General features: G+C 66.7%; 50 protein-coding genes and 1 pseudogene (1 of these 51 cut by a window edge). 18 read left to right on the forward strand and 33 right to left on the reverse strand.

The window, feature by feature from the left end:
• The first annotated feature begins 470 nt into the window (after positions 1-470).
• The 4 genes from kdpF to kdpC all read left to right on the forward strand — a co-directional run bounded on the left by kdpF (position 471) and on the right by kdpC (position 5,170).
• Positions 471-569 carry a K(+)-transporting ATPase subunit F gene (gene kdpF / locus QTI24_RS27315; RefSeq protein WP_286604693.1) on the forward strand — a complete coding sequence of 33 codons (99 nt, stop codon included), beginning with the start codon at positions 471-473 and terminating at the stop codon, positions 567-569.
• A gap of 1 nt (position 570) precedes the next feature.
• Positions 571-2,376, forward strand: coding sequence for a potassium-transporting ATPase subunit KdpA (kdpA, locus tag QTI24_RS27320; protein WP_286604694.1), 1,806 nt, complete (start codon positions 571-573; stop codon positions 2,374-2,376).
• Positions 2,377-2,486: 110 nt separating this feature from the next.
• Entirely contained in the window at positions 2,487-4,580 is a 2,094-nt protein-coding gene (gene kdpB, locus QTI24_RS27325) for a potassium-transporting ATPase subunit KdpB (protein WP_286604696.1), read from the forward strand.
• Positions 4,581-4,591: 11 nt separating this feature from the next.
• Positions 4,592-5,170 carry a potassium-transporting ATPase subunit KdpC gene (gene kdpC / locus QTI24_RS27330; protein WP_286604697.1) on the forward strand — a complete coding sequence of 193 codons (579 nt, stop codon included), beginning with the start codon at positions 4,592-4,594 and terminating at the stop codon, positions 5,168-5,170.
• A 16-nt stretch (positions 5,171-5,186) separates the two neighbouring features.
• Here the strand turns inward: kdpC and QTI24_RS27335 are convergent, their stop codons facing one another.
• From QTI24_RS27335 to QTI24_RS27370, 8 genes are all read right to left on the reverse strand, one after another.
• Positions 5,187-5,918, reverse strand: coding sequence for an oxygen-binding di-iron domain-containing protein (locus QTI24_RS27335; RefSeq protein WP_286604698.1), 732 nt, complete (start codon positions 5,916-5,918; stop codon positions 5,187-5,189).
• 216 nt (positions 5,919-6,134) lie between these two features.
• Positions 6,135-6,602 (reverse strand): MarR family winged helix-turn-helix transcriptional regulator, encoded by a 468-nt coding sequence (locus QTI24_RS27340; RefSeq protein ID WP_286604699.1) that lies wholly within the window; start codon positions 6,600-6,602, stop codon positions 6,135-6,137.
• Positions 6,603-6,781: 179 nt separating this feature from the next.
• The gene (locus QTI24_RS27345) at positions 6,782-7,231 is read right to left on the reverse strand and encodes an Ohr family peroxiredoxin (RefSeq protein WP_286604701.1); all 450 of its coding nucleotides are present in this window, start codon (positions 7,229-7,231) and stop codon (positions 6,782-6,784) included.
• Between the two features lie 454 nt (positions 7,232-7,685).
• Positions 7,686-9,197, reverse strand: coding sequence for an efflux transporter outer membrane subunit (locus QTI24_RS27350; RefSeq protein WP_286604702.1), 1,512 nt, complete (start codon positions 9,195-9,197; stop codon positions 7,686-7,688).
• Positions 9,198-9,221: 24 nt separating this feature from the next.
• Positions 9,222-10,352 carry an ABC transporter permease gene (locus QTI24_RS27355; RefSeq protein ID WP_286604704.1) on the reverse strand — a complete coding sequence of 377 codons (1,131 nt, stop codon included), beginning with the start codon at positions 10,350-10,352 and terminating at the stop codon, positions 9,222-9,224.
• A 5-nt stretch (positions 10,353-10,357) separates the two neighbouring features.
• Positions 10,358-11,512 carry an ABC transporter permease gene (locus QTI24_RS27360; protein WP_286604705.1) on the reverse strand — a complete coding sequence of 385 codons (1,155 nt, stop codon included), beginning with the start codon at positions 11,510-11,512 and terminating at the stop codon, positions 10,358-10,360.
• The gene (locus tag QTI24_RS27365) at positions 11,509-13,290 is read right to left on the reverse strand and encodes an ATP-binding cassette domain-containing protein (RefSeq protein WP_286604706.1); all 1,782 of its coding nucleotides are present in this window, start codon (positions 13,288-13,290) and stop codon (positions 11,509-11,511) included. Before QTI24_RS27365 ends, QTI24_RS27360 begins: the two co-directional genes overlap by 4 nt.
• Positions 13,290-14,315, reverse strand: a complete 1,026-nt coding sequence (locus tag QTI24_RS27370; RefSeq protein WP_286604708.1) for an HlyD family secretion protein — start codon at positions 14,313-14,315, stop codon at positions 13,290-13,292. The genes QTI24_RS27365 and QTI24_RS27370 overlap by 1 nt, the downstream gene beginning before the upstream one ends.
• Positions 14,316-14,419: 104 nt before the next feature.
• On the opposite strand from QTI24_RS27370, the pseudogene QTI24_RS27375 reads away from it, so the two are divergent.
• Positions 14,420-14,992 (forward strand): annotated as a pseudogene (locus QTI24_RS27375) (TetR/AcrR family transcriptional regulator); the annotation flags it as partial.
• A gap of 49 nt (positions 14,993-15,041) precedes the next feature.
• Here the strand turns inward: QTI24_RS27375 and QTI24_RS27380 are convergent.
• Positions 15,042-16,034 (reverse strand): LysR substrate-binding domain-containing protein, encoded by a 993-nt coding sequence (locus tag QTI24_RS27380; RefSeq protein ID WP_286604710.1) that lies wholly within the window; start codon positions 16,032-16,034, stop codon positions 15,042-15,044.
• A gap of 177 nt (positions 16,035-16,211) precedes the next feature.
• Between QTI24_RS27380 and QTI24_RS27385 the strand changes: the two genes are divergently transcribed.
• The 3 genes from QTI24_RS27385 to treF are packed head-to-tail and all read left to right on the forward strand — an operon-like array spanning position 16,212 to position 20,321.
• A complete protein-coding gene (locus QTI24_RS27385; RefSeq protein ID WP_286604712.1) occupies positions 16,212-17,411 on the forward strand; it encodes an acyl-CoA dehydrogenase in 1,200 nt (399 codons plus the stop codon).
• Between the two features lies 1 nt (position 17,412).
• Positions 17,413-18,654 carry a CaiB/BaiF CoA transferase family protein gene (locus QTI24_RS27390; protein ID WP_286604714.1) on the forward strand — a complete coding sequence of 414 codons (1,242 nt, stop codon included), beginning with the start codon at positions 17,413-17,415 and terminating at the stop codon, positions 18,652-18,654.
• The gene (gene treF / locus QTI24_RS27395; RefSeq protein ID WP_286604716.1) at positions 18,651-20,321 is read left to right on the forward strand and encodes an alpha,alpha-trehalase TreF; all 1,671 of its coding nucleotides are present in this window, start codon (positions 18,651-18,653) and stop codon (positions 20,319-20,321) included. The genes QTI24_RS27390 and treF overlap by 4 nt, the downstream gene beginning before the upstream one ends.
• Here the strand turns inward: treF and QTI24_RS27400 are convergent.
• On the reverse strand, positions 20,239-20,505 hold the full coding sequence (locus QTI24_RS27400; protein WP_286604720.1) for a YjiS-like domain-containing protein: 267 nt from the start codon (positions 20,503-20,505) through the stop codon (positions 20,239-20,241). The two genes, treF and QTI24_RS27400, sit on opposite strands and share 83 nt — an antisense overlap.
• 88 nt (positions 20,506-20,593) lie before the next feature.
• Between QTI24_RS27400 and QTI24_RS27405 the strand changes: the two genes are divergently transcribed.
• On the forward strand, positions 20,594-21,484 hold the full coding sequence (locus QTI24_RS27405) for a LysR family transcriptional regulator (RefSeq protein ID WP_286604721.1): 891 nt from the start codon (positions 20,594-20,596) through the stop codon (positions 21,482-21,484).
• Positions 21,485-21,505: 21 nt separating this feature from the next.
• Here the strand turns inward: QTI24_RS27405 and QTI24_RS27410 are convergent, their stop codons facing one another.
• The 7 genes from QTI24_RS27410 to QTI24_RS27440 all read right to left on the reverse strand — a co-directional run bounded on the left by QTI24_RS27410 (position 21,506) and on the right by QTI24_RS27440 (position 27,208).
• Positions 21,506-21,967 carry a CopD family protein gene (locus tag QTI24_RS27410; RefSeq protein ID WP_286604722.1) on the reverse strand — a complete coding sequence of 154 codons (462 nt, stop codon included), beginning with the start codon at positions 21,965-21,967 and terminating at the stop codon, positions 21,506-21,508.
• A 172-nt stretch (positions 21,968-22,139) separates the two neighbouring features.
• On the reverse strand, positions 22,140-23,120 hold the full coding sequence (locus QTI24_RS27415) for a tripartite tricarboxylate transporter substrate binding protein (protein ID WP_286604724.1): 981 nt from the start codon (positions 23,118-23,120) through the stop codon (positions 22,140-22,142).
• A gap of 69 nt (positions 23,121-23,189) precedes the next feature.
• Positions 23,190-23,549 carry a cupin domain-containing protein gene (locus QTI24_RS27420; RefSeq protein WP_286604726.1) on the reverse strand — a complete coding sequence of 120 codons (360 nt, stop codon included), beginning with the start codon at positions 23,547-23,549 and terminating at the stop codon, positions 23,190-23,192.
• 13 nt (positions 23,550-23,562) lie between these two features.
• Positions 23,563-24,558, reverse strand: a complete 996-nt coding sequence (locus QTI24_RS27425) for a quinone oxidoreductase family protein (protein ID WP_286604729.1) — start codon at positions 24,556-24,558, stop codon at positions 23,563-23,565.
• A complete protein-coding gene (locus QTI24_RS27430; RefSeq protein ID WP_286604730.1) occupies positions 24,555-25,442 on the reverse strand; it encodes a beta-keto acid cleavage family enzyme in 888 nt (295 codons plus the stop codon). Before QTI24_RS27430 ends, QTI24_RS27425 begins: the two co-directional genes overlap by 4 nt.
• Complete coding sequence (locus QTI24_RS27435; protein WP_286604732.1) at positions 25,439-26,203, reverse strand: SDR family NAD(P)-dependent oxidoreductase; 765 nt, start codon at positions 26,201-26,203, stop codon at positions 25,439-25,441. Before QTI24_RS27435 ends, QTI24_RS27430 begins: the two co-directional genes overlap by 4 nt.
• A gap of 135 nt (positions 26,204-26,338) precedes the next feature.
• Complete coding sequence (locus QTI24_RS27440; protein WP_286604842.1) at positions 26,339-27,208, reverse strand: dioxygenase family protein; 870 nt, start codon at positions 27,206-27,208, stop codon at positions 26,339-26,341.
• Between the two features lie 135 nt (positions 27,209-27,343).
• On the opposite strand from QTI24_RS27440, the gene QTI24_RS27445 reads away from it, so the two are divergent.
• Positions 27,344-28,375: a LacI family DNA-binding transcriptional regulator gene (locus QTI24_RS27445; RefSeq protein WP_286604733.1), complete on the forward strand. Its 1,032-nt coding sequence runs from the start codon at positions 27,344-27,346 to the stop codon at positions 28,373-28,375.
• Here the strand turns inward: QTI24_RS27445 and QTI24_RS27450 are convergent, their stop codons facing one another.
• The 5 genes from QTI24_RS27450 to QTI24_RS27470 form a co-directional block, all read right to left on the reverse strand.
• Positions 28,376-28,852 (reverse strand): hypothetical protein, encoded by a 477-nt coding sequence (locus QTI24_RS27450; protein WP_286604734.1) that lies wholly within the window; start codon positions 28,850-28,852, stop codon positions 28,376-28,378.
• Positions 28,853-28,874: 22 nt separating this feature from the next.
• Positions 28,875-29,789, reverse strand: coding sequence for a glutaminase (locus tag QTI24_RS27455; RefSeq protein WP_286604736.1), 915 nt, complete (start codon positions 29,787-29,789; stop codon positions 28,875-28,877).
• A complete protein-coding gene (locus QTI24_RS27460) occupies positions 29,786-30,688 on the reverse strand; it encodes a DMT family transporter (protein ID WP_286604738.1) in 903 nt (300 codons plus the stop codon). The genes QTI24_RS27455 and QTI24_RS27460 overlap by 4 nt, the downstream gene beginning before the upstream one ends.
• 187 nt (positions 30,689-30,875) lie before the next feature.
• Complete coding sequence (locus tag QTI24_RS27465; RefSeq protein ID WP_503011321.1) at positions 30,876-31,319, reverse strand: flavin reductase family protein; 444 nt, start codon at positions 31,317-31,319, stop codon at positions 30,876-30,878.
• 129 nt (positions 31,320-31,448) lie between these two features.
• The gene (locus tag QTI24_RS27470) at positions 31,449-32,678 is read right to left on the reverse strand and encodes a spore maturation protein (RefSeq protein ID WP_286604844.1); all 1,230 of its coding nucleotides are present in this window, start codon (positions 32,676-32,678) and stop codon (positions 31,449-31,451) included.
• A 77-nt stretch (positions 32,679-32,755) separates the two neighbouring features.
• Here QTI24_RS27470 and QTI24_RS27475 point away from each other — a divergent pair, with 77 nt between their 5' ends.
• Positions 32,756-34,303 (forward strand): alkaline phosphatase D family protein, encoded by a 1,548-nt coding sequence (locus QTI24_RS27475; protein WP_286604741.1) that lies wholly within the window; start codon positions 32,756-32,758, stop codon positions 34,301-34,303.
• A gap of 9 nt (positions 34,304-34,312) precedes the next feature.
• Here the strand turns inward: QTI24_RS27475 and QTI24_RS27480 are convergent, their stop codons facing one another.
• Complete coding sequence (locus QTI24_RS27480) at positions 34,313-35,245, reverse strand: helix-turn-helix domain-containing protein (RefSeq protein ID WP_286604742.1); 933 nt, start codon at positions 35,243-35,245, stop codon at positions 34,313-34,315.
• 118 nt (positions 35,246-35,363) lie between these two features.
• Between QTI24_RS27480 and QTI24_RS27485 the strand changes: the two genes are divergently transcribed.
• Positions 35,364-36,155 carry a fumarylacetoacetate hydrolase family protein gene (locus QTI24_RS27485; protein WP_286604744.1) on the forward strand — a complete coding sequence of 264 codons (792 nt, stop codon included), beginning with the start codon at positions 35,364-35,366 and terminating at the stop codon, positions 36,153-36,155.
• Between the two features lie 9 nt (positions 36,156-36,164).
• Here QTI24_RS27485 and QTI24_RS27490 read toward each other — a convergent pair whose 3' ends face one another.
• From QTI24_RS27490 to QTI24_RS27500, 3 genes are read right to left on the reverse strand one after another with little or no spacing between them, the layout of a single operon-like run.
• Positions 36,165-36,920: a fumarylacetoacetate hydrolase family protein gene (locus QTI24_RS27490; protein ID WP_286604749.1), complete on the reverse strand. Its 756-nt coding sequence runs from the start codon at positions 36,918-36,920 to the stop codon at positions 36,165-36,167.
• Positions 36,917-37,897, reverse strand: a complete 981-nt coding sequence (locus QTI24_RS27495) for a Bug family tripartite tricarboxylate transporter substrate binding protein (RefSeq protein ID WP_286604751.1) — start codon at positions 37,895-37,897, stop codon at positions 36,917-36,919. Before QTI24_RS27495 ends, QTI24_RS27490 begins: the two co-directional genes overlap by 4 nt.
• A 35-nt stretch (positions 37,898-37,932) precedes the next feature.
• On the reverse strand, positions 37,933-39,174 hold the full coding sequence (locus QTI24_RS27500; RefSeq protein ID WP_286604754.1) for a pyridoxal-phosphate-dependent aminotransferase family protein: 1,242 nt from the start codon (positions 39,172-39,174) through the stop codon (positions 37,933-37,935).
• Positions 39,175-39,297: 123 nt separating this feature from the next.
• Between QTI24_RS27500 and QTI24_RS27505 the strand changes: the two genes are divergently transcribed.
• Complete coding sequence (locus QTI24_RS27505) at positions 39,298-39,993, forward strand: GntR family transcriptional regulator (protein ID WP_286604757.1); 696 nt, start codon at positions 39,298-39,300, stop codon at positions 39,991-39,993.
• Positions 39,994-40,004: 11 nt separating this feature from the next.
• Positions 40,005-43,049, forward strand: a complete 3,045-nt coding sequence (locus QTI24_RS27510) for an FAD-binding and (Fe-S)-binding domain-containing protein (RefSeq protein WP_286604758.1) — start codon at positions 40,005-40,007, stop codon at positions 43,047-43,049.
• A 22-nt stretch (positions 43,050-43,071) separates the two neighbouring features.
• Here QTI24_RS27510 and QTI24_RS27515 read toward each other — a convergent pair whose 3' ends face one another.
• Positions 43,072-43,878 (reverse strand): metallophosphoesterase, encoded by an 807-nt coding sequence (locus tag QTI24_RS27515; protein ID WP_286604761.1) that lies wholly within the window; start codon positions 43,876-43,878, stop codon positions 43,072-43,074.
• Between the two features lie 122 nt (positions 43,879-44,000).
• Here QTI24_RS27515 and QTI24_RS27520 point away from each other — a divergent pair, with 122 nt between their 5' ends.
• Complete coding sequence (locus QTI24_RS27520; protein WP_286604764.1) at positions 44,001-44,174, forward strand: hypothetical protein; 174 nt, start codon at positions 44,001-44,003, stop codon at positions 44,172-44,174.
• A 15-nt stretch (positions 44,175-44,189) separates the two neighbouring features.
• Here the strand turns inward: QTI24_RS27520 and QTI24_RS27525 are convergent, their stop codons facing one another.
• Positions 44,190-45,170: a LysR family transcriptional regulator gene (locus QTI24_RS27525; RefSeq protein ID WP_286604766.1), complete on the reverse strand. Its 981-nt coding sequence runs from the start codon at positions 45,168-45,170 to the stop codon at positions 44,190-44,192.
• Positions 45,171-45,278: 108 nt separating this feature from the next.
• Between QTI24_RS27525 and QTI24_RS27530 the strand changes: the two genes are divergently transcribed.
• Entirely contained in the window at positions 45,279-45,824 is a 546-nt protein-coding gene (locus QTI24_RS27530) for a hypothetical protein (protein ID WP_286604768.1), read from the forward strand.
• A gap of 165 nt (positions 45,825-45,989) precedes the next feature.
• Here QTI24_RS27530 and QTI24_RS27535 read toward each other — a convergent pair whose 3' ends face one another.
• The 3 genes from QTI24_RS27535 to QTI24_RS27545 form a co-directional block, all read right to left on the reverse strand.
• A complete protein-coding gene (locus QTI24_RS27535) occupies positions 45,990-47,837 on the reverse strand; it encodes a phosphoenolpyruvate carboxykinase (GTP) (RefSeq protein WP_286604770.1) in 1,848 nt (615 codons plus the stop codon).
• Between the two features lie 213 nt (positions 47,838-48,050).
• Entirely contained in the window at positions 48,051-48,203 is a 153-nt protein-coding gene (locus QTI24_RS27540; protein ID WP_286604772.1) for a hypothetical protein, read from the reverse strand.
• A 92-nt stretch (positions 48,204-48,295) separates the two neighbouring features.
• Complete coding sequence (locus QTI24_RS27545) at positions 48,296-49,495, reverse strand: threonine ammonia-lyase (protein WP_286604774.1); 1,200 nt, start codon at positions 49,493-49,495, stop codon at positions 48,296-48,298.
• A 121-nt stretch (positions 49,496-49,616) separates the two neighbouring features.
• Between QTI24_RS27545 and QTI24_RS27550 the strand changes: the two genes are divergently transcribed.
• Together QTI24_RS27550 and QTI24_RS27555 are read left to right on the forward strand one after the other, a co-directional pair.
• Positions 49,617-51,938 (forward strand): ATP-binding protein, encoded by a 2,322-nt coding sequence (locus QTI24_RS27550; protein WP_286604775.1) that lies wholly within the window; start codon positions 49,617-49,619, stop codon positions 51,936-51,938.
• Between the two features lie 49 nt (positions 51,939-51,987).
• Positions 51,988-53,544: a S41 family peptidase gene (locus QTI24_RS27555; RefSeq protein WP_286604776.1), complete on the forward strand. Its 1,557-nt coding sequence runs from the start codon at positions 51,988-51,990 to the stop codon at positions 53,542-53,544.
• Positions 53,545-53,661: 117 nt separating this feature from the next.
• Here the strand turns inward: QTI24_RS27555 and recQ are convergent, their stop codons facing one another.
• Both recQ and QTI24_RS27565 read right to left on the reverse strand, forming a co-directional pair.
• The gene (recQ, locus tag QTI24_RS27560) at positions 53,662-55,533 is read right to left on the reverse strand and encodes a DNA helicase RecQ (protein ID WP_286604778.1); all 1,872 of its coding nucleotides are present in this window, start codon (positions 55,531-55,533) and stop codon (positions 53,662-53,664) included.
• 153 nt (positions 55,534-55,686) lie between these two features.
• Positions 55,687-55,936 carry the 3' end of a cyclase family protein gene (locus QTI24_RS27565; RefSeq protein ID WP_286604779.1) on the reverse strand. The gene runs 707 nt beyond the window's last position, so 250 of the gene's 957 nt are visible here — the last part of the coding sequence; its start codon lies off the right edge, out of view; it ends in the stop codon at positions 55,687-55,689.

The following is a 55,936-nucleotide window of genomic DNA, read 5'->3' on the forward strand; positions in this document are numbered from 1 at the left end:
CTTGTAATTGGTGGTCAGCGCCACGTTGCCCGTGAGGTTCGGCGGCTCGGCAGTCTGCGCGCCAGCGAGCATCGGCATGGCGATCAGAGACGCCGCGATCAGTTTTCTTTCAAATGCGTGTTTCATGTTTGAAGAGCGATGGGAGGAGGCGAGAGCGTATGGTTGCGCTCGTAAAGAGCACGCAAAAATCCGACGGCCGCGCATAAAGAATCGATCTCTTCGCAGTCGACTGAAGCACAAGGCAAATGCCTTTTCTTTGGCGTCGGCAGCTGGGCATTTACGACTTCTTTACGCCTCTCACTTCACTCTATCCCCTGTTTTTACGCAGCCGCGCGGAGACTTTCAGGATTGCTTTTGCAGGAGTGAAGAATGGACATCGTGTGTATTGCTGGCTTGGCGGCGATGTGGGTCGTCATGGCCGGAATGGTGGTCGGGCTCTTCAAGCTCGCCACACCCCAGGGAGAGCGTTCGTGATCGGCCTCGAAATCCTCTACGGGTTCGGCGGGCTCATCGCCGTGATCCTGTTCGCTTACCTTGTGTTCGCGCTGATCTGCGCGGAGGAGTTCTGAAATGAGCGCCTCTGCCTGGGGCCTGCTGGCCCTCTTCCTCGTTGTGCTGGGCCTCATGGCCTGGCCGCTTGGCCGGTACCTCGCCGTCCTGTGCGAAGGGCGCCTGCCGCGCTGGATGCAGCGTGTCGAATCGCCCATCTTCAAGCTCGCGGGCGCATCACCGGACAGCCCAATGCACTGGCGCAGCTATGCCCTGGCACTGCTCGCATTCAACGCGATCGGCGCGTTGGCCGTCTACGGCCTGCAGCGGCTGCAATCGCTGCTGCCGCTCAACCCCGCGGGCATGTCGGCGGTGTCACCGGATTCGGCTTTCAACACTGCTGTGAGCTTCGTCTCCAACACCAACTGGCAGGGCTATGCCGGCGAATCGACGATGAGCTATCTCACGCAGATGCTCGGGCTCACGGTGCAGAACTTCCTGTCCGGCGCGACCGGCATCGCGGTCGCGTTCGCGCTGGCGCGCGGCTTCGCGGCGCGCAGCACGGACGGCAAGGGACTCGTCGGCAACTTCTGGGTCGACGTCACGCGTATCACCGCGTGGCTGCTGCTGCCGATCTCCTTCGTGATCGCGATCTTCTTCGCGAGCCAGGGCGTGATCCAGAACTTCGACGCTTACAAGACCGTGACCACCGTGGAGGCCACGGCCTACCAACAGCCGAAGCTCGACGCAGCGGGCCAGCCGATCAAGGATAATGCATCCGGCAACCCACTGCTGGAGGACGCGACCACGACGATGCAGACGCTGGCCATGGGCCCCATCGCCTCGCAGGAGGCGATCAAGATGCTCGGCACCAATGGCGGCGGCTTCTTCAACGCCAACTCGGCGCATCCCTACGAGAACCCCACCGCTCTCACCAACTTCGCACAGATGCTGGCGATCTTCCTGATTCCGGCCGCCTTGTGCTTCGCCTTCGGCCGCGTGGTCGGTGATCTGCGCCAGGGCTGGGCGGTGCTGGCCGCGATGACGGTGCTCTTCGTGGCCGCGGTCGTTGTGGTCATTCCCGCGGAGCAGGCCGGCAACCCCCTGATCGGCGCACTGGGCGTGGACCAGGCATCCAGCGCGATGCAGGCCGGCGGCAACATGGAAGGCAAGGAAGTGCGCTTCGGCATCGCCGCGTCGAGCCTGTTCGCGGCGGTCACGACGGCCGCGTCCTGCGGCGCCGTCAACGCGATGCACGACGCTTTCACGCCGCTCGGTGGCATGGTGCCGCTGGTGTTGATGCAGCTCGGTGAAGTCGTCTTCGGCGGCGTCGGCACGGGTCTCTACAGCATGCTGATCTTCGCGATCCTCGCGGTCTTCATCGCGGGGCTGATGATCGGTCGCACGCCGGAGTACCTCGGCAAGAAGATCGAAGTCCACGAGATGAAGCTGACATCGATCGCGATCCTGGTCACGCCCATCCTGGTGCTGGCGGGCACGGCCATCGCCGTGATCGCGGACGCGGGCAAGGCGGGCATCGCCAATCCGGGGGCACATGGATTCTCGGAAATCCTCTACGCGTTCACCTCGGCCGGCAACAACAACGGCAGCGCCTTCGCCGGCCTGTCGGCCAACACGCCCTTCTACAACGCGTGGCTCGCCATCGCCATGTGGTTCGGCCGCTTCGGCGTGATCGTGCCGGTGCTCGCCATCGCCGGCGCACTCGCCGCCAAGAAGCGCATTCCGGTCACTGCGGGAACGATGCCGACGCACGGCCCGTTGTTCGTGACCCTGCTGATCGGCACCGTGCTGCTGGTGGGCTTGCTCAACTATGTGCCCGCGCTGGCCCTGGGGCCCGTGGTCGAACACCTGATGCTCTGGAAATAGGCACACCTCCAGGCTGCGCGCACTTCGTGTCGCTTCGCCAACCCCCTCGCAGGGGGCTACACCGGCGGGCCGGCGGAGCCGGTTCCACGGTGTTTCTGAAAGGTATTGAGATGCAAACTAAAACTTCCCTGTCACTGTTTGATGCAGCGCTGCTGCGCCCCGCGCTGTGGGCGTCGGTCACCAAGCTGAGCCCGCGCGTGCAGTGGCGCAATCCGGTGATGTTCATCGTCTACATCGGCAGCATCCTCACGACCGCGTTGTGGGTGCACTCGATCAGCTTCCCGGGCGACACAGGCATGCCAACCGCCTTCGTGCTCGCGGTCTCGATCTGGTTGTGGTTCACCGTGCTCTTCGCCAACTTCGCCGAGGCGCTGGCCGAAGGCCGCAGCAAGGCGCAGGCGGCCTCGCTGCGCGGACTGCGCAAGGACACCTGGGCCAAGAAGATGGTCGAGCCCTTCCACGGCGGCAAGTGGTTGCCGCTGCAGGCGCCGGAACTGCGCCGCGGCGACGTCGTGCTGGTCGAGGCGCACGACGTCATTCCGCTCGACGGCGAAGTGATCGAAGGCGTGGCCTCGGTCGACGAGAGCGCCATCACCGGCGAATCCGCGCCCGTGGTGCGCGAATCGGGTGGCGACTTCTCGGCCGTCACAGGCGGCACGCGGGTGCTGTCGGACTGGCTGGTCGTGCGCATCACGGTCAATCCGGGCGAATCCTTCCTCGATCGCATGATCGGCATGGTCGAAGCGGCCAAGCGCCAGAAGACGCCGAACGAGATCGCGCTGACGATCCTGCTGGTGGCGCTGACGCTGGTGTTCCTGGTCGTCACCGCGACGCTGCTGCCGTACTCGGTGTTCAGCGTCGGCGCGGCGGGCACGGGCACGGTGGTGTCGCTGACCGCACTGGTCGCGCTGCTCGTGTGCCTGATCCCGACCACCATCGGCGGCCTGCTGTCGGCGGTCGGCGTGGCCGGCATGAGCCGCATGATGCAGGCCAACGTGATCGCGACCTCGGGCCGCGCGGTCGAGGCCGCGGGCGACGTCGATGTGCTGCTGCTCGACAAGACCGGCACCATCACGCATGGCAATCGCCAGGCCAGCGCCTTCCTCGCGGCGCCAGGCGTTCCTCAGGAGCGCCTCGCGCGCGCCGCGCTACTGGCGTCGCTGCCCGATGAAACGCCGGAAGGCCGCAGCATCGTCGAGCTGGCCCGCCGCGGCGGCACGGATGACAAGGGCGTAGCAGATGCCCACTTTGTGCCCTTCACGGCGCAGACCCGCATGAGCGGCATCAACCTGCCGCCGGCGCCCAACAGTCTCGACGCCGAAGCGATCGCGCTGCGCAAGGGCGCTGTCGACGCGGTACGTCGGCACGTGGAAGCCATCGGCGGTGCGATGCCGGCCGAAGTCCTGCATGCCGCCGATGCGGTGGCGCGTCGCGGCAGCACGCCGCTGGCGGTGGCCGAGGGGCAGCGTGTGCTGGGCATCGTCGAGCTCAAGGACATCGTCAAGACCGACATCAAGGAGCGCTTCGCCGAGCTGCGCCGCATGGGTATCAAGACCGTGATGATCACCGGCGACAACAAGCTCACGGCCGCTGCCATTGCGGCCGAGGCCGGCGTGGACGACTTCCTCGCCGAAGCCACGCCTGAGGACAAGCTCGCGCTGATACGCCGCTACCAGGCCGACGGCCGCCTCGTCGCGATGACCGGCGACGGCACCAACGACGCACCCGCACTGGCGCAGGCGGACGTGGCCGTCGCGATGGGCAGCGGCACGCAGGCCGCGAAGGAGGCCGGCAACATGGTCGACCTCGACTCGAACCCGACCAAGCTGCTCGAAGTGGTCGAGACCGGCAAGGCGCTCCTGATGACGCGCGGCTCGCTCACCACCTTCTCGATCGCGAACGACGTGGCGAAGTACTTCGCGATCATTCCGGCGATCTTCATCTCGACCTATCCGCAGCTCGGCGCACTCAACGTCATGCGGCTGTCGAGCCCATCGTCGGCCATCCTGTCGGCGGTGATCTTCAATGCGCTGATCATCGTGTTCCTGATCCCGCTTGCCCTGAAGGGCGTGCGCTACAGGCCCGTCGGTGCTGCCTCGCTGCTGCGCCGCAATCTCGCGATCTACGGCCTCGGCGGCCTCATCGTGCCTTTTGTCGGCATCAAGTTGATTGACTGGCTGCTCGTGGCAGTCGGTCTGGTCTGAGAACCTTCACCATGAAAAACATTCTTCGTCCCGCCCTCGTGCTCTTCGTACTGCTCAGCGCGCTCACGGGCATCGTCTATCCGTTGGCAGTGACGGGTGTTGCGCAGGCCGTGTTCCCGGCGCAAGCCGCTGGCAGCCTGGTCGTGCGCGACGGCATGACCGTTGGCTCCACGCTCATCGGTCAGAACTTCAGCGATCCGAAGCACTTCTGGGGCCGTCCCTCGGCCACGGCGCCCATGCCCTACAACGGCGGTGCGTCGGGTGGCGCCAACCAGGGGCCGCTGAATCCGGCGCTGGCCGATGCGGTCAAGAGCCGGATCGAAGCCCTGCGTGCGGCGGATCCGGGCAATACCATGCCCGTGCCGGTCGATCTCGTGACGACCTCGGCCAGCGGACTCGACCCGGACATCAGCCCGGCGGCCGCGCACTACCAGGCGGCGCGCGTGGCGCGTCTGCGCAACCTCCCGATCGGACAGGTCGAGAAATTGATCGATCACCACACCGATGCGCCACTCTGGGGCCTGCTCGGCGGGGCGCGGGTCAACGTGCTGGCGCTCAACCTTGCGCTCGACGCGCAACCGTCTCCCTGAGGCTGCGCGCCCTGGCTCAATGCGCCTCCGACAATGCCTCCGAAAGCTGGCGCAACAATGATGCGCCGTCGCCCTGCCATGCGCTGCCGTGCATGCATGCGAGCGTGCGGGGTTGCTGCTGCGCAAGGCCGGCCAGCAATGCAGCCGTGTGCGGTGCATGCGCGTAGTAGTCCATTTGGTGTCGAAACGCCTCGCTCGGGCCCAGGATGTCGGTATCGGTGAGCGCCTTCTCGCCGTTGCCCGGCTGCGTGAAGAGGTCGCCACAGAAGAATGTGTGCGTGCGCGTGTCCATCATCAGCCCACATTCCCAGCCATGTGGAAGATGGGGAGTGTCGAACCAGCGCATCGTATGGTGGCCGAGCTCAAGTTCCTCGCCGTCGGCAAGCGCGCGCGGCGGGCGGTCGGCCAGATCGCCCATCGAGACCATGGCCGCGACACTGCTGCACACCGGCACTGCCTGCGGCGCTGCCGCCAGGAACAGGTTGATGGCGCCGCACTCGTCGGCCTCGACATGGGAGAACGCAACGTAGCGCAGGCGCTCGAGGGGCATCACGCTCGCGATGGCTTCGCTCACCAGTGGAAAGAGCTGGCGCAGCCCGGAGTGGAACAACAACGGCTCGTCGTCGACCACGAGGTACTGGTTGAAGCTGAACAGGTTGCCGTCGGGCAACGGCGCGGGCGTGTTGATGCGGAAGATGCCCGTCCCGATTTCCTGTACGTTGGTGCCCGACTGTGAATTCGTGACCATTGCGCGTCTCCTCTGCGTTGGGAGCGACGACCGGATGCGTCGCCCGGGGGCGTCACGGTACTCCGATTCGGCAGTCCGGCGCCAGGGGCGCGAACCTGAAGCCGCAAATTCACAGCCTTCCGCTCACGACGCGGTAGATGTTCAAACAAGAATAATTGTCATCTGACCTCGCGCTGGTCAGCTGAAGCGCCGGGCGTTCGCGAGGACGACTGACGCTTATTCCTCTGGACCAGCCGACTGAAACTCGATGAGATTGTTGCGCAGCGACACGATCGCCTTTTGCATCCGCGCGAATTCGTCCGGGGCGAGGCCCGGTGCATCCTTGATGCCCAATTCCATGCGCTTCTCGCGCAGTCGCCGACCGGCCTTCGTCAGCTTGACTCGCACCTGGCGCTCGTCCTCGGGGTCACGCTGCCTCTCCAGATAGCCCATCGCCTCCAGCTTCTTCAGCATCGGCGTGAGGGTGTTCGATTCGAGAAACAGCTTCTCGCCAAGGCCGCCGACCGTCTGATTGTCTTCCTCCCATAGCGCAATGATGGTGATGTATTGCGTATAGGTAAGCCCGAGCTGATCGAGGACAGGCTTGTATGTCTTGCCGAAGGCCAGGTTCGCAGAATAGACCGCAAAACACAGGAAATCGGAGAGCCTCAGATCCTCGGAGTCCGCCTTGTCTGTCGATTTCATTTGCATCCTTTTGTCAAGAGACGAATGTCTCAGAAGAATTGAATTGTGGATCGTATGCGATCTCATCGCAAGGTATCCAACAGTCGCGAAAGAAGCCCGCAGACACAACTGCGGGCTTCTTCGGACCAGGGCCGGGGATGGAAATCAGCCCTCGATCACCGCGAGTGCCGCATGGTGCATCACGACGTGAGGACGTTCAGCGCCACGTCGATGTTGCCCCGGGTGGCCTTCGAATACGGGCAGATGTCGTGCGCGCCGTGTGCAATGGCCTCGGCGACTTCCTGCGCCACGCCCGGCAAGCGAACATGGAACCGGGCCTGGATGAAGTAGGCCTGGCCGGTCTGGCCCAGGTCGACCTCGATCTCGACGGACAGATCGGGCGGAAGCACCACCTTCTTCTCCCTGGCCACGAGCCCGATCGCAGCGGTGTAGCAGGCGGACCAGGCACCCGCGAACAGCTGTTCCGCGGTGGGGTGCGGCTGGATGGCCGAGAACACGTGTGCGGGCTTGGCTCCGGGCGACGAGAGCTGGATGTTGAGACTGTCGTAATGGCCGCGCGAAGCGCCGGCAGTGTTGTTGACCGTGGTGTTCGTCTTGCCTGTCATCAGGACTTTTTCGATCTTGCTCATGGGATGGATCCTTAAGGTTGCGGTTGGGGGATAGGGTGAACGGAGGGTTGCAAATCTGATGCGATTACATCGTGTACGATATATATGGCGCACTCACACTGGCGCCCACGAGAACGCCGAACGCGGCCAGAAGCGAGGCAGCGGCGGTAGCGATGTAGTTGGAGCTCTTCATTTCAGTTTCCTTCGATGGTTTGGATGTTGCTTCGATTGCTATCGTATGCGTGTTAATCGTATGCGATACATACAATCCGATTGGCTGGCAAGGTCTTCATTTGTCTCCTGGATCGGTTGAGTTGTTATCGTATGCGATTGAATCGTATGCGATGGCGGAATCATAGCTTGCGACGCATCAATGTCAAGCGACCGAAGCCGGGCAGTTTGTAACGAAGAGAACGCGACCGCGGAGCATGTCCTGGGTGACCAGCCGGCCGCTCCCATGTTGTCCCGGCCGACGTCAGGACCTCCCCGCAACATCCCCCGCACCACCCAACGCCTTCGACACAGCCACCAGCCCCATCGCCAACCGGCTCGTGCTCTCCGCGTAATCCCTCTGCGCCTGCAGCCACGTCCGCTGCGCATCGAGCTGCACCAGAAAGTCGGTGAGCCCGTGCTCGTAGCGCACCTGCGCCAGTTGCAGCGACTCGCGGCTGCTGCGCTCCCTCACCGCCAGTTGCGCGTTGCGGCGCCGTTCCGCCGTGTAGACGTTCAGCGCGTCGTCGATCTCGTGCCATGCTTTCAGCACGGTCTGCTGGTAGGCCACCGCGGCTTCCTGCTGCTGCAGCTCGCGCAGGTTCACGGTCGTGCGGCGGCGGCCTCCGTCGAAGATAGGCAACTGCAGGCTGGGACCGATGGCCCACTTGCGGCTACCCCAGTCGCCGAAGCTGCTGCTGTTCACCGATTCGAAGCCGAAGTTCGCGCCCAGCGTGATGCGCGGATAGAGGTCGGCCACGGCCACGCCGATGGTCGCGGTGGCCTCGTGCAGCCGCGCCTGCGCCATCTGGATGTCGGGCCGGCGCAGCGCTACCTCCGAGGGCAAGCCCAGCGACAGATCGGGCAGCGGGGGCGCTGCCGCCGTGTCGGGCAGCGGCGCGAGCTGCGCCTGGAGCGCACCGGGCCGCTCGGCGATGAGAAGGGTGAGCTGGTTGATGGCCTGCGCCTCCTGCACCAACAGTTGCGGCAAGCGCGCGCGGAGGTCGGCGGCCTGTGCGTTCTGGCGCGTGACGTCGAGGTCGGTGGTGAGGCCGCCGTCGGCGCGGGCCTTGACCAGTTCCAGCGTCTCTTCGGCCGCCGCAATGTCTTGCCGCGTGAGCCGGATCTGGCGCTGCACCGCGCGCAGGTCGAAGTAGTGCCGTGCCACTTCGGCTTGCACGCTGAGCTGCACTTGCGCGAGCATGGCCTTCGACGCGGCGACGTTGGCATCGGCGGCTTCGACGGAGCGGCGCACGCGGCCCCAGAGGTCGATTTCCCACGAGGCATCGAAGCCGGCCTGATAGAAGTTGTGCGGATCGCTCAGCACCCGGATCAACTCGTCGCGGTTGGCCGGGTTCAGCGCGCCGAGCAGTCGCGTCATCTCGCCGTCCTCGCTCTCTCGCAGCCGCATCGCCCCGGCGCTGGCGTTGACCTGGACGCTCTTCTGCGAATTGACCACCGCGAGCTGCGCGCGGCTCTGGGCGAAGCGCAGGGCAGCGGTCTGCAGGTCCTGGTTGGCGGCGAGCGCCTTGGCCTCCAGCGCGTCGAGTACCGGGTCGCCGAACATCGACCAGCTCTGCGGTGGTGCTGAGGCAGCCGGTTTGGCGAGCTCCGGGTCGATCAATTCCGGCGAGCCGCTGTGCCATGTGGAGAAGCTGGCGGGCGCCTCGGGCGCTTCGGGCTTGAAATCGGGGCCGACAGCGCAACCGGACAGCGTGGCGATCGCCAGCATCGCGAGTGCGGCCATGGCGTTGAGTGGGAACGAGGGTGTCTTCATGTCATGTCCTCCAGGTGCGGGGCTTCAGACGAGCCTGTGGCGGAAGAGCCAGGCGGCGAGCGGCAGCGTGATGGCCGCAATGATGAAAAGCGGAATGAGGTTGTGCCATACCGTGAGCAGTCCCACCCCTTCGAGATAGACGCGCTGCACCAGGTCGATGGCGAAGCGCAGCGGATTCGCCATGGTGGCGATCTGCAGTACGCGCGGCATGTTGCTCACCGGTGTGGTCAGGCCCGACAGCAGCATCATCGGCATGATCAGCACGAAGGTGTAGAGCATTGCCTGCTGCATGTTCGCCGAAACGGCCGAGATCGAGAGCCCGATGCCCACGCTCGCGATGGTGAAGAACGAGAGCCCGATGTAGAGGGTGACGAGGGAGCCCGCCATCGGCACCCTGAACCACAGCAGCGTGATGAGCAGCACGAGCGTGGATTGCACCAGCCCGATCATCACCGGCGGGATGGCCTTGCCGATCATGATCTCGGTGGGCGACAGCGGCGTCACGAGCAACTGGTCGAAGGTGCCTTGCTCGCGCTCGCGCGCCACGGAGAGTGCGGTCAGCAACAGGGTCTGGATCATGCTGAGCGCGGCGATCATGCCGGGCATGAAATTCCAGCGCGTCTCCAGATTCGGGTTGAACCACGCGCGCGATTCGATCGAGACGGGCGCCTTGAGGCCGCCGTGCTTCTGGCGCCATTCGTCGTTGAAGGCGGTTACGACGGAGTTGACGAAGCCCGCCGCCGAGCCCGCGGTGTTGGAGTTGCGCGCATCGACGATGACCTGGATGGGCGCCTGCTCGCCCGCGTTGAGCTGCCGCTCGAACTGCGGCCCGATCTGGATCACGACCAGCGCGTCCTGCGCATTGACGATGGGCGCGATCTCGTTCGGTGAGGTGAGCGTCGCGGCGCGGTGGAAAACGCCGGTGCCGTCGAGCTTGGCGATGAGCGTGGTCGATGCCCCGCTGCGGCTCTGGTCGAGCAGCGCGTAGTCGACGTGGCTCAGGTCGTAGGTGGCGGCATAGCCGAAGAGCAGGCTCTGCATCAGCGCCGGCACGATCAGGATGACGCGGCTGGATGGATCCTTGAGGATCGCCAGCAGCTCCTTGTGGCAGAGGTTGGCGACGCGTCGCACGAAGTCGAGCAATGAGCCATTCATGATCTTCAGTCCAGCCTTTTGCGGGTGACAAGGCGCGCGACACCGAGCAACACCACCGCGTAGAGCATCAGGATCGCGCAGTTCCTGAAGATCAGCGGCCACACGTTGCCCGCGAGGAAGAGAGTGCGGACCAGCTCCATGAAGTAGGTCGCCGGCAGCGCCTGCCCCACGACGCGAACGACGGTCGGCACGTTGCGCAGGTCGAACAGAAAGCCCGACAGCATCAGCGACGGCAGGAAGCTCGAAATCAGCGCCACCTGGCTCGCCAGGAACTGGTTGCGCGTGACGGAGGAGATGACGAGCCCCACGCCCACCGCGACCAGCAGGTAGAGCATGGCGCTGACGACGATGACGGCGAGCGATCCGTACATCGGCACCTCGAACAGGAAGCGCGCAGCGACGAGGCACAGAAGCAGTCCGATCATGCCGATGCCGAAGTAGGGAATGATCTTCGCCAGCAAGATCTCCACCGGCCGCACGGGCGTGACGAACAGCGCCTCCAGCGTGCCGCGCTCCCATTCGCGCGCCATCACGAGCGCGGTGAGAAAGGCGCCGACCAGCGTCATGATGAGCACGATCAGCCCCGGCACCAGGTACCAGGTGCTGGTGTTGGCGCTGTTGAACCACAGCCGCTGCTCGATGGTGACCGAGCCGACGCCGGAGGTGGTGCCGGCACCCTGGTCGGCCATCCGCAACGGGTTCTGCGCGAGGGCGCCGCTCGCGTAGCGCAGCACGATGCCGGCCTTGTTCGCATCCGCGCCATGCACGATCACCTGGATGCTGGCATTGCCGGCCGCGAGCCGGCGCGAGAAGTCGCCCGGCACGCGCACGATGCCATCGACCTTGCGCTGGTGCATGAGCGTCTCGGCCTCGCGCATCGAGGTCAGCATCACGGGCGAGATGTAGGGCGTGAGCTGCAGGCCCGAGACGGCCTGCACGGCGGTGGGCGAGGTGTCTTCGAGGACGACGGCCATCGGCGCGTTCTTCACGTCGAGCGAGAGGCCGTAGCCGAAGATGAGGATCAGGATGATCGGCAGCAAGATGCCGATCGCCAGGCTGCTCGGGTCGCGCAGGAGTTGCCGCGTCTCCTTGCGTGTGAGCGCGATCAGCCGGGGCCAGAAGCGGCTGTGCGTCGCGGGGGCCTGCGCTGGCGCGCTCATGCGGCCGCCTCGGTTGCGGGTGCGTGGGCGGCATCGCGCGCCTGCGTGACGATGTCGATGAAGGCCTCCTCCATGCTGAGGCGGCTGTCCGGTGCGCTGCCGGCCTGCACGCGGACTTGCTGCGGCGTGCCGATGGCGAGCAGCTTGCCTGCATCCTGGATCACGATGCGGTCGCAGTACTCTGCCTCTTCCATGAAGTGCGTGGTGATGATGACCGTCACGCCCGCTGCGGCCAGCGCGGTGATTCGACGCCAGAACTCGCGCCGCGCGAGCGGATCGGTGCCGCTGGTGGGTTCGTCGAGAAAGAGGATCTCCGGCTCGTGGAGCAGGCCGGTCGCCATCGCCAGGCGTTGCTTGAAGCCACCGGGCAACTGGCCGCTGGTGGCGTTCTCCTGGCCGAGCAGGTCGAACTGCTGAAGCACCGTCTGCATGCGATCGCGAAGGCGCTGCCCGCGCAGGCCGTAGGCGCCGCCGAAGAACTGCAGGTTCTCCGAGACGGAGAGATTGCCGTAGAGCGCGAACTTCTGCGAGACGTAGCCGATGCGGGCGCGAGCCTGCGCGCGGGCGGTGCGCAAGTTGACGCCGGCCACCTGCAGGAAGCCGCTGCTGGCCGGCAGCAGTCCGCAGAGCATTCGGAAGGTGGTGGTCTTTCCGGCGCCATTGGGGCCGAGCAGGCCGAAGATCTCGCCGCGCCGTACGTCGAAGCTGGTGCTTGCGACGGCGGTGAAATCGCCGAACTTGCGCACGAGGTCCTTCACCTCGATGACGACCTCGTCGGAGTTGTCGCCGGACGCAGAGGCTTCAGATGGAACGGCGGCCGCCTTTGCTGAAGACTGCTTCGCGCGCAGCAGCACCATGAAGCCGTCCTCCAGCCGCGCCGACACCGGCTCGGAGGGCGCGCCGTCGAGCAGGGCGGTGACGGCCGCGGCATCCGCATCGGGCCGCCGGATGAAGCGCACCTCGCCGCCTTGCGGCACCGCATCGATGATCGCCTCGGGTGCGTCCAGCAACCGTGCCTGCAAGGTGCGCGGCGCGGTGCCTTTGGGGGGTGTCGTGACGAAGCAGAGATTCGTCGCGTTGTCTCGGATCCCGGCGGGCGCGCCTTGCGCGATCAGCTTGCCGTCGTGCAGCACGAAGACCTGCGCGCAACGCTCGGCCTCGTCCAGATAGGCCGTGCTGACGATCACCGACAGATGCTCGTCGTCGACCAACTGTTGCACGATCTCCCACAACTCGCGCCGCGACAGTGGATCGACGCCGACCGTCGGCTCGTCGAGCAGCAGCAGCGCGGGCGAGCGCACCAGCGTGCAGGCCAGGCCGAGCTTCTGCTTCATGCCGCCGGAGAGTTTGCCGGCCGGCCGCGACGTGAAGCGGCCCAGGTCGGTCATCTCCATCAGGCGGGCGTAGCGCTCGCGCCGCTCGGCCTTGCCCACGCCGTGCAGGTCGGCGTAGAGATCGAGGTTCTCCTGCACGCTCAGGTCTTCGTAGAGGCCGAAGCGCTGCGGCATGTAGCTGATGCGGTCCTGCACCGACTGGGGGTCTTTTGCGACGTCGATGCCCAGCACCGTCAGTGAGCCCTCGTCGGCGCGCATCAGGCCGGCGGCCAGGCGCAGCAGCGTGGTCTTGCCGGCGCCGTCGGGACCCACCAGCGCGGTGAGCGTTCCGGACGGCACTTCGAGCGACACGTCGTCGAGCGCGCGAACCACGTCCATCGCAGCCTTGACCTGGAAGCGCTTGTGCAGGCCGCGGCCCGCGAGCGCCGGCGCGGGGTGGTCCATCAGGGCTTGCCCCCCGCCGTCGCTGCATTGCCGTTGAGCGCGATCCGCACCGTCACCGGCATGCCGAGGCGCAGCCGGTCCTCGGGGTCGTCGGCCAGCACGCGGATCTCGTAGACAAGGCTGCTGCGCAGTTCCTCGGTCTGCACGGTCTTGGGCGTGAACTCGGCGACCGAGGAGATGTAGCCGACCTTGCCTTGCAAGGGCTGTCCTGGATGGCTGTCGGTGCTCAGCGTCGCGGGCATGCCGGGCTTGACGTGGCCGAGATCGCCTTCGGTCACGTAGGCGCGCACCCATTTGGGATCGGTGATCGCGAGCGTGAACACCGGCCGCTGCGGCGACGCCATGTCGCCCGGTTCCATCAGACGCGCGCGGACGACCGCATCGATGGGCGCCTTGAGCTGCGCTTCCTGCAGCTGGTGCCTGAGGACGGCCAGCGCCGCGGTCGCGACATCGAGCTGCGCCTGCGCCTGCGCGATGTCTTCCTTGCGCGGCCCGGTCACCACGAGCTGCTGCGCCTTGCGTACGTTCTCGAGTTGCGCCTGCGCCACCTTCTGGCGCGCCTGGGCGGCGTCGATGTCCTGCTGGCTGACCGCACGGCCGACGGTGGTCTGTCGGATGGATTGCAGACGCTCCAGTTGCTGGCGGGCCAGTTCGGCATCCGCCGCGGCGGCGGCGACCTGCGCGCGTGACTGCGCGACTTCCTCCGGGCGGCTGCCGCTCTTCAGGCGCTGCAGCGCTTGCGTCTGCACGGCGATCTGCGCTTCGGCCTGCGCGGCTTGCAGTTGCAGGGTGCGGGTGTCCAGTTCGCCGAGCACCTGGCCGGCCTTCACGCGGTCGCCTTCCTGCACGTGGAGCTTGCCGATGCGCTCGCTGCCGTTGAAGGCCAGGGACACTTGCCGCAGATCGACGTTGCCGTAGAGCACGAGGCTGTGCGCGTCGGCGGGTTGTCGGTTGAAGTACCACGCCGCGAAGGCGGCACCCGCCAGGAGAACGATGGCGCCCAGGATGATCGGCTTCTTGTTCATGGTCTCTTGCGTGTCGAGGTGACGATGCGTTGTCGATGAAGTAGACTGATGATATCGAATTTGAATTTAAATTCAAACTGCCACTTTGTTTCCAGGGTTAACAGATGCCAGCGACCGCGAAGAAGAGATCCACCGCACCCGCCAGGCGCGCCTCGCGCCCTGACGGCGATGCCACGCGGCTGACGCTGATCGAGACGGCGGGACAGGTCTTCGCCGAGCGCGGCTACGCCGAAGCGACCAGCAAGGAAATCTGCGAACGCGCCGGCATGCCGCTGGCGTCGGTCAATTACCACTTCGGCAGCCGAGGCGGTTTGTACGAGGCTGTGCTCATCGCCGCGCACCAGCAAGTCATCGGGCTCGACGACCTGATGAAGCTGGTGGAAGCCATCGAAGACCCCAAGCTGAAGCTGCGCACCGTGCTAACGCAACTCGTGCGGCTGGCGACGCGCGCGGGCGCGCCGTGGGGGTTCCGCGTGGTACTGCGCGAGGTGATGACGCCTTCGGCCGCGATGCCCGCACTGATCGAGAAGGCGGTGCGCCCCAAGTCGCAGTTCATGCTCGGTCTCGTGAGCGGCGCGATGGGGCTGCCGCCGGAGCATCCCACCGTTCAGCGCGGGCTGATCTTCGCGCTCTTGCCTTGCCTGGCGATCATGATCGTCCCGAAGGATGTGCCGGCCAAGCTGCTACCGGCCATCGCGCGCGACAGCGATGGGCTGGCGGATGAACTTATGCGCTACGTGATGGCGGGGCTGGACGCGATGGCGAGCGCCCAGCGGCCTGAGAAGAAGGCTGAGAAGACGGGGAAGAAGCAGACGAGCCTGGCGCGCCCGCCTGCGCTAGCAACCAAGCGCGAAAAAGCGTGAGTGCCGGGCGCTCGTCGTGGGTCGCGGGCGTCACCAGGTAGTAGCTCCGCTCGCCGCGCAGCGGCCGGTCGCAGGCAATCACGAGTTCACCTCGCGCGAGTTCCGCCTCGATCAACATGCTCGGCATCAAGGCCACGCCCAGCCCGTGCGCAGCCGCAATCGCCAGCATCGAGAACAGCTCGTAGCGTGGTCCGCTGTGGGCCCGCGCCGAATCCACGCGCTGCGCGTCGAACCACTGGCGCCAACCGTCGGGCCGCGTGCTCTGCTGCAGCAGCGGCATCCGCGTCACCGCCGCGGGTGACAGCGGCTTTCGGCCAGTGAGCAGGGCGGGGCTGCAGACCGGCACCACATCCTCATTGAGCAGCACCGTGGATTGCGTGCCGGCCCAGTTGGCCGTCTGCGCAGCGGTGCCGGCATAGAGCGCGGCGTCGAAGGTCGTGTCGTTGAACAGGAAAGGCCGCGTCCGCGTCTCGATGTGCACCGTGATGTCCGGGTGCTTCGTCGCGAAATCCGGCAGCCGTGGGATCAGCCAGCGCGTCGCGAAGGTCGGCACCGCCGCGAGCTGGAGCGAGCCGCCCTGGCCTTGCCGCGCCATGGCGTCGAGCGTGTCGCGCTCCATGGTGTCGAGCTGCCGCGCGATCTGGCGGGCGTAGTCCGCGCCGGCCGGCGTGAGCGCCACGCCGTGGCGGGTTCGGCGGAAGAGCGCCATGCCGAGGAAATCCTCCAGGGCGGTGATCTGGCGCGACACGGCGCTTTGCGTCAGCGCCAGTTCCTGCGCGGCGCGCGTGTAGCTCTCGTGGCGGGCGGCGGCCTCGAAACAGATCAAGGCCTGCGTGGAAGGGATCTTGCGGCGCATGGTATGCGGAGCCTACATAGTTGATGATCGAAGCCCGCCTATGGAGTGACGACGCAACATTGTGTCTTGATGTGAGTAAAACGCATAACTGGGTGTGGAATCGTCGTTTGCGCTCGTCACCCCGCGCGCTTACGATCACGCCCAACCTCAGCACTTCCACACCCTCGGAGACATCACATGGCCAAGCACGCCGCATTTCATTGGGACGACCCCCTCCTCCTCGACCAGCAGCTCACCGACGACGAGCGCATGGTGCGCGATGCCGCCAATGCCTACTGCCAGGAGCGCCTCGCACCGCGTGTGCTCGATGGCTTCCGCAACGGCGAAACCGATCCGGCCATCTTCCGCGAGATGGGCGCGCTGGGTCTCCTCGGCCCGACCATCCCCGAGCAATACGGCGGCCCGGGCCTCAACTACGTCTGCTACGGCCTGATCGCCCGTGAAGTCGAGCGCGTCGATTCCGGCTATCGCTCCATGGCCAGCGTGCAAAGCTCGCTCGTGATGGTGCCGATCTACGAATTCGGCACCGAAGCGCAGAAGCAGAAATACCTGCCCAAGCTCGCCACCGGCGAGTGGATCGGCTGCTTCGGCCTCACCGAACCCGACCATGGTTCCGACCCCGGCAGCATGGTCACGCGTGCCAAGAAGGTGCCCGGCGGCTACTCGCTCACCGGCGCCAAGATGTGGATCAGCAACAGCCCGATCGCCGACGTGTTCGTCGTGTGGGCCAAGGAAGTCAGCGAGAGCGGCGCCGTCGGTCCGATCCGCGGCTTCGTGCTCGAAAAAGGCGCCAAGGGCCTGAGCGCGCCCGCGATCCACGGCAAAGTCGGGCTGCGTGCCTCGATCACCGGCGAGATCGTCATGGACAACGTGTTCTGCCCGGAAGAGAACGCTTTCCCCGAAGTGCAGGGCCTCAAGGGTCCGTTCACCTGCCTCAACAGCGCCCGCTACGGCATCTCATGGGGCGCGCTCGGCGCCGCCGAGGACTGCTGGCACCGTGCTCGCCAGTACACGCTGGACCGCAAGCAATTCGGCCGCCCGCTCGCCGCCAACCAGCTCATCCAGAAGAAGCTGGCCGACATGCAGACCGAGATCACGCTGGGTCTGCAGGGCTGCCTGCGCCTCGGCCGCATGAAGGACGAAGGCACGGCCTCGGTCGAAGTGACCTCGCTGCTCAAGCGCAATTCCTGCGGCAAGGCGCTCGACATCGCACGCCTGGCCCGAGACATGATGGGCGGCAACGGCATCAGCGACGAATTCGGCGTGGCGCGCCACCTGGTCAACCTCGAAGTCGTGAACACCTACGAAGGCACGCACGACATCCATGCGCTGATCCTGGGCCGCGCCCAGACCGGCATCGCTGCCTTTGCCAACTGACATGGCGGCGCCGAAGGAAGGCGCCCTCGCGGGCCTCAAGGTTCTGGATCTTTCCCGCGTGCTTGCGGGCCCGTGGTGCACCCAGATCCTGGCGGACCTGGGTGCGGACGTCGTCAAGATCGAGCGCCCCGGCGTCGGCGACGACACGCGGACTTGGGGCCCGCCCTTCCTGAAGGATGCCGAAGGAAGGGACACCAACCAGGCAACCTACTTCACCGCCTGCAATCGCAACAAGCGCTCGGTCACCATCGACATGGCCACGGCCGAGGGGCAGGCTCTGTTGAAGCAGATGGCCGCGCAGAGCGACATCCTGGTCGAGAACTTCAAGACCGGCGGCCTCAAGCAATACGGACTCGACCACGAATCCCTGCGCGCGGCGAACCCGCGCCTCATTTATTGCAGCGTGACCGGCTTCGGTCATGACGGACCGCATGCCTCGCGCGCCGGCTACGACCTGATGATCCAGGCCACCAGCGGCATGATGAGCATCACCGGCCGTCCCGACGATGCCCCCGGTGGCGGACCGCTGCGCGTCGGCGTGGCGCTGACGGACCTGTTTACCGGCGTCTATGCAAGCACCGCGATCCTCGCTGCGATCGAAGTGCGGCACCGCACCGGCGAAGGTCAGCACATCGACATGGCACTGCTCGACGTCGGCATGGCGATCCTCGCGAACCAGGCGAGTGCCTTCCTCAACACCGGCGTGGCACCGCAGCGTCAGGGCAACAGCCATCCGAGCCTCGCGCCCTACCAGGACTTCCGCACGAAGGACGGCGCGATGCTGCTGGCCATCGGCAACAACGGCCAGTTCGCCCGCTTCTGCGAAGCCGCCGGCCATGCGGACTGGGCCAGCGATCCGCGCTTTGCCACCAACACGCTGCGCGTGAAGCATCGCGAAGTATTGGTGCCGCAGATGGAAGTCGTGACCCGAACCCGCACCACCGCGGAATGGATCGCACTGCTCGAAGACAAGGCTGTGCCCTGCGGACCGATCAACGACATCGCGCAGGCCTTCGATGACGATCAGGTCAAGGCGCGCGGGCTTGCCGTGAGCCTGCCGCGCGATGCGGGTGACGGCATCGAGCAGATCATCGGTGTCGCGAGCCCGCTGCGTTTGCAGGCCACGCCGCCGGTGCTGCGCCACGCGCCGCCTGCATTGGGGCAACACACGGACGAGGTGCTGGCCGAACTGGGCATCGACGAGAAACGGCGCGCCGCGTTGCGCGAGGCGGGCGTGGTGTGAGCCACGCGGGCACGGCCGGCACGCAGCGCTCGACGCGCGCGGCCGCCGCGCCTGCGCCGGATACGCTGACCCCGGCCGACCGCTATGAAGAACTCTTCATCGCGGTTCAGTCCAACCACGTCTTTGCCGACAGCAAGAGCTTCGTCGACTGCGCGCCGCGCATCGAGCCGGCGGACATCCTCGTGGCCTACCGCGCGCAGTCGTCGCAGCCCGGCTTCGATCTCGCCGCCTTCGTGCACGCGCATTTCGAGGTGATCGAGCAGGCGCCTTCCGAGTATGTGTCGGTACCCGGCCAGCCCATCGACGCGCACATCGCCGATCTCTGGAACGTGCTCACGCGGCATCCGCAGGCTCATCCGCTTCAGTCCTCGCTGCTGCAACTGCCCCGTGCCTACATCGTGCCGGGCGGTCGCTTCCGCGAGCTCTACTACTGGGACTCGTACTTCACCCTGCTCGGCCTGTGCGGCGAAGGCCATGCGCAACTCATGCGCGGCATGCTGGAGAACTTCGCCTACCTCATCGACACCTACGGCCACGTGCCGAACGGCACCCGCATCTACTACCTGAGCCGTTCGCAGCCGCCGGTGTTCGCGCTGATGGTCGAACTCGCGCAAGTGCATGGCGTTGCGGCCGAAGTCGACTTCCTTCCCCAGCTTCGCAAGGAGCACGCGTTCTGGATGAATGGCAGCGACACGCTGGCCGAAGGGCAGGCCGCACGGCGCGTGGTGCGCCTGCCCGGCGGTGCCCTGCTCAATCGCTATTGGGACGAGCGCGACACGCCGCGCGAGGAATCCTGGCTCGAAGACGTGACGACGGCGCAATCGTGCCAGCGCGATGCGGCCTCGATCTACCGCGACATCCGCGCTGCCTGCGAATCGGGCTGGGACTTCAGCACACGCTGGCTGCGATCGCCGCCGCCGCACAGCACGCGGCGAAACCGGCCGCATGTGCGCGCGGCCACGGCCCCGTCGCTGGCGAGCATCTGCACCACGGACATCCTGCCGGTGGACCTCAACGCCTTTCTCCACAAGCTGGAGTCGAAGATCGCCGTGCTCGCGCAACAGGCCGGCGATGCCACCGCCGCGCAGGAGTTCGCCGCGCGTGCCGACGCGCGCAAGGCCGCGATCAACGAGTACTTCTGGGATCAGAAGCACAACGCGTACTTCGACTACGACTGGCGCCGCGGCGAGTTGCGCGATTGCCTGACTGCCGCCTGCGTCGTGCCGCTCTTCGTCGGCATCGCCGAACCGGCGCAAGCGCAAGCGCTGGCGGACACCGTGTCGCGCAGGTTGCTGGCGCACGGCGGCCTGTCGACCACCGAATGCGGCGGCGACCAGCAATGGGACCAGCCCAACGGCTGGGCCGCCATGCAATGGATGGCGGTCCGCGGCCTGGCCGACTACGGCCACGACGCGCTCTCAGGGACCATCGCCAGGCGCTGGCTCGCGACCGTGGCGGCCGTCTACGAGCGCGAGGGAAAGCTGGTCGAGAAGTACGCCATGCGGCACGTGGAGAACGAAGGCACCGAAGGCGGCAGCGGTGGCGAATACCCGCTGCAGGATGGCTTCGGCTGGACCAACGGCGTCACGGCCGCGCTGCTGGCCCTCCATCCGCGCCACACCGCGCATGGCTGCGTGGCCCACTCCGCGGCGCCGCAGCATCGCTGACCTGCGTGCGGCCGGCCGCTGTGCTTTCCTGAAGCAACCCCGGAATCTCGCTGCGGCCGACGCCGAGGTCGCTCAACTCGCGCTCGCTCATCGCACGCAGCAGCCGTTGATCCCGGCCGACGCGGCGTGCGTTGCGAATCGTCTCCACGATGGCAGCAAAGAGGGCGGGCTTGGACGACGGCATGAGAGGCTCCTTGGATGGGATGCCATGGTGCAAGCTCGCGTGATATTGTGGAAGTTGAGATTTCTGTAACTACCAATCAGAATTCCTGATGAGACAGCTCAACCTCGATCAACTCCGCACGCTGGTGTCCATCGCCGACCTCGGCACTTTCTCGGCGGCCGCGCAGGCGCTGCATCTGGCCCAGCCGACAGTCAGCCTGCACATCAGCGAACTCGAATCGCGGCTCGGCGCCAGGCTGGTCGTGCGTGGCAGCCGCCGCGTCACCCCCACGGCGGCGGGCGCTGCGCTGGTGGAGCGCGCGCGGCGGCTGCTGCGCGATGCGGACGACGCGGTGGACGCCGTGCGGCGCCAGGCCGAGGGGCGCGTGGGTCGCGTGCGTCTGGGCACTTCGACCGGCGTGGTGATCGAGTTGCTGCCGCGGGTGCTCGAGGCACTGGAGCGTGACCATGCCGGCATCGACGTCGAGGTCAACATCCTTGGCTCGACCGAGGCCATGTCGCGACTCGCGATGGGCACACTGGACATCGGCCTGGTGGCGGTTCCGCAGCCGCCGACACGGGCCTTGGTGGTCACGCGCTGGCGCAGCCAGCCAATGATGGCCTTCCTGCCGAAGAAGTGGGTGGCGCCGAAGCGCGTGACGCCGCGATGGTTGGCCGAAAAGCCCTTGATCATCAATGACGCGACCACGCACATGTACCGGCTCACGATGGAATGGTTCGCTGCGGTTGGCGAGGCGCCGCGCCCGCGCATCGAACTCAACTTCGACGCGGCGATGCTCGCACTGGTGGCGGCCGGGTACGGAGCGGCGGTGCTGCCAGTGCATCAGCCGGTGGGCGCAGATTTCAACGAGCGGCTGCAAGTGTTGCCGCTGAGCCCGAAGCTCACGCGGCATCTGGGCATCGCGCACCGGCCGCGTCCGTCGCTCGATGGCGCCACCGAAAGCGTGCTTCAGGTTCTGGAGCGCTTCGGCCAGCGGTAGCGCGTGTGCGGGTGTCGCAGATCAGAGGGCGCGTCCGACGACGGCCATCGCGAACACCAGCACGCCCAGCGCCAGATTCACCGCGACCAGCTTGCGAAGCACATTGAGGTTGGCGGCAGCCACCGGCCATTCGCGCGCCGCGACGGCGCGCTGCAGCCGCGGGTAGGGCGCGAATCGAATGTGAAGGAACAGCGCCATCATCACCAGCCCGATCGCGAGCATCGCGTGCACGCTCCAGTGAACGCGCCCGAAGCCGCCCGACATCCAGACCATCAGCAATCCGCTCGCGAGCAGCACGACGATGGCCGTCGAGACGCCGGCGAAGAAGCGTGAGAGCGTCGCCGCCAGGAAGGGCAGCCGCATCGGCGGCTCCAGCGTCGCCACGGCAGCCGGTCGAACGGCGAAGTGCATCAATGCCATGCCGCCTACCCAGAAGGCGGCGGCGAGCAGATGCAGGAAGAGGAGGATGGCGGAGAGGGACATGGCGAAGCGTAGTCCAGATCGCCGCTGTGCGTCCGGTCGCGCGCAAAGGAATGAAACCGGCACGGCCAAGTCCAGAAATACCGCGGAACCGGCTTCGCCGGGCCGCCGGTATTGCCCCCGGCCGGGGGTTGGCGAAGCGACACGAAGTGCGCGAAGCCTGGGGGCGAACTCGTCAGTCCACCTTGATCCCCGCCGCCTTCACCACCTGCTGCGCCTTGGCCGTCTCGTCCACGAGGAACTTGTCGAACTGCGCCGACGGCATCGTGAAGGGCTCCGCGCCGAGCTTGTCGAGTCGGTCCTTGAGATCCGGCGCGACCATGATCTTCGCGACCTCGGCCTGCAGGCGATCGACGACGGGCTTCGGCGTCTTGGCCGGCGCGAAGAGGCCGACCCAGAAGAGGTATTCGGAGCCGGGCACGCCGGCCTCGACGGTGGTCGGGATCTGCGGCATCACGGCCGAGCGCTTGTCGGTACCGACGGCCAGGGCCTTGAGGCGTCCGTCCTTGATCAGTGGCAGCGCGGACACCATGGGTGCGAAGAACCAGTCGATGCGGCCGCCCATCACCTCGGTCATTGCTTCCGGCGTGCCGCGGAAAGGCACGTGCTGGGCCTGCAGGCCGGCAGCGAGGCGGAACACTTCGGCGTTCATGTGCGTGGCGGAGCCGTTGCCCGCCGAGCCGTAGTTGAAGCTGCCCGGCTTGGCCTTGACCTGCGCGACCAGATCCTTTTCGTCGACGAAGCGGTTGGGCGAGGTGACGAGCACGTTGGGCAGGCTCGCCAGGGGCGTGACGCCGGCGAAGTCCTTCAGCGTGTCGTACGAGAGGTTCGGATAGATCGACGGGTTCACCAGATGCCCGGCGGAATGAATGAGCAGCGTGTAGCCGTCGGCCGGCGCCTTGGCGACCTGCGCCGCGCCCAGCGTGCCACCCGCGCCGGGCTTGTTGTCGATGATCACGCTGGTGCCCATCGCAGGCCCGAGCTTTTCCGCCATCAGGCGCGCCACGATGTCCGTGCCGCTGCCGGCCGTGAACGGCACCACGATGCGGATCGTCTGGCCGCGCGGCCAATCGCCCTGGGCGTGCGCGCTGGCGAGGGCGCACAAGGCGAGGGCGGCGGTGAGAAGCTGGCGCCGGCCGGGGAAGAATGTCGTCATGGTGTGTCTCCGTTGGAATCGTTGAATCGTTGGGGTATGAAATACGACGTGAGGGATGCGCCTTGCGGCTCAGGCTGGCGGCGGAGCGTTCGCCATCACCAGCGCGACCAGCACGGGGCGGTTGGTGCGATTGACGAGCTGCCGCTTCTCGCCGGGCGCGAAGCGGCAGCTGTCGTAGGGGCCGAGGTCCTGCTCGTCCTGCCGGCCGTCGAGTTCGGAGACGACGGTCAGCCGGCCTTCGAGCACGAGGTAGAGCTTTTCGATCGGCGAGCCGTCGAGGGTGGTGTGACCGCCGGGCAGGATCTGGCTCATGCCCATCCACATCTGCGTCGAGGGGCCGGCATCCTTGCCCTGCAGTCGCAGGCAGCGCATGTCGAAGTGGTTGGGCGCCTCGTAGGTTGGCGCCGAGTCGAAACGGGTGACGTTCATGATGTGCTTCTCCTCAGGGGCGCAGCACGACGCGGTCGGTGCTTCCCGACAGCACCAGGCGGTAGGCATCGAGCGCCTCGTCGAGCGCGAAAGCGCGCGCTACAGGGAAGGGCTTCAGCGTGCCGCGCTCGAAGCCCTCGCGCATCGCATCGAGCTGCGCGGTCGAGGCGATGCAGTCCATCGCGAGCGAGTCGATGCCGACATAGGTGTGCATCCCACGGTAGAACGCAAAGATGTCGAAAGGCACCGCGCGGTCCTGCGTGGAGATCAGGATTTGCGTCGCGCCCTTGGCCATCGACTTGTTTGCGGCTTCGAAGTAGGCGCTGCCGACGGTGTTGTAGGCGATGTCCACGCCGCGCCCGTTCGTCAGCTCGCGCACGCGCGCCGCAATGTCGTCCTGGGTGGCATCGATCACGTCGATCGGCGAACTCGCGAAGCCCTCGAAAGGCCCGGCACGCCGTTGCACTGCGATGACGCGTGCGCCGCCTTGCGCGGCGAGCTGCACCGCGGCCTGGCCGACCTTGCCGTTGGCCCCGAGCACCAGCACGGTCTGGCCCGACTGCGGCATGCCGCTGCGGCGAAAGCCCTCGTAGGCGGTGACGAAGGGCACGCCGACGGCGCCGGCCTCATCCATCGAAATGCTGCGCGGCCGGTCGCGCAAGGCAGCCACCGGGAGCACCAGAAAGCGCGCATGCGAGCCGTCGCGCGTGATGCCGACGTCGCCGCCCGAACCGTAGACCTCGCGGCCAATCCAATCGCTCGGGCCGTCCACCACGACACCGGCGAAGTCGCGGCCCGGCGTGCGCGGCCACACGGCTTGCGGCATCAGGCCCAGCGCGGCTTTCACATCGCTGGGGTTGACGGCAGCCGCGCCGACCTTGACCACGGCGAAGCCTGACTTGGCGACGGGTTGGGGTTGTGGTGCGGCTTCGAGCCGAAGGGCGTCCAGGTTCGCGGCCTTCTGGCTTACGCGCAATGCGCGGGCGCTGTCGTTGATGACCGCGCTCATCGGGCAACCTCCCGCAGTCCCAGCATGGAACGCGCTTCGCGCGCATTCGCGACTTCGCCGCCCAGGCTTTGGATGATGTCGCGCGCCTTCGCCACGAGCTGCGCATTGCTCTGCGCGAGCACGCCTTTCTCGAGGTAGATGTTGTCTTCCATGCCGACGCGCACGTGCCCGCCGAGCAGCCACGCCTGCGCCACGATCGGGAACTCCATGCGGCCGATGCCGAAGGCGCTCCAGAAGGCGCCGCGCGGCAGCATGTCGCGGGCGTACAGCACGGTCTGCGGCGTGGGCATGAAGCCGTACTTCACGCCGAGCACCAGCGTCCACATGGCGGGCCCTTCGAGCGTGCCGTCGGCAATCAGGTCGAGGGCCATGTGGATGTCGCCCGAATCGAAGATCTCCAGCTCGGGCTTCACGCCGGCATCGCGGATCACCTTGGCCATTCGGCGCACGTTCTTCGGCGTGTTGATGACGACGTCGGGCCCGGAGTTCATCGTGTTGAGATCGAGCGAGCAGACGTCGGGCTTGATCAGCGCAATGTGCTCGACGCGCTTCTCCGGCGGCAGCAAGGTGCTGCCCGGCGCGGCCACCTTGGGGTCGTCCTCGCTGGGGATGAAGCGGCCGCCCGGCCCGGTCGTGAGATTGATGATGAGTTCGCGGTTCGCGCGGCGGATGCGGTCGACCACGTCGCGGTACAGCTCGACCTGCATCGAGGGGCGGCCCGTCTCGGGGTCGCGCACATGGATGTGGACCTGGCCTGCGCCGGCTTCCGCAGCGGCGAGGCATTCGTCCGCGATCTGTGCGGGGGTGATCGGCAGATGCGGCGTCTGCTCCGGCTTCACGAGGTTGCCCGTGACGGCGCAGGTGATGAGGGTCTTCGTGTTCACAGATGCCTCCCCCCATCGACCACGATGCGCGTGCCCGTGACGAAGCGCAGCGTGGTCGCGAGCGCTTCGACCGTGGCGGCCACGTCTTCGGGCAGCCCGATGCGGCCGAGCGGCGTGGTGTTCGCCATCTTGGCCTTGAAGTCTTCGCCACGTCCCGGCACGAAATCGGATTCGACCGCACCCGGCGATACCGATACCACGCGCACGGCCGGCGCCAGTGCCTTGGCGAGCGCGTCGCCCACCACGTCCAGCCCGGCCTTGGCCGCGACGTACGCGAGATTGCTGCCGACGCCGGTGAACCCGGCGATCGAGGAGATGTTGACCACCAGCCCGTCACCGCTGGCCTTCAGCAGCGGCGCGAAGGCACGGATGGTGGCGAACACGCCGCGGAAGTTGGCGCGCAGCAGCTCGTCGATGAGTTCGTCCGTCAGCGCGTCGAGATCGGCCGCGGGCACCGGCCGCGTGTGGCCGGCGCTGTTCACGAGGATGTCGCAGCGGCCGTAGGTGGATTGCACTTCGGATGCGGCACGCTGCAGGCTGGGCGTGTCGACGATGTCGGCGCGGATCGCCGAATGGCGCTGTCCGCCGGCGCCGGGCAGTGCGGCGGCGCGGGCGTCGGCGTCTTCGCCCTTGCGGTGCAGCAGCACGCAGGTCGCGCCCAGCGCTGCGAGGCGGCGAGCGCTCGCGTAGCCGATCGCGCCGAGGCCGCCGGTGATGACGGCCACCTTGCCGTCGAGTCGGGATGCGGGGTCAAAGCTCATGAGATTCCCAAAGTGAAAGTCGTTGGAGTGGAGTGGGCATTCGGGGGGCTGCAGCGGAACCGGCTTCGCCGGTGCGCCAGCAGCGCCCCCTGCAAGGGGTTGGCGGCCACACGAAGTGGGCAAGCCTGGGGGTGCTCAAGGAATAGGTGGACGCGGGAACTTCATTTCACCGGGCTCGAGCACGAAGTCGTGTTGCAGCGTCGCGCGCTGACCGCCTTGCTCCAGTTCGTAGCGGCCGATCAACTTGCGTGTCACGCCGAACACCGGGTCGCTTTCGAGGTTCTCGTCGTCGTCCGCGAACACCTGCGTGATCAGAACCTTGTGTCCCGGCTTGCTGACCATGAAGTGCAGATGCGCGGGGCGATTCGGATGCCGCAGTTGCGCGCGCAGCAGGTCGCCGCACGGTCCGTCGGTCGGCACCGGATAGCCGGCCGGTCGCACGCTGCGGAAGTGGAAGCGCCCCTCGGCATCGGTCTGGAAGCGGCCGCGAAGGTTCATGTCCTCCTGCGCCGCGTCTTGGTTCTCATAGAGGCCCACAGGTGAGGCCTGCCAGACATCGACGATGGCGCCGGCCACCGCCTGCCCGTCGGCGGTGCGAACAGCGCCAGAGACCTCCAGCGGAACGCCGCCCGGCGTCTCGGAGCGCGCGATGTTCTCGCCTGCATCGCACACGGGCGCATGCGCACGCCAGAACGGCCCCAGCAGCGCGGCCGGCGATTCGCCTTGCGGGTCCTGGTTGTTGAGCAGCGCGACCAGCGTCGACACGCCGAGCAGGTCGGCCGCCAGCACGACCTCGTTCTTGGTGTCGCCGCTGGCCTGGCCGATGGCGACCAGGAAGCCGAGGGCGTGCTCGAACTCGTCCTCGGTCAGTTTCACTTCCTGCACGAAGGCATGGAGGTGGCGGGTCAGCGCGGCCATCACAGTGCGCAGGCGCGGGTCGGGGGTGCGCTCCATGGCATGGAGGGCCATTTGCAGCACGGAGTCGGGGGTGGTGACGATGTTCATGGTGGGCAAGAGGTTTATGCAAACGTTTGCAAATTAAACTCCGGTTTGGCCGGAACGTAAAATCAGGGTATGCCCTTGACCCTTATGAAAACCGGGTCAAATGGCCAGTTCCGTCAAGTTCAATCGATTGCACTCATGAACCCTTCCGCATCCTCCACCGTCACCATCCGCGACGTCGCGCAGGTCGCGGGCGTGCATGTGTCCACGGTATCTCGCGCGCTCAATCCGGAAAAGCGCGGGCTCATCAGCGCCGAGGTGCTTCGCGTGGTCGAGGAGGCGGCGCTGAAGCTTGGCTACCGGCCCAACCGTGCGGCATCTGCGTTGCGCACGGGCCGCACGCACACCATCGGCGTGCTGGTGCCGGACATCACCAATCCGGTGTTTCCGCCGATCCTGCAGGGCATCGAGGCCAGCGCCGCGGCGCGCGGCTACTTTGTCTTCGTGACCAACGTCGTGGACCACGCGCTGGCACGGCCGATCGTCGAGCGCATGCTGGCGCAGCGGGTCGACGGGCTGGTGATGGCGACTGCCACGCGCGACGATCCGCTGGTCGACTACATCGCCAAGGCGGGCATGCACGCCGTGCTCGTGAACCGCGCCGACGAGACCGGTCGCCTGCCAGCGGTGGTGAGCGACGACCGCCTGGCGATGAAGCTGGCAGTCGACCATCTGGTGTCGGCAGGGCATCGGCGCATCGGCCACCTGGCGGGCCCGCAGAACATCCCGACGGGCGTTGGCCGCCGACAGGGCGTGGAGCAAGCGCTGCGCGACCGAGGGCTCGAGCTGGCCTGCGTCGTCGAATGCGAGAGCTACAGCCGCGAAGCGGGCCGGACCGCCATGCGGCAGTTACTAGTCGCCCATGCGCGACCCGAGGCCGTCGTGTGTTGCAACGACCTCGTGGCGCTGGGCGCGTACGACGTGCTGCGCGAGCAGGGCATCCGCGTGCCGCAGGACATCTCGATCACCGGCCACAACGACATGCCGCTGGTCGACATGGTGAATCCGCCGCTCACTACCATCCGCCTGCCGCACCGCGAGCTGGGCTGGCGCGCGGCGGAAATGCTCTTCGATGAAATCGAAGGCAAGGCGCTGTCGGCGTCGACGGTGGTGTTGCGGCCGGAACTCGTGGTGCGCGAATCGACGCGCGAATTGGCGACCACCGCCTGATCAGCGCGGGTTCTGGAAGCCGCCTTCGATCCAGGCCTCTGCGCTCGCGGTGTTGAGCTTGAAGTCCGGCCTCACTCGCGCTTCGCCGAGCGATTCGCCGGATTCGTCGTGCGCCCGCAGCACGGCATGCGGGTTGTCCTCGTCCGGCACGATCTGCAGCGACACGCGGATGCGCTCCGATCCCGCGCCGAGGCTCAGGTGCTTATTGAGCTGCGCATGCAGTTGCTGCTCGTGGCGGCGCAGCACTTCGGAGGCGGTCTTCACCAGCGTGTGGAAGGCCGGCGCGTCGAGCGGCTTGGGGTTCTTCTTGTCGCGGCCCATGGTCCACGGCCCGACCAGCGCGGGCTCGGGGTCGCCGTGGCGCGTCATGGCGACCGCCCAGCCGTCGTCGTCCTCGTTCTTGATGACTCTTGCGGTCCAGAGTTCGTCGCTCCAGAGGGTGGCTTCCTGAATGGGAGTTGCAGTTTCTTCTGTCATGGGGGTGCGCAGCTCGCGCGGATCAAAAAATGGAAAGGCCGGTGCGCGCGACGAAGAGTTCGAGTGCCTTCATGCCGAGCAGGGAATTGCCCGTCGCGTCGAGCGCTGGCGACCAGACGCAGAGCGTGAGCTGGTCCGGCACGACGGCAACGATGCCGCCGCCCACGCCGCTCTTGCAGGGCAGGCCGATCGAGAAAGCCACGTCGCCGGCGGCATCGTAGGTGCCGCAGGTCAGCATGAGTGCGTTGATGCGGTGCGTGTGGCGCTCGGTCGTGACCTCGGGCTCGCCATCGAAGGGGTGCGCGCCGTCGCGACACAGAAAACATGCCGCGCGGGCCAGTTGCACGCAGTTCATGCGGATCGCGCACTGGTGGAAGTACATGTCCAGCACTTCGCTCACCGCGTTGTCGATCTTGCCGAAGCTCTTCATGAAGTTGGCGAGCGCGATGTTGCGATAGCCCGTGGCCGCTTCGGACGCGGCGACCTCTTCGTCGACGCCGACCGGCTCGCCGCACAGGCTCGTCATCAGGGCCAGGACGTCGGGCTTGGAATGTCCCCGGCTGACGAGCCGATCGGCCACCGCGATCGCCCCCGCATTGATGAAGGGATTGCGGGGCTTGCCGTGTTCGTTCTCGAGTTGCACCAGCGAGTTGAACGGGTTACCCGAGGGCTCGCGACCGATGCGTTCCCACAGCGCGTCGCCCATGCAGCGCATCGCGAGCGTGAGCGTGAAGAGCTTGGAGATGCTCTGGATCGAGAAGGGTGCGGCCGCGTCGCCCGCCGAAGCCTCGACGCCGTCGCGGGTTCGCAGCGCGATCCCGAACTGGTTCGCCGGCACGCGCGCCAGTGCGGGGATGTAGCTGGCCACCGCGCCGCCGGCGCCCAGCAGCGGGCGCATCTCGGCGTTGATCTGGTCGAGGACGGGCTGGAAGTTCATGGCTTCGAGGTGGGACGCCGGTTCACCATCACGATCCCGAGTGCCACACCGGCGAGCGCCAGCACGAGTTGCAAGGTGAGCGATTCCGACAGTAGCACCACGCCGAACACCAGCGCAAACAACGGCGTCAGAAAGGTGAAGGACGAAATGCGCGTGGCCGGGTAATGCCGCAGCAGCCACATCCAGGCCAGGTAGCTCGCGAAGGCGCCGATGGCGGTCTGCAGCGCGATCGAGAACCACGCGTAGGTCGAATACGAGAAGCTCCAGCGCTCGCCCAGCAGCAGCGACAGCACTGGCGACACCGCCGCGGTCACCGCGATTTGATAGAAGAGTGTCTTCTCGGCACTGGCCGTGGCGAGCTTCGTGGTGCGGATCGCAATGGTCGTGAGCCCCCACAGCACGCCGGCCGCGAGCGCGAGCGCGTCACCGTGCAACTGGCTCGACGTGCTGTGCCCGAAGCTTTCGCTGAAGGCCAGCACCACGCCCGCGAAGGCCAGCGCGAGCCCGACCCACTGCATGCCGCGCAGCCGCTCCGACGGCACGACGCGCGGCAGCAGCACGGCGACCACGAAGGGCGAGGTATAGAGAAACACCGTGAGCCGCGAGGCCGAGGTGTGCTGCAGCCCGATGTAGATGCAGGTGAATTCGCCCGCGAACAGCGCCCCGGCCAGCAGCCCGCCCGGCAGCGTGCCGTCGCGTTCGAACAGCGGAACGCCGCGCGACCTGCACCACAGCCATAGCAGGAAGACGGCGCCCGTCATGCGGATCGACGCCTGCCAGAGCGGCGGCACTTCGGTGACGGTCGTCTTGATGAGGATCTGCTGCAGCCCCCAGAACGCGCAGCAGGCGACGAGGATCGTGGTGGCGCGGCTGTCGAGATGGTCCTTGCGGTCGGTCATTGCTTGTCTGGTGTTCGATTTGTCGTTCGCGCGTCTTCCACCACGCTAACGCGAGGCCCGTGGAGCATCAAATCGCCACGATCCAAAGCCGGCAATACCACGGAACCGGCTCCGCCGGGCCGCAGGTATTGCCCCAGGCAGGGGGTGGCGAAGCGACACGAAGTGCGCGCAGCCTGGGGGCGAGCCATCAAAGCGGATGCTCGGTATAGAAGCGTCCGCCATGAAACAGGAGCGGCGAAGCGCCGGCGCTGTGCGAGCAGCGTTCCACTTCGCCGACGAAGATCACGTGGTCGCCTTCGTCGTAGCGGCTGCGGTTGAAGCACTCGAAGCTCGCGGCCGCGCCCACCAGCACCGGCGCGCCGCCGACGCCTTCGATGAAAGCGACATCGGCCCAGCGATCGACGTCCTTGGTCGCGAAGCGCTCTGCGAGGTTCTTCTGATTCGCGGCGAGGATGTTGACCGCGTAGTGCGAGCCCGTGCTCAGCGCGGCCATCGACGCGGCGCTGCGCGCGAGGCTCCACAGCACCAGCGGCGGATCGAGCGACACGGAGTTGAAGGAGTTGGCCGTGAGCCCGACCAGTGCGCCGGTGGCGGACCGCGCGGTGACGATCGTCACCCCGGTCGCGAACATGCCGAGGGCTGCGCGAAACTCGTCAGTCGAGAAGGAAGGCGGTTGCGCCTGGGCGGGAGCGGTCACGGGGAAGCGAGAGGGAGAGTGAGGGGCTATTCTGGCCGATCGGCCCGAGGCCTGCTGTCGCCCTCATCCGAAGAACCAGTAGCCGACCCCGATGGCCGCAAGAACACCCGCGCATTCGGCCAGCAGCGCGCAGCCCACCGCATGCCGTGCGCGCTGGATGCCGACCGCGCCGAAGTACACGGCCAGCACGTAGAACGTCGTCTCGGTGCTGCCCTGGATGACGGCCGCGACCAGCGCCGGGAAGCTGTCCACGCCATGGGTCTTCATGGTCTCGATCAGCATCGCGCGTGCCGCACTGCCGGAAAAGGGCTTGACCAGCGCCGTCGGCAACGCATCGACAAAGCGTGTGTCCCAGCCGGTCCACCCTACCAGCCACCGGATGCCTTCCAGCGCGAGATCGAGTGCACCCGAAGCGCGCAGCACGCCCACCGCGCACAGCATCGCAACCAGGTAGGGCAGCAGGTTCTTGGCGACGTCGAAGCCTTCCTTCGCACCTTCGACGAAGCATTCGTAAACCTTGACTCTGCGGATCGCGCCCACCAGCAGGAAGGCGACGATCAGGCCGAAGAGCGTGAGATTGCCGAGCAGCGACGAGAGCGATGCAAGGGCGGCGGCTGACAGCGTCGCGAGCAGTGCCATGAAGCCGCCGAGCAGCAGTGCGCCGGGCAGCAGGTAGGCCAGCACCACCGGGTCCCACAGCTTCAGCCGTTGCATGACAGCCACCGACAGCAGACCCACCAGCGTCGACGCGCTGGTCGCGAGGAGGATCGGCAGGAACACCATCGTCGGATCGGCCGCGCCCAACTGCGCGCGGTACATGAAGATCGTGACCGGCAGCAGCGTCAGCGACGACGCGTTGAGCACCAGGAACAGGATCTGCGCATTGCTCGCCGTCGTCGCGTTCGGGTTGAGCGTCTGCAACTCGCGCATGGCCTTCAGCCCGATCGGCGTCGCAGCGTTGTCCAGGCCCAGCGCATTGGCCGCGAAGTTGAGCGTGATGAGCCCGAGCGCCGGATGTCCCGGCGGCACCTCGGGCATCAGCCGGCGAAACAGCGGGCCGAGCAGGCGCGCGAACCGGTCCACGATGCCGGCAGCCTCGGCGATGCGCAGGAAGCCGAGCCACAGCGTGAGCGTGCCGAAGAGCAGCACCATCACTTCGACCGAGAGCTTCGCCATCGCAAACAGGCTTTCGACCACGGCGGCGAATACCGTGGCATCACCCCCGATGAGCCAACGCGCGAGCGCAGCCACCGCTGCCGTCAAAAAGAAGCCAAGCCACAGACCGTTGAGCACGCGAATCCCTTGCTGCGAATGCGCGCCGATCATAGGGGGAGCGTGAGCGGGAGCGGCGGCGCGCTACATTCGCGGCCATGAAATTCAGCCGCAGAGAATTGAACCGGGCCGCGCTGTGGCTGGCATTGGGGAACTGGGCCGCGCCGCTGCGCGCGCAAGTGCAAACGGCACCACGCTGGTCGTCGAACCCTTTCACGCTGGGCGTTGCCAGCGGCCAGCCGCGGCCGGACAGCGTCGTGCTGTGGACCCGGCTCGCGCCCGAGAACGAGGAAGACGCGGCCCGACTGGCGAAGAACGCGTGCGCCGTGCAATACGAGATCCATACGGATGCCGGCTTGCGCCAACCCGTCGCCCGCGGCGAGGTGGTGACCGATACATCCCGAGCCCTCAGCGTCCACGTCCACGCGCAGGGCCTGCAGCCCCAGCGCGACTACTGGTATCGCTTCAGATGCGGCAATGCCGTCAGCGCGATCGGCCGTACGCGCACTGCGCCGGCGGCCGAAGCCGATGTGCGGCGCCTGCGGTTCGCGCTCGCTTCCTGCCAGCACTTCGAGCAGGGCTACTTCAAGCCGCATCGGGAAATCGCCGGCCGCGAACTGGACTTCGTGCTTTTCGTCGGCGACTACATCTATGAGGGCAGCAGCCCCGCCTACGAGGTGCGCAAGCACGGCACCCGCACGCCGCACACGCTGGACGCCTACCGCGACCGCCACGCCCTCTACAAGGGCGACGCCGACTTGCAGGCTGCGCACGCCGCGCATCCGTGGATCCTGACCTGGGACGATCACGAGGTCGTGAACGACTATGCCGGCGACCGCGAGCCGGCCCGCGACGATCCCGAGCGCTTCCTGCGCCGCCGCGCGGCGGCCTACCAGGCCTACTTCGAGCACATGCCTCTGCAGATTCCGCCGCGGGGTAGCGCGATGCGCATCCATGACCGCTACACCTGGGGCCGGCTGGCCGAACTCTGGACGCTCGACTGCCGCCAGTACCGCAGCCACCACGCCTGCCCCGATCCCGAGCGTGACGCCGGCCGCTCGGTCATCGGGTGCGCGGACCTTGCAGCGCCCTCCCGCACGATGCTCGGCGCCGAACAGGAACGCTGGCTCGCACAGGGCCTGGTCTCTTCGACGCGGCAGTGGAAGCTGCTCGGCCAGTCCTCGCAAGTCAGCGCCACCGGGATCGACACGCCCGAAGGCCGAAAGATCTGGACCGATGGATGGGATGGCTACCCCGAGGCTCGCCGCCGTCTGCTGCAAGGCGCCCACCAGGCCGGCGTGCGCAACCTGGTGACACTCGGCGGCGATGTGCACCGGCATGCCGCCGCCGATCTCCGCGTGGTGCCGAACGACCGCGCCTCGCCCGTCGTCGCCACGGAATTCGTCGGTGGCTCGGTGACATCCAAGGGCGCGAGCATGGCCGCCATGGCGCGGATGCGGCGCGACAACCCGGACGTGGTGCATGCGCGAGGCGACCAGCGGGGTCATGCGTTCGTCGACATCACGCCGCAACACTTGCAATGCGAGTTCCGAGCGACCGCGCATCCGGTGCTGGCCGATTCGGCATTCGGCACGCAGGCGCGCTTCGTGGTCGAGGCGGGCCGTGCGGGCGTTCAGCCAGCCTGAAGAACCTGCTCAGCCTGGCGCCGCCTGCGTGCGCATGGCCTGGGCTTCGTTGCGAAACTGCCGGGGAGTGACGCCGGTCCACTGCCGGAACCGGCGGCCGAAATAGACGGCGTCGCCAAAGCCGCAACGGTGCGCGACATCGCCGATGCGGTCGCTGGAAGTCAGCAGCAGTTCCTTCGCGTGTTCCAGCCGACGCTCGGTCACCAGTTCGGTGAAGGTGCGGTCGGTTTGCTTTTTCAGCAGATGGGCGAGGTAGTTCGGCGACAGCATGGCCGCGGCCGCCGCGTCGTTGAGCGACATTTCCTCGTGCAGGTGTTCGCGCACGTAGCGCATCACGCGCTGCAGCGCGTCGTGCCGCGAACTGCGGCCGCTTTGGCGCGCCGCGTGGTCCAGCAACTGCGCTTGCTGCCGCTGGCAGGCCATTCCGAGCAACTGCAGCAGGATGCCGCGAATCGCGCCCTGGGTGCCGAAGGAGCGCGTCCGGTTCAGCGCGGTCAACTCGTCCAGCCAGCCGAGGATGCGGGCGAAGTCGGCATCCTCGAAGTGAAAGTCGACGTACTCCTGAAAGAGAAACGGTGCCAGTTCCGGCTGGCGGGCGATGGAGACCTCTTCGAGGTCCAGCGCTTCCACGTCGAGTTCCGGCCAGAGAAAGCCCTGGTCGAAATTGATGATGGCGTAGCGGGAGCCGGGAGGGTGCGGAACCACGTGCACCCGATAGGGCAGCACGAAGCTCACGTGGCCTGTGCCGAAGGGTCGCACCGCACCACCGATCACTTGCTGCGAGCCGCCCTGGACGCTCACCTGAATCTGAAAGTACTCATGCCGGTGCGGTCGCGCGAGAACGTCGCGGGCGCCTTCGAAACGGATGTCGAAGTCGAGGTGGTTCGCACGCTCTTGCATGCCGTAGAGGCGGAGGCTGGAATGGCGGGACGGGGTCGGCATCGGTCGATCCTAAGGTTGTGTGGGTTGCGTCCGTGTTCTGCGTAGATGTGTGCGGCATCGCGGCGGCATGCGGGGCCAGAATGAATCTTTTCAGAGCATCCCAACAAGGAGACAAGACATGTCCAGTTCACGTCGCGGCCTGCTGGCGACATCCGCCGCCATGGCCAGCGGAGCCCTCGTCGGTTGTGCATTGCCGGCCGGCGCCGCGCGCTCCCCGAGCACGCCCTTCGAAGTGCGTTCGTCGACGATTCCGATCGTCGGCAGCGAGCAGGCTTTCCCGGTGCGTCGCATCTATTGCATCGGCCGCAACTACGCCGCGCACGCGCGCGAGATGGGTTCCGATCCGACCCGCGAGCCGCCCTTCTTCTTCCAGAAGCCGGCAGACGCGATCCAGGTCGTCATGCCCGGCACGGTGCCAGACCATCGCTATCCGAGCCTGACGAAGAACTACCACTACGAGGCCGAACTGGTGGTCGCGCTGTCCAAGGGTGGCTCCAACATCTCGATCGACAACGCGCTGTCCCATGTGTACGGCTACTCGCTGGGCCTGGACATGACGCGCCGGGACCTGCAGCGCGAGATGGGCGACCAGAAGAAGCCGTGGGAAATCGGCAAGAGCTTCGACAGCTCGGCGCCCGTCGGGCCGATCCATCCGGTGGCCAAGGTGGGTCATTTCACCGACGGCGCGATCTGGCTCAAGGTCAACGGCCAGACCAAGCAGAGCGCGACGCTCAAGCACATGATCTGGTCGGTGGCTGAGCAGATCAGCCGGCTGTCGCAGGCCTTCGAACTGATGGCGGGCGACATCATCTATTCGGGTACGCCCGAGAACGTCGGACCGGTGGTGCGTGGCGACCTGATCGAAATGCACATCGACGGGCTGCCGAACCTCTCGGTTCGCGTGGTCTGATCCAAAGGCTCAGAGGCGGGCTTCGGCCCGCCCGATGCCCGGGAACTCGACGACCACCGCATCGCCCTTGCGGACCGGCAGAACGCCGACCCACGAGCCCGTGGTGACCACGGTACCGGCGGGCACGGTCGCGCCGTTGCGCGTCACATGCCGCAGCCAGATCGGCAGCAGCCGGGCCGGATCCCCCATCGAATGCGCGCCCTTGCGCAGATCGGGTGCGTTGGCGCCGATGCGTGTCTCGCAGACCTGCGCCGCCCAGTCGCGTGCGGCATAGGGCACCCAGGCGCCCAGCACCAGCGCGCCATGCGATTGCTGGTCCGCAAGGCGCAGCAGGGCCGGCGCCTTCGCCGGATCTTCCCAGCGTGAATCGACAATCTCGATGGAGACGGTCATCGCGTCGATCAAGACCGCCGCCGTCTCGGGCGTGAGCGTTGCGGCACGCTCGGGCGTCACGGCTTCGCCGAGGCGCAGGGCGATCTCGGATTCGATGCCCGGCGCATTGAAATGCATGTCGCTGTAGTTGGCGGGGCTGGCGCGCACGCCGGCCGGTGGCAATGGCGCGTGCGTCAGCACGACGTCGCGCGAGGGACCGCCGGACTTCCAGTGGCCGGGCACGGCCGTGCCGAACCATCCCATCGCCTCTGCCACGCGGTCCTGCACGCCATAGGCCTGCGCCGCGTCGCCCACGCTGTCCTGCCACGGTGCAGAAGCCATCGCGCGGCCCTCGCGCCACGCCGATGCCAGGGATGCCGCCAGATCCGTCATGCGTCGACTTTCACCTTGCCGTCCTTGACGACGCGCGCCCATTTGTCGATCTCGCTCGAGATGAACTTCGCGAACTTGTCGCGCGAACCGCCGCCGTCCTCGGCGCCGTAGGTGTCGAGCCGCTCCTGCACGTCGGGCATGGCGAGCACCGTGTTCACGTCGCGGTTGATCTTGTCGGCAATGCCGGCTGGCAGCTTGCCGGGGCCGGCGAGTCCGTACCAGGTGGTGGCCTCGAAGCCGTCGAAGCCCTGCTCCTGCATGGTCGGAATGGTCGGGTGGCCCTTCGCGCGCTTGAGCCGCGTCTGGGCCACGCCGATCACCTTGCCGCTCTTCACGTGCGGGGTCGCTGCGGTCATCGTCTCGAAGCTGTACTGGATCTGGCTGCCCATCAGGTCGGCCAGCAAGGGCCCGCTGCCCTTGTAGGGCACGTGCATCGCATCGACCTTGGCCTGCAGCTTGAACATTTCCAGCGCCAGATGCTGCGCGGAGCCGGCGCCAGCCGAGCCGAAGCTCACCTTGCCGGGCTCCACGGCGCACAGGGCCACGATGTCCTTGACTGTCACGGCCTTCTGCGTGGGGCTGGCGATCAGCAGGTTGGGCGTGACGCCGACCAGCACGATCGGCACGAAGTCGCGCTCCACGTTGTAGCGCAGCTTGGGCTGCAGGCTGGGCGCCAGCGCATGGCTGTTGATGTGCGCCATCAGCAGCGTGCTGCCGTCGGCCGGCTGCGTCGCCACGTACTCCGCCGCCAGCACGCCCGCGACGCCGCCCTTGTTCTCGACGATGACGGTCTGGTTCCACATCACGGCCAGCTTCTGCGCGACCACGCGGGCCAGTGCGTCGGTCCCGCCGCCCGGCGGAAAGCCGACCACGATGCGCACGGGACCGGAGGGCCAGTCCTGCGCGAACACGCTGGGTACGCCGAGGGTGGCGGCCGCCGCCGCGCCTGCGGCCTGGATGAAGGAACGTCTTTGCATGGTGTCTCCGTTTTTTTTGATTGAACGCGCTGCGCTCAGGCCGCCTTCTGCAGGGCGGCCGGCGCGACATGGCCGGCGAAGTAATCCATCGTGGCCTGCACGCCGCTGCCGGCGAGTTTCACGCCGGAGAGCTTCAGACCCATCTCGACACCGGCGACCATCGCGACCAGCGTCAGGTCGTTGCTGTCGCCGAGGTGGCCCATGCGGAACATGCGACCCTTGAGCTTGCCCAGCCCCGTGCCCAGCGACAGGTCGAAGCGCTGGTGGATGAGCCGTCGCACAGCGTCGGCATCGACGCCTTCGGGCGTGATGACGCCGGTGAGCACCGGCGAGTACACGGCCGGGTCGGCGCACTGGATCGGCAGGCCCCATGCGTTCACCGCGGCGCGCACGCCGGCGGCCCAGCGCTGGTGGCGTGCGAAGACGTTGTCCAGACCCTCGCCGAGGATCATGTCCAGCGCCTCGGAGAGTCCGTACAGCAGGTTGGTGTTGGGCGTGTAGGGCCAGTAGCCGTCCTTGTTCATCTCGACAATCTCGTCCCAGGCCCAGAACGAGCGCGGCAGCTTCGCACTTTTCATGGCTTCGAGCGCACGCGGCGAGATGGCGTTGAAGCTGATGCCCGGCGGCAGCATCAGCCCTTTTTGCGATCCGCTGATGGTGACGTCCACGCCCCATTCGTCGTGGCGGAAATCGGCGCTCGCGAGGCCGGAGATGCTGTCGACCATCAGCAGGGCAGGGTGGCCCGCCGCATCGATGGCGCGGCGCACCGAGGCGATGTCGGAGGTCACGCCGGTCGAGGTCTCGTTGTGCACCACGCACACGGCCTTGATCTTCTTTTCCGTGTCCTTGCGCAGGCGGGCTTCGATGAGGTCGGCCTGCACGCCGCGGCGCCAGCCCGCCGCCAGCGGCAGATGCTCGTCGGTGCCGTTGAAGGCGAGGAACTCGGTCGAGATGCCCAGCCGCGTCGCCATCTTCTGCCACAGCGAGGCGAAGTGGCCGGTCTCGTACATCAGCACGTGATCGCCGGGGCTCAGCGTGTTCGACAGCGCGGCCTCCCAGGCGCCGGTGCCGGAGGCCGGATAGATGATGACGGGATGCTGCGTCTTGAAGATCTGCCGGATGCCCGTCAGCACCTGCCGCCCGAGCACGCCGAATTCGGGCCCGCGGTGGTCGATGGTGGGCAGGCTCATCGCGCGCAGGATGCGGTCGGGCACCGGGCTCGGGCCCGGGATCTGCAGGAAGTGCCTGCCGGTGGGATGGGAGTCGAGTTGAAGCATGGAGCCGTCCTTTCCTCGCCAGTTTTGCATTCAAAAGACAAATGTTGATGATGGTTATCCCCTACGCCAAGCACTTGAGAGACAAAAAATTTGCATTCAAAATGCAAACAAGGAAATGAACCCATGGCGGAAGTGATCGAAATCTCGCGTCTCGCGCTGCATGACCAGGTGGCATCGCGGCTGCGCACGATGCTCATCGAAGGCCAGATCGCGCCCGGCGCCAAGCTCAACGAACGCGAGCTGTGCGAGCAGTTGCGCGTCTCGCGAACGCCGCTGCGCGAGGCCATCAAGCTGCTGGCGGCGGAGGGACTCGTCGACCTGCTGCCCAACCGGGGCGCGGTGGCCGTCAAGCTGACCGAGGCCGATGTGGTCAACACCTTCGAGCTGCTCTCGATGCTCGAAGCCATGTCCGGCGAACTGGCGGCGCAGCGCGTCACCGACGAAGAGCTGGCCGAGCTGAGGGCGCTGCACTACGAAATGATGGCGTGCTTTGCACGTCGCGACCTCTCCGGCTATTACCGGATCAACGCGCGCATCCACGTGGCGATCAACGACGCGGCCAAGAATCCGGTGCTGACGAGCACCTACCGGTCCATCAACGCGCGCGTGCAGTCGCTGCGCTTTCGCACCAACCAGAACGAAGCGAAGTGGGCGGGTGCGGTGGCCGAGCACGAACGAATGATCGAAGCCCTGAGCGCGCGCGACCCCGTCGCGATGCGCCAGGTGTTGATCGAGCACCTGAACCGCAAGCGTGACACCGTGCTGGAGCTGCTGCGCGCCGGCGAAATCTATCCACGGTCCAACGCGGCCAAGACCTGAAGCCTCACCCCATGCGCATCGAGCCCGCGAGCCATCTCCAGCCAGCCGGTACCGTCCTGCCCCCCAACGAAACCTGCGAGGCGCTCGCGAGGCGACTGGCGGCGGAGACACAGGGCGAAGTGCTCTTCGACGACGCATCGCGGGGCCGCTACGCGACCGATGCGTCGATCTACCAGATCATGCCGGTCGGCGTCCTGGTGCCGAAGACCGAGCGCGACATCGCGACCGCCATCGACGTGGCGCGCGATCTCAAGGTGCCGGTGCTGGCGCGCGGCGGCGGCACCAGCCAGTGCGGCCAGACTACGGGCGCGGCGCTGGTCATCGACAACAGCAAGCATTTCCGGCGCGTGCTGGACCTGGACCTCGAACGCCGCACCGTCACGGTGGAACCGGGCATCGTGCTCGATCACCTCAATGCGCAGCTCAAGCCGCATGGGCTCTGGTATCCGGTCGACGTGTCTACCAGCGCGCAGGCCACGCTGGGCGGGATGGCCGGCAACAACTCCTGCGGCTCGCGCTCCATTGCGTACGGCAACATGGTGCACAACGTGGCCGGTGCGAGCGCGTGGCTGTCCGACGGCGAACTCGTCGACTTCGGCCCGGTGTCGAACCTGGGCGCACGTGCGAGCGACATCGCGCTGCACGTGCGGCAGCTGGTGGTGCAGCACCGCAGCCAGATCCAGGCGAACTGGCCCAAGGTGCTGCGGCGCGTCGCCGGCTACAACCTCGACATCTTCGACAACCAGAGCGAGAAGCCCTACACCACGGACGGCAGCGTCAACCTCGCGCACCTGCTGATCGGTGCCGAGGGGACGCTGGCCTACACGCGGAGCCTGACGCTCAAGCTCTCCGAACTGCCGCGCGCCAAGGTGCTGGGCATCGTCAACTTCCCGACCTTTCACGCCGCGATGGATGCGGCGCAGCACATCGTGAAGCTCGGCCCCACCGCGGTGGAACTGGTCGATCGCACGATGATCGAGCTGAGCCTTGCCAACCCGGCCTTCAGGCCTACCGTCGAAACTGCGCTGATCGGCCGGCCGGCCGCGATCCTTCTGGTCGAGTTCTCGGGGGGCGACAAGGCATCGCTGTTGCCGAAGTTGAAGGATCTCGTCGATTTGATGAGTGAACTCGGTCTGCCGGGCAGCGTGGTCGAGATGCGCGACGACGCGCCGCAGAAGAACCTCTGGGAAGTGCGCAAGGCCGGTCTCAACATCATGATGAGCCTCAAGGGCGACGGCAAGCCGGTGAGCTTCATCGAGGATTGCGCGGTGCCGCTGGAGCATCTGGCGGAATACACCGATGGCCTCACCGAAGTCTTCGCCAAGTACGGCAGCCGGGGCACCTGGTACGCGCACGCGTCCGTGGGCACGCTGCACGTGCGGCCGATCCTCGACATGCGGACCGACGGCGCGGCCAAGATGCGCGCGATCGCCGAGGAAGCGAGCGCGCTGGTGCGCAAGTACAAGGGCGCCTTCAGCGGCGAGCATGGCGACGGCTTGTGCCGCGGCGAATGGATCGAGTGGCAGTTCGGCCCGGCCCTCAACGAAGCCTTCCGCTCCATCAAGCAGAAGCTCGACCCGATCAATCTCTTCAATCCCGGCAAGATCATCGATCCGCCGAAGATGGACGACGCCTCGCTCTTCCGCTTCGCGCCGGCGACCGCACCCAAGCCGTACAAGCGCATTCCGCTCACGCCCGTGCTCGACTGGTCCGCGTGGAACGTGCAGGCCGACCCGGTGACGGAGGTGACGACTGCGCCGGGCACCGGCGGCGACATCACGGGCGGCTTCGCCAAGGCCGTGGAGATGTGCAACAACAACGGCCACTGCCGCAAGTTCGACGCGGGCACGATGTGCCCGAGCTACCGCGTGACGCGCGACGAGCAGCACCTCACGCGCGGCCGCGCAAACACACTGCGCCTCGCGATTTCCGGCCAGCTCGGCCCTGACGCATTCACCAGCGAAGCCATGCACGAAACGATGGACCTGTGCGTCGGCTGCAAGGGCTGCAAGCGCGACTGCCCGACGGGCGTCGACATGGCGAAGATGAAGATCGAGTTCCTGTCGCACTACAAGAAGAAGCATGGGCACACGCTCAAGGACAAGCTGATCGCCCGGCTCCCGGACTACGCGCATGCGGCCAGCCGCGTGCCGTGGCTGCTCAATCTGCGCAACACCGTGCCGGGTGCGCGCTGGCTCGGAGAGAAGGTGCTGGGGCTTTCCGCGAAGCGCTCGCTGCCCGAGTGGCGCAGCGACACCTTCTGGCGCGCCGGCGATCCTTCGATGTTCGCGAGCCGCGAGCAGGCAATCGCCGCCGCAGGCGTGGGGCGCAAGGTCGCGGTGCTTTTCGTCGACACCTTCAACGGCAATTTCGAGAGCGAGAACGCGCTGGCTGCCGCGCGTGTGCTCAAGGCGGCGGGCTACATGCTGCACACGGTGCAAAAGGATGGCGGCCACCATTGCTGCGGCCGCACCTATCTCGCCAATGGCATGGTCGACGAGGCCAAGGCCAAGGCCGGCGCGCTGATCGATGCGCTGCTGCCGCTGGCCGATGCGGGCATTGCGATCGTGGGGCTCGAGCCCTCGTGCCTGCTGACGCTGCGCGACGAGGCATTGGTCATGGGCTTTGGCGCGAAGGCCGAGACGGTGGCCGGTCAGTCGCTGCTGTTCGAGGAATTCATCGCCCGTGAGGCAAAGGCCGGCCGCTTCCAGCTGGCGCTCAAGGCGGTCGACAAGCCGATCCTGCTGCACGGCCACTGCCACCAGAAGGCCTTCGGCGCGGTCAGCCCGATCCTCGACGTGCTCAAACTGATCCCGGGCGCCAAGCCGGAGCTGATCGAGAGCTCGTGCTGCGGCATGGCGGGGAGCTTCGGCTACGAGGCTTCCCACTACGAGGTCTCGATGCAGATGGCGGAGGCCAGCCTGCTGCCCGCGGTGCGTCAGAACCCCGACGCGATCCTGGTGGCCGATGGCACCAGCTGCCGTCACCAGATCGCCGACGGTGCGCAGCGCGAAGCGGTTCACGTCGCACGGCTGCTCGACGCGCAGCTCGCCTGAGGCCACCGGCGCCTGCCTGCGGCTAGGACACCTCGATCAGCAGGTCGGGCTGGAAGTTTTCCTGCTCGCCCTTGCCGACGTAGCCCAGCGGATTCGCCACCACCCGGCATCCGTCCTTCATGTAGTCGAAGTGGCAATGCAAGTGGCCGTGCAGCCAGAGGTCGGCTTGCGGCAGCAACTCGTCCAGGGAATTGCAGAAGCCCGCCGTGCCAGGGCTCAGTCCGTAGCGCGGATCGGCGCTCGCCAAGGTCGGCGCGAAATGGGTGATCGCCACCGTGGTGCCGTCGAAGCTTTCGGCCAAGGCGTTGCGGAGCCAAGCCTGGCATGTCAGCGAGTGCTCTCTCAGTGCTTCGGCGAGGAAGATTTCCCCGTCACGGAGCGTGGCGGCTTTCTGCAGATAGAAGTTGGCGGCGCGCATTGCCTTGCCGCGCTTCTTGAGGGCTTCGGACAGGCTGTCGGTCCGCTCGACCAGCGCATCGAAGTCGGCCCAGAGCGTGGTGCCGATGAAGCGCACGCCATCGATCACGCGGGTCTCGCGTTCCAGCCACCCGATGTCCAGCGCGTCGCAGGTTTCGCGAAGCCGGCTGTGGATCTCGTCGAAATCCGCGTTGTCGTATTCATGGTTGCCCGGGACGTACAGCACGGGCGCCGGCCACCCGTGGCGCGGGGAAAAGCGGGCCAGACCGAAATCGGGCTCGCTCAGACTGGAGCCTTCCTGGTAGGAGCCGATGTCACCGGCGAGCACCAGCAGGTCGGCACCGGGGGCCGGCGCAATCTGGAGGTGCGGATGGACTTCGATGTGGAGGTCCGAGAGCAACTGGAGCTTCATGAATGCAGTCTAGGCGATGGCGTTATGCGTGGATTGCATAAAAAGGGACTTGGAATACTGGGGAAAACCCTTAATCTTGGTTCATCATCAATACACCAGCGCGCCAACGTCCGCGCACCATCATGTTCAGCTTGATCGCCCAAGTGGCCCGTTTTCTTCGTCCCGCCTGTGAAACGACTCCGTCCAGCCCGGCCGCCGTGCTGATGGAAAGCGCCGGCAGCCGCGCCGGTCTGGACGCTCGCCAGGCCCAGGAACTGCGCGTCGCTGCCAGTGCCTGGCTGAGCGTCGTGCGCTGAGCGAGCACTCCTCGATCATTCTCTCGATGCCGGTTCGCCCGGCGCCCCGGCAAAGGCTGCGGCAGCCGATCGCAGCAGCGCCTTCCGCAGCCATTCATGCGAATGCGCGTGCTGCGCGCGCCGATGCCAGACTGCATCCACATGCACCAGCGGCTGGTCGAAGGGCAGGTCGCGCAGGACCAGTTGGTCGTCGATGCCCGTCACCCGCACGAAGTGCCGGGGCAGCACGGTCAGCAGATCCGAGTTCGCCACCACCCGGCCGGCCGTGAAAAACTGGTTCACCGTGACCACGATGCGCCGCTCCCGCCCCATCGCGCCCAGCGTCTGGTCGATGAATCCATAGGGGCGGCCCGAGAAGCTCACCAGCAGGTGGCGCGCGGCACAGTAGGCGTCGAGCGTCAGAGGCTCCGCCGCCAGAGGGTGGCCCCTGCGCATCACGCAGACGTACTCGCCGACATAGAGCCGCTGGCTTTCGAAGGGCACGCCCACTCCCGATTGCCCGCGAGCCGCAAGGGTGGCGATCACGGCCGGAAAGTAGCCGATCGCCATGTCGACCTCTTCCTTCTCCAGCATGGGGCGGGGGTCGCGAGTGGTTAGCGGCAGGACGCGCAGGGAAACGGCACGGGCTTCCCGCTCGACGATTTCGACCAACCCCGGCATGAGTTCGGCGGCGGTGGCGTCGGCCATGGCCAGCAGGAAGGTCGTATCGGCGATCCCCGCATCGAATTCGCCGGGCGCGAGCGTGTGCTGCAACTGCCTGAGGGCATCCCGGACGGTGGGCCACAGCGCCAGCGCGCGCGGGGTCGGTTCCACGCCGGCGCCCGATCGGCGCACCAGTTCGTCGCCCAGGACGTCGCGCAGCCGCCGCAGCGCATTGCTGACGGCCGGCTGGGTGATCGAGAGATTCCGTGCGGCCCGCGTCAGGTTGCGCTCTGCCATCACTTCGTCGAAGACGCGAAGCAGGTTCAGGTCGAGCGTGCGAAAGTTGACGTCCATCAGTGTTGTGAATGATAAACATCAGAAAGATAAAGTGGCAAAACACTAGGGTAACCCCTAATATCACCGCATCGGCTCCCGCCTTTCGTTCTTTAGGAGGAACGCATCATGACCAGTTTCGTACACGTTGACACCCCCGCAACTCACCCCGGCGTCGTTCGCGCCGAGGAAGTGATCGAGCGCATCCGCAGCGCTCGCCGCGGCTTCGACGGCGCGCGTGGCTTGGCCGCGCTGCTCCTGGCCGCCATTGTCTCGTCGCTGCTGGTCGTCGCCGACCGGCTGATGTCTACCTCGGAAGAGGGCGGTCTGCTGGTCGCTTGGGTGGTGCTCTGGGGCGTGGCCTTCTTTGCCATCGCGCTCTTTGCCGGCACGGCCCGCGTCGTGGCGACTCGCGCAGTTGCTTCGGCCCGTGGCGCCGCCCGCCGACGCGCCGCAGTTCGCGCCGACGAGCAATTCATGGCCTACGCCAAGCACGACCCGCGCATCCTGCGCGATCTGCAGGCGATCCGCACCCGCCAGGAAGCGGCAGAAGTCGTGGCACCCGCCAACACCCGGGAACAAGCGCTCGAAGTGGTCGCCAAGCGTTCCGCCAACGTTCGCACGCCGACCCTGCACGAAGCGATGCGCCGCGTGAACCTCGGCCAGTACTACTGATCCGACCCAGCCGCCTAAGACGGCCCGGCCCTCGAAAAAAAGCCCCGCGATGCGGGGCTTTTTCGTTGGTGAAACACCGCGAATCCGGCTCAGCCGGTCCGCCGGTGTTGCCCCCGGCAGGGGGTAGGCGAAGCGACACGAAGTGCGCGCAGCCTGGGGGCGAGCTCAAGCCGCCAGTCGCTGCTCGATCGCGGCCTTGGTGGCCGGCAGTTCCTTCGGCAGGTGGTGCGCGAGCTGCTGGAACAGTTCGGCGTGGAGCTTCAGTTCGGCCTGCCACGCAGCGTTGTCGATGCTGGTGACCGTTCGGAACTGTTCGGCGCTGAAGTTCAAGCCGGTCCAGTTCAGGTCCTCATAGCGGGGGCTGACGCCGAAAATGTGATCAGTGCCGCTGTCCTGGCCCTCGATGCGGTCGATCATCCACTTCAGGACGCGCATGTTCTCGCCGTAGCCCGGCCAGACGAACTTGCCGTCCTCGCCCTTGCGGAACCAGTTGGTCGTATAGATCTTCGGCGCCTTGGCGCCCGAAGCCTCGAGCTTCTTGCCCAGGTCGAGCCAGTGCTGGAAGTAGTCGCTCATGTTGTAGCCGGCGAAGGGCAGCATCGCGAACGGATCGCGGCGCACCACGCCTTGCTGGCCTGCGGCTGCGGCAGTGGTTTCGGACCCCATCGTCGCGGCCATGTAGACGCCTTCCACCCAGTTGCGGGCTTCGGTCACCAGCGGCACGGTGGTCGAGCGGCGGCCGCCGAAGATGAAGGCGTCGATCGCGACGCCCTTCGGGTCGTCCCAGGCGTCGTCGAGCGCCGGGTTGTTGGTGGCAGCGACGGTGAAGCGTGCGTTCGGGTGTGCCGCCTTGGCGCCAGTTTCCTTGGCGATAGCCGGCGTCCAGTCCTTGCCTTGCCAGTCGATCGCGTGCGCGGGCGCGTCGCCCATGCCTTCCCACCAGACGTCGCCGTCATCGGTCAGGGCCACGTTCGTGAAGATCACGTCGCGGTCGAGGCTGGCCATGCAGTTCGGGTTGGTCTGCATGTTGGTGCCGGGCGCGACGCCAAAGTAGCCGGCCTCGGGATTGATGGCGTGCAGCTTGCCGTCTGCGCCGGGCTTGATCCAGGCGATGTCGTCGCCGATGGTCGTGACTTTCCAGCCGTCGAAGCCGGCCGGCGGGATCAGCATCGCGAAGTTGGTCTTGCCGCAGGCGCTCGGGAAGGCGGCCGCCACGTGGTACTTCTTGCCCTGGGGGTTGGTCACGCCGAGGATCAGCATGTGCTCGGCGAGCCAGCCTTCGTCGCGGCCCATGTTCGATGCGATGCGCAGCGCGAAGCACTTCTTGCCGAGCAGGGCGTTACCGCCGTAGCCCGAGCCGTAGCTCCAGATCTCGCGCGTCTCGGGGTAATGGACGATGTACTTCGTCTTGTTGCAGGGCCAAGCCACGTCCTTCTGGCCGGCTTCGAGCGGCGCGCCGACCGTGTGGACGCAGGGCACGAACTCGCCGTCGACGCCGAGCACTTCGTATACGGCCTTCCCCATGCGGGTCATGATCTTCATGTTGACAGCCACATAGGGGCTGTCCGACAGCTCGATGCCGATGTGCGCGATCGGCGAACCGAGCGGGCCCATGCTGAAGGGCACGACATACATCGTGCGGCCCTTCATGCAGCCGTCGAACAGCGGCTGCAGGGTGGCGCGCATTTCCGCCGGGGCCATCCAGTTGTTGGTGGGGCCGGCGTCTTCCTTGTTGGCGGAGCAGATGAAGGTGCGGTCTTCGACGCGCGCGACGTCGCTCGGATCGGAGGTCGCGAGGAAGGAATTGGGCCGCTTCGCCGGATCGAGCTTCTTGAAGGTGCCGGCGTCGACCATCAGCTGGCAGAGGCGGTCGTACTCTTCGGTACTGCCGTCGCACCAGTGGATGTCGGCGGGCTTGCACAGCGCGGCCATGTCGGCCACCCAGGCGATCAGCTTCGCGTTCTTGACGTAGGAGGGTGCCTGCATGGCAAGACCCTTCAGCGGTGCGTTCATCGTCTATCTCCTAAGTTGAAAATCGTCTTTTCGAACGTGACTCGGTGCCTTGACGGCGAGATCCGTTGGAGAAAACGCTTCCGCCTCGGGAGAGCGGCTGCTTGGCAGGCGGTAGGGATCGGAGAACGAAGGCCGGCGACGTTGCCGACCCAGGCTGGCCTGTGGTGCTTCGAGCAGCGGCGAGGGCACGAAGTGCCCGCGCGGCGGCCGGATTCAGGCGACGTAGATGGCGATCGACGCCAGAAGGAGCATCAGTACCCCGCCGACCAACGGCAGCACCAGAGGCATGAGGTGGACGATCGACTCGACCGCGTCTTTTTCGACCGCGGCTGCGTGGCCGGGTTCGATGGGGGTGGGGTTGGACATTGGAGTTCCTTGGGTTCTCGAGACTGAAACCATTTTACCGACTGGTCCGCCGGTCGCGGTCTAGGGGGTTCCCAGACCCCCGATATGCGGCCTTACCGCTGTTCGGACGCCTCGAAGCCGGCCTCGCGCAATGCATCCAGCACGGCAGACAGGTGCCCGCGGCCGCGGGTCTGCAATACCAGCTCGATGTCGACGTTCTGGGCCGCCAGCATCGTGAACGCGCGCTGATGATGCACTTCGTCGATGTTGGCACCTGCTTCCGCCACCGTGGCCGTGATATGAGCCAGGGAGCCCGGCACGTCGCGCGCACTGACCCGCACCCTCGCCAGCCGCCCGGCCCGGACCATTCCCCGTTCGATGATGGCCGCGAGCAGCAGCGGATCGATGTTGCCGCCCGACAGCACGAGCCCGACCCGCTTGCCCTTGAAGCGCTCCGGATGCCGGATCAGCGCGGCCAGTCCGGCGGCTCCCGCGCCTTCGACCAGCGTCTTCTCGATTTCCAGCAGCATCAGGACAGCCTGCTCGATGTCGCCCTCGTCGACCAGCAGCAGGTCGTCGACGTGGCTGGCGATGATGTCGCGCGTCAGCACCCCCGGGGTCCCTACGGCGATGCCTTCGGCGATCGTGCTGGCGCCCTGAGGATGGTGCGTGCCCTGCACCGCGTTGACCATGGCCGGAAAGCGCGTCGTCTGGACGCCGACGATCTCGATGCCGGGCTTGCGGGCGCGTGCGGCGATCGCCATGCCGGCGATCAGCCCCCCGCCGCCGACCGACACCACCAGCATGTCGAGATCGGGCACGGCATCCAGCATTTCCAGCGCCACGGTGCCTTGGCCGGCGATGATGGCTTCATCATCGTAGGGATGGACGAAAGTCAGGCCTTCGCGTTCCGCCAGTGCCAGTGCGTGGGCACGAGCGGCATCGAGCGTGTCGCCGTGCAGCACGACTTCGGCGCCGAAGCCGCGGGTCCGCTCGATCTTCACGCCGGGCGTGAAGCGCGGCATCACGATGAGCGCCCGCAGCCCCAGCCGCTGTGCGTGGTAAGCGACGCCCTGGGCATGATTGCCGGCCGACATGGCGATCACGCCACGCGTGCCCCCCTCGGAGAGGTCCACCAGCTTGTTACATGCGCCGCGTTCCTTGAACGAGGCGGTGAACTGCAGGTTCTCGAACTTGAGGAAAACCTGCGCCCCGACGATTTCGGAGAGCGTGCGCGATTCGACGCAGGGCGTGTCGAGAAGCTGCCCGTGTAGGCGTTTCGCGGCGCGTTCGATGTCTTCGATTCCAACCATCGGCGGAATTGTGGCCGGAATTGCAACTTCCGGGCTGTTACCCGTCGTGAGGCTTCCCGAAGCCAATACTCTGCGTTATGGTCGCGCTCAGATTCAGTTTCCGTTCAATGGGGGATTCCCGATGGTCAAGCGTTCCGGCGTCGATGTCCTGGCTGCGGTTCCCCGCGGCCATGCATTGCCATCGCCCGGACTCAAGGAAGCACCGGTGCTGGAACTCATGTGTTCGCACTTCGTGCTCACCCTGGCGGCCAAGCAAGGCCCGCGCTTCAACGTGCGCCGCGACCTCAACGGATTGCTTTCGCTGACCGGACGCCATCTTGTCTGGCCCTTGCCGGTGCTCCAGCGCTTGCGCGAGTTCCTCGGGCGCCGCTGCGCCGGCAACGAGATCTGGAAGGGCGTCGAGGACTACGATGGCCGCACCCTGCTCGAACGGCACGGCGTCTGGCGCGGCCCTTATGAAGAGGGCACGCTGTTCTTCTACTTGGATGAATACGCCAAGGACCAGCCGAAGGACCTGCTGTCGGTGCTGTCGGTCACGCGCGACTGGCTCACGCATGCGCTTCGCAAGCAGTCCACCCTGGTCGAAAAGAACATCGACGCGCTTGCCGGCCTGCTGCAGCTCAACAAGGCCGAACGCGCGCTGCTGTTGTACGGCACGCTCGCACGCTATCAGCGCGACCTGCGCTCGCTGCTGGTCGAGTTCAAGGTCAACAACGCGCCGGAGGCCTACGCGGCCATCGCGGAGGTGGCCGGCGTCAACGCCAGTGAGGTGGGAGAGGCGCTGCGCGCGGGCTCGCGCCTGGAGCGCATCGGCCTGGTCGAGAACCTGATCTCCGAGCACAACATCACCGATCTCGCAGATCTCATGAAGGTCAGCGAAAAGCTCCCGCCGGTGCTGATGCGCGAATACCGCGACCGCAATGAGCTGATGGCCGTGTTCACGCGCCCATCCGCCAAGAGCGCGTTGTCGGTGCACGATTTTTCCTTCGTCGAGGACGATGCCCAGATGCTGGTCACGCTGCTGCGCGCGGCAGTGGCGCGCAAGGAGCCGGGCGTCAACGTGCTGCTCTACGGCCCGCCCGGCACCGGCAAGACCGAACTGGCCAAGGTCGTCGCGCAGGCCGCCGGGCTTGAGTTGTTCGAGGTGGAATACGCCGACCGCGACGGCAACTCGCTCTCGGGCCGCGACCGCTACCGCTCGCTGCAGATCGCGCAGGTGTTCCTCAAGGGGAGCGAGCAGGCCGCGCTGCTCTTCGACGAAGTGGAAGATGTCTTTCCGCCGATCAGCACCGAGGCCGCGCAGATCATGGCGCGCGCCGAGCAGATTCCGTCGCCGACCAGCGGCAGCGTCAGCGGCAAGGCGTGGGTCAACCAGATCCTCGAATCGAATGCCGTGCCGACGCTATGGGTCACCAACCGCATCGAGCAGATCGATCCGGCGTTCCGTCGCCGCTTCGCCTATCACCTCGAACTGAAATCGCCGCCGCCCGGCGCGCGCGAGCAACTGGTGCGCAAGACGCTCGAAGGCGTTGCGGTGTCGGAAGCCTTCACGGCCAAGCTCGCCGGACGCAAGGGTCTGACACCCGCGCAGATCCGCACGGCAGTGCGCTTCGCGGAACTGGCGATGACCGATGGCAGTTCGGTCGAAGTTCTGATCGAGCGCCAGCTCAAGAACGCCGATCTGGCCCTGGGCACGCTCGACACCCAGGGCGCGCGCCGCAGCGTCACGACCTACGACCTCGAGATGCTGAACGTCGAGACGCGCTTCGAGATTCCGCGCATCGTCGAGGCGCTCAAGGTGCGCGGCCACGGCACCCTGTGCTTCTACGGCGCACCGGGAACCGGCAAGACTGCGCTCGCCGAGCACATCGCCAAGGCGATTGCCCGGCCGCTGATCGTCAAGCAGGCGAGCGACCTCATGAGCAAGTACGTCGGCGAGACCGAGCAGAACATGGCCGCCATGTTCAAGGAGGCGGAGGCCGAGAAGGCGATCCTGCTGCTCGACGAGGCCGACAGCTTCCTGCAGGATCGCCGCGGCGCGCAGCGCACCTACGAGGTGACCGAAGTCAACGAGATGCTGCAGGGCATGGAGCGCTTCGACGGCATCTTCGTGTGCACCACCAACCTGCTCGACCGCATCGACCAGGCGGCGTTGCGGCGCTTCACCTTCAAGATCAAGTTCATGGCCCTGACTGGCGAGCAGCGCGAGCGCATGTTCGTCACCGAGGCGCTCGACGGCGACGCGATGCTGCTCACGAGCGAGATCAGGTATCGGTTGGCCAAGCTCCCGCAGCTTTGCCCGGGTGACTTCGCGGCCGTGAAACGGCAAACGGATATCCTTGCGGTTTCGTTCTCGGCCAGCGAGTTTCTCGACCAGCTGGACGCCGAGCATCGGATCAAGCCCGAGGTGCGCGAATCGCGCGGCATCGGCTTCGTCCAATAACACCAACATGACGGCAGCGCCGGATCCGGCGCGCGCAGGGGATTCACAGATGAGGGGTTTCCGGACCATGGGCCGGGCGCGCAGCGCGGCGGCCGTTGCCATGCTGGCGATCGTTGCCGTGCTCGCCGGATGCGGCGGAGGTGGAGGAGGCGGTGCCGCCGTGCCCTTGGGCGTGGCGCTGGTGACGCCCGCGACGGCGAACGGCGAGCCGGCCGTTGCGTCGTCCAGCGTTGCCGGCCAATGTGCCGCGCCGCGCTTCGGCGTCGATACCGACACGGGTGCCGCCTTCCCCGACCAGCCCGGGTCGGTCGCCACCGAGAAGAGCTGGGTCCGCGCGTGGATCGATGAAACCTACCTGTGGTTCGACGAGGTGCCGTCCGTTCGGGCCGCCGACTTCGCGACGCCCATCGATTACTTCGGTGCACTGAAAACGCCCAAGCTCACGGCGAGCGGCAACGCCAAGGACCGCTTTCACTTCACTGCGGACACTGCGGACTACCGTGCGCTGTCGCGCAACGGCATTGAAGTCGGCTACGGGTTCGAGCTTGCCTTCCTGAGCGCCGCGCCGCCGCGCGACCTTCGCGTCGCGTACACCGAACCCGGTACGCCGGCGTCCCAGGCGGCGATCGGCCGTGGCGCGAAGGTGATTGCCGTCGACGGCATCGACGTCGCCGAAGGCGCGGATGTCGCCGGGCTCAACGCGGGACTCAGGCCGGCGCGCGAAGGCGAGGCGCACAGCTTCACGCTGCGTGCGCCGGACGGCATCGATCGCACCGTCACGCTCACCGCCACCCGCATCACACGGACGCCGGTCCAGAACGTGGAGACGATCCCGACGCCCAGCGGGCGCGTCGGCTACCTGCTTTTCAACGACCACATGGCCACCGCGGAAGTGCAGCTCATCGCAGCCGTCAACCAGCTCAAGGGCGACGGCATCGTCGACCTGGTGATCGACATGCGCTACAACGGTGGCGGCCTGCTCGACATCGCGAGCGAGCTGGCCTACATGGTGAGCTCGCCCGCCGCGACGACTGGCACGGTGTTCGAGCGAATGCAGTTCAACAGCAAGAATCCGTTCCATCTTACGGCCGCGCAGATGATCGTCCCCTTCCGTTCGACTTCGCGCGGTTTCTCGGTCCCGGCGGGGCTGCCGCTGCCGCAACTCGGGCTGTCGCGCGTGACCGTGTTGACGGGTCCGGACACCTGCTCCGCCAGCGAGTCGGTCGTCAACAGCCTGCGAGGCGTCGGCGTCGCGGTCAACCTGATCGGCGACACCACCTGCGGCAAGCCGTACGGCTTCTACCCGGAAGACAACTGCGGCACCACCTACTTCGCGATCCAGTTCCAGGGCGTCAACCAGCAGGGCTTCGGCGACTACGGCGACGGCTTCGCACCCACCTGCACTGTGGCCGACGACTTCGGCCATGCGCTGGGCGATCCCGCCGAAGGCCTCCTTGCTGCGGCGCTCGGCTTCCGCGCCACCGGGGCCTGCCCGGTGCAGGGGCCAAGCAAGGCCGACGTCGGCCGCAGCAAGGCCGAGACGGGCAACGTGCCCTATCTGATCCGGCCGCCGGCACGTGAGAACCGCATCGTCACACGCCCGTAGCGCCCAACCAAAGCGGGCCCCTTCCAGAAACACCGCGGATCCGGCTCTGCCGGGCCGCTGGTATTGCCCCCGGCCGGGAGTGGGCGTCTACACGAAGTGAGTAAGCCTGGGGGCGAGTCAAAAACTCGCGCAGACTCGCAGAACGTCCGCGCCGTAGGCCTCGAGCTTTTTGCCGCCGATGCCGCTGATGCCCTGCAGATCCTCGAGCGTGGCCGGCGCGCGCTCGGCGATGGCGGCGAGCGTCGCGTCATGGAAGATCACGTAGGCCGGCAGGTTGTGCTCGCGCGCCACCTCTCCACGCCAGGCCTTGAGGGCGGCGAACCGAGCCTGGCCCGAAGCATCGAGTGACGCCGCAGCGGGCGAGGGCGCGCCGCGCGACGTCTTTTCGCGCCGGGGCTTGCGCTCGGCCGGCGACGACACCGATTCGCGCAGCATTACCGGCGTCTCGCCCTTGAGCACCTCGCGCGAGCCTTCGGTCAGCTGCAGCGTATTGAAGGCCTGCGCATCGACCGACAGCGCGCCCGTCGCGATCAATTGGCGCAGCACGCCGCGCAACTGCGGCTCGCTGAACTCGCTGCCGATCCCGAAGGTGCTCACCCGTTCGTGCCCGAACTGCTTGACCTTCTCGGTCTCCTTGCCGCGCAGGATGTCCATGATGTGACCGGCACCGAAGCTGATGCCGCTTTGCTGCTGCACGCGGTAGATTGTCGAGAGCAGCTTGCGCGCCGCATCTGTCCCGTCCCACACCTGGGGCGGGTTCAGGCAGTTGTCGCAATTCCCGCAAGGGATGCTCTTTTCGCCGAAGTAGCCGAGCAGCCGCACTCGCCGGCAATCGCTGGCTTCTGCAAGAGACAGCAATGCGTCGAGCTTGCCGCGCATCACCTGCTTGAATTCTTCGCCGGCGGGACTCTCGTCGATCATGCGGCGTTGGTTCACCACGTCCTGCAGGCCGTAGGCCATCCAGGCGTCGGCCGGTGCGCCGTCGCGGCCGGCGCGGCCTGTTTCCTGGTAATAGCCCTCGATGTTCTTCGGCATGTCCAGGTGCGCGACGAAGCGCACGTCGGGCTTGTCGATGCCCATGCCGAAGGCGATGGTTGCAACCATCACGATGCCCTCGTCGCGCAGGAAGCGGTCCTGGTGCTTCTGGCGCAGCGAGGCGTCCAGCCCCGCGTGATAAGGCAAGGCGTTGATACCCGCATCGCACAGCGTCTGCGCCACGTCCTCCACCCGCTTGCGCGACTGGCAATAGACGACGCCCGCGTCGCCTTCATGCTCGCGTTCGATGAAGCGCAGCAGTTGCGTCGTGGCTTCCTTCTTCTCGACGATCGAATACCGGATGTTGGGCCGATCGAAGCTGGAGACGAACTGGCGCGCTTCTTCGAGCTGGAGCCGCTCGACGATGTCCGCACGCGTCAGCGCGTCGGCCGTGGCGGTGAGCGCGATGCGCGGCACACCGGCATAGCGCTCGTGCAGCACCGTCAGCGCGCGGTACTCGGGCCGGAAATCGTGGCCCCACTGGCTCACGCAATGCGCTTCGTCGATGGCGAAGAGCGCGAGCTTGCCGCGCTCCTTGAGCGAGTCGAGCTGCGAGAGAAAGCGAGGCGTCGTCACGCGTTCGGGCGCGGCGTAAAGCAGCGTGATCTCGCCGCGCAGCATCCGGCGCTCGACGTCTTGCGTCTGCTCCCAGTCGAGCGTGGAGTTGAGGAAGGCCGCGCTCACGCCGGCTTCGTGCAGCGCGCCGACCTGGTCGTGCATCAGCGCGATCAGTGGCGACACCACCACCGTCACCCCCTGACCCGCGCGCTGGCGAGCGATGGCGGGGATCTGATAGCACAGCGACTTGCCGCCCCCCGTGGGCATCAGCACCAGCGCATCGCCGCCGGCGGTGACGTGGTCGACGATCGGCGCCTGCGGACCGCGGAAGGCCGCATAGCCGAATACCTCCTGGAGTATCTGCAGGGGCTCGGGCGAGGAAGCTGTGAGTGGCAAGGCGGACAAGATGCTATGGTTTTGATAGCTGCTCGCGCCCGCGCGGAGCGGGGATTGAAGCCCGGGTGGGCTCCGAACAGCACGCGACCTCCCGGACCGCGTGGCCCCGATTGTCTCAGCCTTGTCCGCAGCCTCGCCTGGCGCCGTGCCGGATCAGCGGATCGCCACTGGATTGATCATCGATTGCACCGCGCCCTGGTACTTGTTCTGGCCCAGCACGAACATGAACTCGTAGGCCTTGTCCTTGGCCAGCTCGGCGGTGTTGATGTTCTCCAGGATGTAGGTGCCGCTCATCGGCAGCAGGATCTGGTGAACGCCGAAGATGCCGCCCTCCTTGTCGCCGTCCTTCTCGAAAGGAATGACCTCCACCGCCCAATTGTCCGCGCCGACCGCGACGACGCCC

Origin of the sequence: Variovorax sp. J22P240 (genome assembly GCF_030316855.1) — a bacterium.
Classification (GTDB): domain Bacteria; phylum Pseudomonadota; class Gammaproteobacteria; order Burkholderiales; family Burkholderiaceae_C; genus Variovorax.

What these genes read in the sequence shown, in the direction of transcription:
- kdpA (WP_286604694.1), top strand. Translation starts at nt 571, where the DNA reads ATGAGCGCCTCTGCCTGGGGCCTGCTGGCCCTCTTCCTCGTTGTGCTG.
- kdpB (WP_286604696.1), top strand. Translation starts at nt 2,487, where the DNA reads ATGCAAACTAAAACTTCCCTGTCACTGTTTGATGCAGCGCTGCTGCGC.
- kdpC (WP_286604697.1), top strand. Translation starts at nt 4,592, where the DNA reads ATGAAAAACATTCTTCGTCCCGCCCTCGTGCTCTTCGTACTGCTCAGC.
- QTI24_RS27335 (WP_286604698.1), bottom strand. Translation starts at nt 5,918, where the DNA reads ATGGTCACGAATTCACAGTCGGGCACCAACGTACAGGAAATCGGGACG.
- QTI24_RS27340 (WP_286604699.1), bottom strand. Translation starts at nt 6,602, where the DNA reads ATGAAATCGACAGACAAGGCGGACTCCGAGGATCTGAGGCTCTCCGAT.
- QTI24_RS27345 (WP_286604701.1), bottom strand. Translation starts at nt 7,231, where the DNA reads ATGAGCAAGATCGAAAAAGTCCTGATGACAGGCAAGACGAACACCACG.
- QTI24_RS27350 (WP_286604702.1), bottom strand. Translation starts at nt 9,197, where the DNA reads ATGAAGACACCCTCGTTCCCACTCAACGCCATGGCCGCACTCGCGATG.
- QTI24_RS27355 (WP_286604704.1), bottom strand. Translation starts at nt 10,352, where the DNA reads ATGAATGGCTCATTGCTCGACTTCGTGCGACGCGTCGCCAACCTCTGC.
- QTI24_RS27360 (WP_286604705.1), bottom strand. Translation starts at nt 11,512, where the DNA reads ATGAGCGCGCCAGCGCAGGCCCCCGCGACGCACAGCCGCTTCTGGCCC.
- QTI24_RS27365 (WP_286604706.1), bottom strand. Translation starts at nt 13,290, where the DNA reads ATGGACCACCCCGCGCCGGCGCTCGCGGGCCGCGGCCTGCACAAGCGC.
- QTI24_RS27370 (WP_286604708.1), bottom strand. Translation starts at nt 14,315, where the DNA reads ATGAACAAGAAGCCGATCATCCTGGGCGCCATCGTTCTCCTGGCGGGT.
- QTI24_RS27380 (WP_286604710.1), bottom strand. Translation starts at nt 16,034, where the DNA reads ATGCGCCGCAAGATCCCTTCCACGCAGGCCTTGATCTGTTTCGAGGCC.
- QTI24_RS27385 (WP_286604712.1), top strand. Translation starts at nt 16,212, where the DNA reads ATGGCCAAGCACGCCGCATTTCATTGGGACGACCCCCTCCTCCTCGAC.
- QTI24_RS27390 (WP_286604714.1), top strand. Translation starts at nt 17,413, where the DNA reads ATGGCGGCGCCGAAGGAAGGCGCCCTCGCGGGCCTCAAGGTTCTGGAT.
- QTI24_RS27400 (WP_286604720.1), bottom strand. Translation starts at nt 20,505, where the DNA reads ATGCCGTCGTCCAAGCCCGCCCTCTTTGCTGCCATCGTGGAGACGATT.
- QTI24_RS27405 (WP_286604721.1), top strand. Translation starts at nt 20,594, where the DNA reads ATGAGACAGCTCAACCTCGATCAACTCCGCACGCTGGTGTCCATCGCC.
- QTI24_RS27410 (WP_286604722.1), bottom strand. Translation starts at nt 21,967, where the DNA reads ATGTCCCTCTCCGCCATCCTCCTCTTCCTGCATCTGCTCGCCGCCGCC.
- QTI24_RS27415 (WP_286604724.1), bottom strand. Translation starts at nt 23,120, where the DNA reads ATGACGACATTCTTCCCCGGCCGGCGCCAGCTTCTCACCGCCGCCCTC.
- QTI24_RS27420 (WP_286604726.1), bottom strand. Translation starts at nt 23,549, where the DNA reads ATGAACGTCACCCGTTTCGACTCGGCGCCAACCTACGAGGCGCCCAAC.
- QTI24_RS27425 (WP_286604729.1), bottom strand. Translation starts at nt 24,558, where the DNA reads ATGAGCGCGGTCATCAACGACAGCGCCCGCGCATTGCGCGTAAGCCAG.
- QTI24_RS27435 (WP_286604732.1), bottom strand. Translation starts at nt 26,203, where the DNA reads ATGAGCTTTGACCCCGCATCCCGACTCGACGGCAAGGTGGCCGTCATC.
- QTI24_RS27440 (WP_286604842.1), bottom strand. Translation starts at nt 27,208, where the DNA reads ATGAACATCGTCACCACCCCCGACTCCGTGCTGCAAATGGCCCTCCAT.
- QTI24_RS27445 (WP_286604733.1), top strand. Translation starts at nt 27,344, where the DNA reads ATGAACCCTTCCGCATCCTCCACCGTCACCATCCGCGACGTCGCGCAG.
- QTI24_RS27450 (WP_286604734.1), bottom strand. Translation starts at nt 28,852, where the DNA reads ATGACAGAAGAAACTGCAACTCCCATTCAGGAAGCCACCCTCTGGAGC.
- QTI24_RS27455 (WP_286604736.1), bottom strand. Translation starts at nt 29,789, where the DNA reads ATGAACTTCCAGCCCGTCCTCGACCAGATCAACGCCGAGATGCGCCCG.
- QTI24_RS27460 (WP_286604738.1), bottom strand. Translation starts at nt 30,688, where the DNA reads ATGACCGACCGCAAGGACCATCTCGACAGCCGCGCCACCACGATCCTC.
- QTI24_RS27465 (WP_503011321.1), bottom strand. Translation starts at nt 31,319, where the DNA reads ATGTTCGCGACCGGGGTGACGATCGTCACCGCGCGGTCCGCCACCGGC.
- QTI24_RS27475 (WP_286604741.1), top strand. Translation starts at nt 32,756, where the DNA reads ATGAAATTCAGCCGCAGAGAATTGAACCGGGCCGCGCTGTGGCTGGCA.
- QTI24_RS27480 (WP_286604742.1), bottom strand. Translation starts at nt 35,245, where the DNA reads ATGCCGACCCCGTCCCGCCATTCCAGCCTCCGCCTCTACGGCATGCAA.
- QTI24_RS27485 (WP_286604744.1), top strand. Translation starts at nt 35,364, where the DNA reads ATGTCCAGTTCACGTCGCGGCCTGCTGGCGACATCCGCCGCCATGGCC.
- QTI24_RS27490 (WP_286604749.1), bottom strand. Translation starts at nt 36,920, where the DNA reads ATGACGGATCTGGCGGCATCCCTGGCATCGGCGTGGCGCGAGGGCCGC.
- QTI24_RS27495 (WP_286604751.1), bottom strand. Translation starts at nt 37,897, where the DNA reads ATGCAAAGACGTTCCTTCATCCAGGCCGCAGGCGCGGCGGCGGCCGCC.
- QTI24_RS27500 (WP_286604754.1), bottom strand. Translation starts at nt 39,174, where the DNA reads ATGCTTCAACTCGACTCCCATCCCACCGGCAGGCACTTCCTGCAGATC.
- QTI24_RS27505 (WP_286604757.1), top strand. Translation starts at nt 39,298, where the DNA reads ATGGCGGAAGTGATCGAAATCTCGCGTCTCGCGCTGCATGACCAGGTG.
- QTI24_RS27510 (WP_286604758.1), top strand. Translation starts at nt 40,005, where the DNA reads ATGCGCATCGAGCCCGCGAGCCATCTCCAGCCAGCCGGTACCGTCCTG.
- QTI24_RS27515 (WP_286604761.1), bottom strand. Translation starts at nt 43,878, where the DNA reads ATGAAGCTCCAGTTGCTCTCGGACCTCCACATCGAAGTCCATCCGCAC.
- QTI24_RS27520 (WP_286604764.1), top strand. Translation starts at nt 44,001, where the DNA reads ATGTTCAGCTTGATCGCCCAAGTGGCCCGTTTTCTTCGTCCCGCCTGT.
- QTI24_RS27525 (WP_286604766.1), bottom strand. Translation starts at nt 45,170, where the DNA reads ATGGACGTCAACTTTCGCACGCTCGACCTGAACCTGCTTCGCGTCTTC.
- QTI24_RS27530 (WP_286604768.1), top strand. Translation starts at nt 45,279, where the DNA reads ATGACCAGTTTCGTACACGTTGACACCCCCGCAACTCACCCCGGCGTC.
- QTI24_RS27535 (WP_286604770.1), bottom strand. Translation starts at nt 47,837, where the DNA reads ATGAACGCACCGCTGAAGGGTCTTGCCATGCAGGCACCCTCCTACGTC.
- QTI24_RS27540 (WP_286604772.1), bottom strand. Translation starts at nt 48,203, where the DNA reads ATGTCCAACCCCACCCCCATCGAACCCGGCCACGCAGCCGCGGTCGAA.
- QTI24_RS27545 (WP_286604774.1), bottom strand. Translation starts at nt 49,495, where the DNA reads ATGGTTGGAATCGAAGACATCGAACGCGCCGCGAAACGCCTACACGGG.
- QTI24_RS27550 (WP_286604775.1), top strand. Translation starts at nt 49,617, where the DNA reads ATGGTCAAGCGTTCCGGCGTCGATGTCCTGGCTGCGGTTCCCCGCGGC.
- QTI24_RS27555 (WP_286604776.1), top strand. Translation starts at nt 51,988, where the DNA reads ATGAGGGGTTTCCGGACCATGGGCCGGGCGCGCAGCGCGGCGGCCGTT.